This is a genomic window from Maribacter polysiphoniae (genome assembly GCF_003148665.1).
Classification (GTDB): domain Bacteria; phylum Bacteroidota; class Bacteroidia; order Flavobacteriales; family Flavobacteriaceae; genus Maribacter_A; species Maribacter_A polysiphoniae.
This window is the reverse complement of sequence record NZ_QGGQ01000016.1, coordinates 1-56,416: the sequence shown is the minus strand read 5'-3', so window position 1 is coordinate 56,416 and position 56,416 is coordinate 1. Positions and strand designations below refer to the sequence as shown.

The 56,416-nt window shown below is 40.5% G+C and carries 49 protein-coding genes, 3 tRNA genes, 2 rRNA genes and 2 pseudogenes; 24 read left to right on the top strand and 32 right to left on the bottom strand.

Annotation, left to right across the window (positions count from 1 at the left end; genetic code table 11):
• Positions 1-148: 148 nt before the first annotated feature.
• Positions 149-1,314, bottom strand: a pseudogene (locus LX92_RS21335) (IS3 family transposase); the annotation flags it as partial.
• A 297-nt stretch (positions 1,315-1,611) separates the two neighbouring features.
• Positions 1,612-1,684, bottom strand: a tRNA-Met gene (locus LX92_RS21330).
• Positions 1,685-1,873: 189 nt separating this feature from the next.
• On the opposite strand from LX92_RS21330, the gene LX92_RS21325 reads away from it, so the two are divergent.
• Positions 1,874-3,238 (top strand): alanine/glycine:cation symporter family protein, encoded by a 1,365-nt coding sequence (locus LX92_RS21325; protein ID WP_109654930.1) that lies wholly within the window; start codon positions 1,874-1,876, stop codon positions 3,236-3,238.
• Positions 3,225-4,115: a GTPase Era gene (gene era / locus LX92_RS21320; RefSeq protein ID WP_109654928.1), complete on the top strand. Its 891-nt coding sequence runs from the start codon at positions 3,225-3,227 to the stop codon at positions 4,113-4,115. The genes LX92_RS21325 and era overlap by 14 nt, the downstream gene beginning before the upstream one ends.
• Position 4,116: 1 nt before the next feature.
• Here the strand turns inward: era and LX92_RS21315 are convergent, their stop codons facing one another.
• Entirely contained in the window at positions 4,117-4,608 is a 492-nt protein-coding gene (locus LX92_RS21315; RefSeq protein WP_170117920.1) for a GTP-binding protein, read from the bottom strand.
• A gap of 132 nt (positions 4,609-4,740) precedes the next feature.
• Between LX92_RS21315 and LX92_RS21310 the strand changes: the two genes are divergently transcribed.
• Both LX92_RS21310 and der read left to right on the top strand, forming a co-directional pair.
• Positions 4,741-5,466: an acetyltransferase gene (locus LX92_RS21310; RefSeq protein WP_109654926.1), complete on the top strand. Its 726-nt coding sequence runs from the start codon at positions 4,741-4,743 to the stop codon at positions 5,464-5,466.
• A gap of 96 nt (positions 5,467-5,562) precedes the next feature.
• Positions 5,563-6,867: a ribosome biogenesis GTPase Der gene (der, locus tag LX92_RS21305; protein ID WP_109654924.1), complete on the top strand. Its 1,305-nt coding sequence runs from the start codon at positions 5,563-5,565 to the stop codon at positions 6,865-6,867.
• An 11-nt stretch (positions 6,868-6,878) separates the two neighbouring features.
• Here the strand turns inward: der and LX92_RS21300 are convergent, their stop codons facing one another.
• The 6 genes from LX92_RS21300 to LX92_RS21275 form a co-directional block, all read right to left on the bottom strand.
• Positions 6,879-7,343, bottom strand: coding sequence for a hypothetical protein (locus LX92_RS21300; protein ID WP_109654921.1), 465 nt, complete (start codon positions 7,341-7,343; stop codon positions 6,879-6,881).
• A gap of 76 nt (positions 7,344-7,419) precedes the next feature.
• The gene (locus tag LX92_RS21295) at positions 7,420-8,211 is read right to left on the bottom strand and encodes a TPM domain-containing protein (protein ID WP_109654919.1); all 792 of its coding nucleotides are present in this window, start codon (positions 8,209-8,211) and stop codon (positions 7,420-7,422) included.
• Positions 8,192-8,629: a TPM domain-containing protein gene (locus tag LX92_RS21290; protein WP_109654916.1), complete on the bottom strand. Its 438-nt coding sequence runs from the start codon at positions 8,627-8,629 to the stop codon at positions 8,192-8,194. The genes LX92_RS21295 and LX92_RS21290 overlap by 20 nt, the downstream gene beginning before the upstream one ends.
• A gap of 9 nt (positions 8,630-8,638) precedes the next feature.
• Complete coding sequence (locus LX92_RS21285) at positions 8,639-9,238, bottom strand: LemA family protein (RefSeq protein ID WP_109654914.1); 600 nt, start codon at positions 9,236-9,238, stop codon at positions 8,639-8,641.
• A gap of 22 nt (positions 9,239-9,260) precedes the next feature.
• Positions 9,261-9,590, bottom strand: coding sequence for a MerR family transcriptional regulator (locus LX92_RS21280; protein ID WP_109654912.1), 330 nt, complete (start codon positions 9,588-9,590; stop codon positions 9,261-9,263).
• A complete protein-coding gene (locus LX92_RS21275; RefSeq protein ID WP_109654910.1) occupies positions 9,590-10,567 on the bottom strand; it encodes a M23 family metallopeptidase in 978 nt (325 codons plus the stop codon). Before LX92_RS21275 ends, LX92_RS21280 begins: the two co-directional genes overlap by 1 nt.
• A 104-nt stretch (positions 10,568-10,671) precedes the next feature.
• Between LX92_RS21275 and alaS the strand changes: the two genes are divergently transcribed.
• From alaS to LX92_RS21260, 3 genes are all read left to right on the top strand, one after another.
• A complete protein-coding gene (gene alaS / locus LX92_RS21270) occupies positions 10,672-13,287 on the top strand; it encodes an alanine--tRNA ligase (protein WP_109654908.1) in 2,616 nt (871 codons plus the stop codon).
• Between the two features lie 4 nt (positions 13,288-13,291).
• Positions 13,292-14,254, top strand: a complete 963-nt coding sequence (locus LX92_RS21265) for a GSCFA domain-containing protein (RefSeq protein ID WP_109654906.1) — start codon at positions 13,292-13,294, stop codon at positions 14,252-14,254.
• An 84-nt stretch (positions 14,255-14,338) separates the two neighbouring features.
• A complete protein-coding gene (locus LX92_RS21260) occupies positions 14,339-14,965 on the top strand; it encodes a DUF4230 domain-containing protein (RefSeq protein ID WP_109654904.1) in 627 nt (208 codons plus the stop codon).
• 6 nt (positions 14,966-14,971) lie between these two features.
• On the opposite strand, the gene LX92_RS21255 is transcribed toward LX92_RS21260, so the two are convergent.
• The 4 genes from LX92_RS21255 to LX92_RS22560 all read right to left on the bottom strand — a co-directional run bounded on the left by LX92_RS21255 (position 14,972) and on the right by LX92_RS22560 (position 18,937).
• Positions 14,972-16,231 (bottom strand): glucuronyl esterase domain-containing protein, encoded by a 1,260-nt coding sequence (locus LX92_RS21255; RefSeq protein WP_223308446.1) that lies wholly within the window; start codon positions 16,229-16,231, stop codon positions 14,972-14,974.
• 32 nt (positions 16,232-16,263) lie between these two features.
• Positions 16,264-18,027: an aromatic amino acid hydroxylase gene (locus LX92_RS21250; protein ID WP_109654902.1), complete on the bottom strand. Its 1,764-nt coding sequence runs from the start codon at positions 18,025-18,027 to the stop codon at positions 16,264-16,266.
• A 104-nt stretch (positions 18,028-18,131) separates the two neighbouring features.
• On the bottom strand, positions 18,132-18,701 hold the full coding sequence (locus LX92_RS21245; protein WP_109654900.1) for a DUF4136 domain-containing protein: 570 nt from the start codon (positions 18,699-18,701) through the stop codon (positions 18,132-18,134).
• Between the two features lie 77 nt (positions 18,702-18,778).
• Entirely contained in the window at positions 18,779-18,937 is a 159-nt protein-coding gene (locus tag LX92_RS22560; RefSeq protein WP_170117919.1) for a DUF5522 domain-containing protein, read from the bottom strand.
• 204 nt (positions 18,938-19,141) lie between these two features.
• Between LX92_RS22560 and LX92_RS21240 the strand changes: the two genes are divergently transcribed.
• The 4 genes from LX92_RS21240 to hemL are packed head-to-tail and all read left to right on the top strand — an operon-like array spanning position 19,142 to position 22,519.
• A complete protein-coding gene (locus LX92_RS21240) occupies positions 19,142-19,471 on the top strand; it encodes a hypothetical protein (RefSeq protein ID WP_109654897.1) in 330 nt (109 codons plus the stop codon).
• An 11-nt stretch (positions 19,472-19,482) separates the two neighbouring features.
• Positions 19,483-20,388: a 1-aminocyclopropane-1-carboxylate deaminase/D-cysteine desulfhydrase gene (locus tag LX92_RS21235; protein WP_109654895.1), complete on the top strand. Its 906-nt coding sequence runs from the start codon at positions 19,483-19,485 to the stop codon at positions 20,386-20,388.
• Complete coding sequence (locus tag LX92_RS21230; protein WP_109654893.1) at positions 20,385-21,227, top strand: glucosaminidase domain-containing protein; 843 nt, start codon at positions 20,385-20,387, stop codon at positions 21,225-21,227. The genes LX92_RS21235 and LX92_RS21230 overlap by 4 nt, the downstream gene beginning before the upstream one ends.
• A gap of 2 nt (positions 21,228-21,229) precedes the next feature.
• Entirely contained in the window at positions 21,230-22,519 is a 1,290-nt protein-coding gene (hemL, locus tag LX92_RS21225) for a glutamate-1-semialdehyde 2,1-aminomutase (protein ID WP_109654891.1), read from the top strand.
• 35 nt (positions 22,520-22,554) lie between these two features.
• On the opposite strand, the gene LX92_RS21220 is transcribed toward hemL, so the two are convergent.
• Positions 22,555-22,989, bottom strand: a complete 435-nt coding sequence (locus LX92_RS21220) for a Spy/CpxP family protein refolding chaperone (RefSeq protein WP_109654889.1) — start codon at positions 22,987-22,989, stop codon at positions 22,555-22,557.
• A 304-nt stretch (positions 22,990-23,293) separates the two neighbouring features.
• Between LX92_RS21220 and LX92_RS22555 the strand changes: the two genes are divergently transcribed.
• Both LX92_RS22555 and LX92_RS21210 read left to right on the top strand, forming a co-directional pair.
• Complete coding sequence (locus LX92_RS22555) at positions 23,294-23,530, top strand: hypothetical protein (protein ID WP_170117918.1); 237 nt, start codon at positions 23,294-23,296, stop codon at positions 23,528-23,530.
• Between the two features lie 414 nt (positions 23,531-23,944).
• Complete coding sequence (locus LX92_RS21210) at positions 23,945-24,352, top strand: hypothetical protein (RefSeq protein WP_109654885.1); 408 nt, start codon at positions 23,945-23,947, stop codon at positions 24,350-24,352.
• Between the two features lie 57 nt (positions 24,353-24,409).
• Here LX92_RS21210 and LX92_RS21205 read toward each other — a convergent pair whose 3' ends face one another.
• Together LX92_RS21205 and lysS are read right to left on the bottom strand one after the other, a co-directional pair.
• Positions 24,410-25,840 carry an SLC13 family permease gene (locus tag LX92_RS21205; RefSeq protein WP_109654943.1) on the bottom strand — a complete coding sequence of 477 codons (1,431 nt, stop codon included), beginning with the start codon at positions 25,838-25,840 and terminating at the stop codon, positions 24,410-24,412.
• A gap of 184 nt (positions 25,841-26,024) precedes the next feature.
• Positions 26,025-27,716 (bottom strand): lysine--tRNA ligase, encoded by a 1,692-nt coding sequence (gene lysS / locus LX92_RS21200; RefSeq protein ID WP_109654883.1) that lies wholly within the window; start codon positions 27,714-27,716, stop codon positions 26,025-26,027.
• 155 nt (positions 27,717-27,871) lie between these two features.
• On the opposite strand from lysS, the gene LX92_RS21195 reads away from it, so the two are divergent.
• The 3 genes from LX92_RS21195 to lipB are packed head-to-tail and all read left to right on the top strand — an operon-like array spanning position 27,872 to position 29,522.
• A complete protein-coding gene (locus LX92_RS21195) occupies positions 27,872-28,027 on the top strand; it encodes a YqaE/Pmp3 family membrane protein (protein WP_109654881.1) in 156 nt (51 codons plus the stop codon).
• Positions 28,028-28,033: 6 nt separating this feature from the next.
• Positions 28,034-28,771 carry a hypothetical protein gene (locus tag LX92_RS21190; RefSeq protein ID WP_109654879.1) on the top strand — a complete coding sequence of 246 codons (738 nt, stop codon included), beginning with the start codon at positions 28,034-28,036 and terminating at the stop codon, positions 28,769-28,771.
• Positions 28,772-28,802: 31 nt separating this feature from the next.
• Positions 28,803-29,522, top strand: coding sequence for a lipoyl(octanoyl) transferase LipB (lipB, locus tag LX92_RS21185; protein ID WP_109654877.1), 720 nt, complete (start codon positions 28,803-28,805; stop codon positions 29,520-29,522).
• 22 nt (positions 29,523-29,544) lie between these two features.
• On the opposite strand, the gene LX92_RS22950 is transcribed toward lipB, so the two are convergent.
• The gene (locus tag LX92_RS22950; protein WP_109654875.1) at positions 29,545-30,225 is read right to left on the bottom strand and encodes a collagen-like protein; all 681 of its coding nucleotides are present in this window, start codon (positions 30,223-30,225) and stop codon (positions 29,545-29,547) included.
• A 167-nt stretch (positions 30,226-30,392) separates the two neighbouring features.
• On the opposite strand from LX92_RS22950, the pseudogene LX92_RS22840 reads away from it, so the two are divergent.
• Positions 30,393-30,536: pseudogene (locus tag LX92_RS22840) on the top strand (lipoyl(octanoyl) transferase LipB); the annotation flags it as partial.
• Between the two features lie 32 nt (positions 30,537-30,568).
• Here the strand turns inward: LX92_RS22840 and LX92_RS22550 are convergent.
• From LX92_RS22550 to LX92_RS21140, 7 genes are all read right to left on the bottom strand, one after another.
• A complete protein-coding gene (locus LX92_RS22550) occupies positions 30,569-31,207 on the bottom strand; it encodes a collagen-like protein (RefSeq protein ID WP_109654873.1) in 639 nt (212 codons plus the stop codon).
• A gap of 113 nt (positions 31,208-31,320) precedes the next feature.
• A complete protein-coding gene (locus tag LX92_RS21165) occupies positions 31,321-31,608 on the bottom strand; it encodes a hypothetical protein (RefSeq protein WP_109654871.1) in 288 nt (95 codons plus the stop codon).
• Positions 31,574-31,936, bottom strand: a complete 363-nt coding sequence (locus tag LX92_RS21160) for a collagen-like protein (RefSeq protein WP_109654869.1) — start codon at positions 31,934-31,936, stop codon at positions 31,574-31,576. Before LX92_RS21160 ends, LX92_RS21165 begins: the two co-directional genes overlap by 35 nt.
• Before the next feature lie 85 nt (positions 31,937-32,021).
• Complete coding sequence (locus tag LX92_RS21155; protein WP_146197890.1) at positions 32,022-32,627, bottom strand: collagen-like protein; 606 nt, start codon at positions 32,625-32,627, stop codon at positions 32,022-32,024.
• 110 nt (positions 32,628-32,737) lie between these two features.
• Complete coding sequence (locus LX92_RS21150; RefSeq protein ID WP_109654865.1) at positions 32,738-33,925, bottom strand: outer membrane protein assembly factor BamB family protein; 1,188 nt, start codon at positions 33,923-33,925, stop codon at positions 32,738-32,740.
• 31 nt (positions 33,926-33,956) lie between these two features.
• Positions 33,957-34,322 (bottom strand): hypothetical protein, encoded by a 366-nt coding sequence (locus tag LX92_RS21145; protein WP_109654863.1) that lies wholly within the window; start codon positions 34,320-34,322, stop codon positions 33,957-33,959.
• Between the two features lie 136 nt (positions 34,323-34,458).
• Positions 34,459-35,520, bottom strand: coding sequence for a YncE family protein (locus LX92_RS21140; protein ID WP_109654861.1), 1,062 nt, complete (start codon positions 35,518-35,520; stop codon positions 34,459-34,461).
• A 203-nt stretch (positions 35,521-35,723) separates the two neighbouring features.
• Between LX92_RS21140 and LX92_RS21135 the strand changes: the two genes are divergently transcribed.
• On the top strand, positions 35,724-36,296 hold the full coding sequence (locus LX92_RS21135) for an RNA polymerase sigma factor (RefSeq protein WP_109654859.1): 573 nt from the start codon (positions 35,724-35,726) through the stop codon (positions 36,294-36,296).
• A 2-nt stretch (positions 36,297-36,298) separates the two neighbouring features.
• Complete coding sequence (locus tag LX92_RS21130) at positions 36,299-37,033, top strand: tetratricopeptide repeat protein (protein ID WP_109654857.1); 735 nt, start codon at positions 36,299-36,301, stop codon at positions 37,031-37,033.
• On the opposite strand, the gene LX92_RS21125 is transcribed toward LX92_RS21130, so the two are convergent.
• The 8 genes from LX92_RS21125 to LX92_RS21090 all read right to left on the bottom strand — a co-directional run bounded on the left by LX92_RS21125 (position 37,030) and on the right by LX92_RS21090 (position 48,328).
• Positions 37,030-39,795, bottom strand: coding sequence for a CHAT domain-containing protein (locus tag LX92_RS21125; RefSeq protein ID WP_109654856.1), 2,766 nt, complete (start codon positions 39,793-39,795; stop codon positions 37,030-37,032). The two genes, LX92_RS21130 and LX92_RS21125, sit on opposite strands and share 4 nt — an antisense overlap.
• A 51-nt stretch (positions 39,796-39,846) precedes the next feature.
• Positions 39,847-40,437, bottom strand: a complete 591-nt coding sequence (locus LX92_RS21120) for a hypothetical protein (RefSeq protein ID WP_109654854.1) — start codon at positions 40,435-40,437, stop codon at positions 39,847-39,849.
• Positions 40,438-40,659: 222 nt separating this feature from the next.
• Positions 40,660-41,493 (bottom strand): helix-turn-helix domain-containing protein, encoded by an 834-nt coding sequence (locus tag LX92_RS21115; protein WP_109654852.1) that lies wholly within the window; start codon positions 41,491-41,493, stop codon positions 40,660-40,662.
• A 99-nt stretch (positions 41,494-41,592) separates the two neighbouring features.
• A complete protein-coding gene (locus LX92_RS21110) occupies positions 41,593-43,092 on the bottom strand; it encodes an OmpA family protein (RefSeq protein WP_223308449.1) in 1,500 nt (499 codons plus the stop codon).
• A 27-nt stretch (positions 43,093-43,119) separates the two neighbouring features.
• On the bottom strand, positions 43,120-43,836 hold the full coding sequence (locus LX92_RS21105; protein WP_109654850.1) for a DUF4412 domain-containing protein: 717 nt from the start codon (positions 43,834-43,836) through the stop codon (positions 43,120-43,122).
• 517 nt (positions 43,837-44,353) lie between these two features.
• Entirely contained in the window at positions 44,354-45,043 is a 690-nt protein-coding gene (locus LX92_RS21100; protein WP_109654848.1) for a TapB family protein, read from the bottom strand.
• A gap of 196 nt (positions 45,044-45,239) precedes the next feature.
• A complete protein-coding gene (locus LX92_RS21095; RefSeq protein WP_109654846.1) occupies positions 45,240-47,702 on the bottom strand; it encodes a ribonuclease HII in 2,463 nt (820 codons plus the stop codon).
• Positions 47,703-47,731: 29 nt separating this feature from the next.
• Positions 47,732-48,328 (bottom strand): ribonuclease HII, encoded by a 597-nt coding sequence (locus tag LX92_RS21090; RefSeq protein WP_109654844.1) that lies wholly within the window; start codon positions 48,326-48,328, stop codon positions 47,732-47,734.
• A 192-nt stretch (positions 48,329-48,520) separates the two neighbouring features.
• Between LX92_RS21090 and LX92_RS21085 the strand changes: the two genes are divergently transcribed.
• The 5 genes from LX92_RS21085 to LX92_RS21065 all read left to right on the top strand — a co-directional run bounded on the left by LX92_RS21085 (position 48,521) and on the right by LX92_RS21065 (position 56,200).
• Positions 48,521-50,467 (top strand): putative porin, encoded by a 1,947-nt coding sequence (locus tag LX92_RS21085; protein ID WP_223308450.1) that lies wholly within the window; start codon positions 48,521-48,523, stop codon positions 50,465-50,467.
• Between the two features lie 776 nt (positions 50,468-51,243).
• Positions 51,244-52,772, top strand: a 16S ribosomal RNA gene (locus LX92_RS21080).
• A gap of 128 nt (positions 52,773-52,900) precedes the next feature.
• Positions 52,901-52,974: transfer RNA gene (locus LX92_RS21075), tRNA-Ile, on the top strand.
• A gap of 132 nt (positions 52,975-53,106) precedes the next feature.
• Positions 53,107-53,183 (top strand) — tRNA-Ala (locus tag LX92_RS21070).
• A gap of 178 nt (positions 53,184-53,361) precedes the next feature.
• Positions 53,362-56,200: ribosomal RNA gene (locus LX92_RS21065) — 23S ribosomal RNA — on the top strand.
• Together the 16S and 23S rRNA genes with 2 tRNA genes alongside form the textbook arrangement of a ribosomal RNA operon.
• Positions 56,201-56,416: the final 216 nt, after the last annotated feature.

Here is a 56,416-nt window from a genome sequence, read left to right as displayed (position 1 = left end):
GCCTGTGAACTATCCTTAAAATTAAAGAACTGAAAGCAATTCACAACCGTGTTGGCGAATTGCGATATCGCAATGTTCCTGTGAATCATTTCTAAAATTAAAGAATTGAAATGGACTTGCAACAAAAAAGTGGACAATTAGATAAGGTTCATGCCGCTATTTTTTGATTATACATTTCCGTTTCAAATTCTTTTATAGTTTTATACCCCAAAGTGGAGTGTATCCTTCTTCTATTGTACCAAGTTTCTATCCATTGAAAGATCGATAACTCAGCTTCTGATCTAGGCCCATAATTGTGCTTATACACCCATTCTACCTTTAAGCTTTTAAAGAATGATTCAGCTACTGCGCTATCCCAACAATTACCTTTTCTACTCATACTTTGTGTTACTGCCCTGTCATAACTTTTTAGAACATTGGTAAAGTTATAGCTGGCATACTGAGATCCCCTATCAGAATGAAATATGAGTTCTTTAGTAATAGCATTTGATTTAACGGCCATCTTCCAAGCTGGGATAATAGTGTCATTAGTGCTTAAAGTTTCGCTCATTGACCATCCTACGACCTTTCGATGAAACAGATCTACAATCACCGTTAAATATATCCAACCTTGTTTGGTTTGTATATAGGTGATATCAGAGACCCATACCTAATTTCCCCTAGAGACTGTAAAGTCCTGATTTAATATATTAGGGACTATTGGATAGTTGTGTTTGCTATCCGTTGTAATCTTGAATTTACGTTTCCTTCTGGCAAACAGATTATTGGCCCTCATTATCCTGGCTACCCTGGGCCTTGAGACTCGATATCCCTTTTTCGAGAGTTCCGCTTTGATCCTCGGTGCCCCGTAACTCCCAAAGCTACCTTCGAAAATATCATGGACAGCTTCAGTTATGGCCTCGTTTTCCAACCACCTTTTGGATGGGCCGCGACGCAACCAATTATAATAACCACTTTTACTTATCTTGAACATTCTGCACATCTTCCCAACTGGAAATTTAAATTTATGGTGTTTTATGAACCTATATTTTTCCTGTCGCCCTAGGAGAAGATGGCTATCGCCTTTTTTAGGATATCGCGCTCCAGTTCGGCATACCTCAATCTTTTCTTCAATTCCGCTATCTCCCTTTGCTCGTCTGTCAGCTTTGGATTCCCCTTTCCCGGAAAACTATTGTTTCCAAAATCCCTGGATTCCCTTCGCCAGCGCCTCAATACCGATCAAGGTATGTCCAGTTTCCTGCATATTTCCACGACACTGCCACGGGCATAACTCAGTTCCACTGCTTTTTGTTTAAACTCTACCGTGTAATTCCTTTTCTCTTAATTTTTTTCAAAATTAATATAAACAGCCTACACGCTCTTAACTTTATGTCCAGTTAAATATAGTAAGTCCACTTTTTTTAATGACATAGTTATGCTTTAAAATGCAAAAGGTTTTTGGTGGATAATTTAAATCAATTATTCATAACCCATTTTTTTCAATCAATCAAATAAAATCAATTAGGAATAAATAAAATTGTTTTACACAAAAAGTAGCAATTCTGTACTTATTCTGTACTAGGTGAAATAAAAAAAAGGCTCCCGATTTCTCGGAAGCCCTTTGTTCTCTAGTAGCGGGGACTGGACTCGAACCAGCGACCTTCGGGTTATGAGCCCGACGAGCTACCTACTGCTCTACCCCGCGATATGGGTTTCTTCTGTCTTGTTTTGCAACTTCAGCTCATGACACTGACAAGAAGAGCGCTACTATTTGTAACGGGCGACAAATATACAACGGTTTCTTGGTATAATCAAAACTTGTTGCGATAATCTTTTTAATACGGCCCTTCGGTGAAAACTCTTAAAAATCCATATCTTCGGATTTTTATAGCCCATGGACCTTATCAATGATTTTATAGCAAAGATGTTGCCCTATACAGAATGGCCTATGTTCATTCTTCTTATACTTGGCGGACTCTTTCTTGTGTTTTATTCTAAATTATTACCTTATCGGTATTTTGGTCATGCAATAGCCATTACCATGGGTAAATATGATGGCAAGCATGCTAAAGGTGATGTCAGTTCCTTTCAGGCGCTTTCGGCAGCGGTTGCTGCCACAGTAGGGTTAGGTAATATTTCGGGAGTGGCCATTGCCATTCACGATGGTGGTCCCGGAGTTGTTTTTTGGATTTGGATGACCGCATTGATTGGTATGTGTATCAAGTTTTATTCCTGTAGTCTTTCAATAATGTTTAGAAAGACCGATGCCCAAGGTAATCTGCAAGGTGGTCCCATGTACTATATAACCCAAGGTTTAGGGGAGAAAGCAAGACCCTTGGCCGTTTTCTTTGCGATTTGCGGATTATTTGGTTTTTTAGGCGTGTTTACGGCGAATCAATTTACAGAGACTTTTATGAGTGTGGTGGAACCGTCACGAACCATATATGGGATGAGTGATGTCAATTGGAAATGGACCATAGGTTTGGTTTTGGCCTTGGTTACCTCTTTGGTTATTTTTGGAGGTTTGACAAAAATCGCGAAGGTGGCCTCAGCCATTGTACCTTTTATGGTGGCCGTCTATTTGATTGCTGTAATCGTGGTTATGGTGATGAATGCTTCCCAAATAATCCCATCACTCCAAATGATCATTACAGAAGCTTGGAATTTTGATACCATGGTTACCGGTGGATTTTGGGGCTTGGTGATTATTGGTGTCCGTAGGGCCATGTTCTCCAATGAGGCTGGTCTGGGGAGTGCACCAATGTATCATGGCCAATCCAAAACGGATAATCCTATAAAGGAAGGTTTGGTCGCGATGTTGGGGCCTTTTATAGATACCATAATGGTTTGTACCTTTACGGCGGTGGTTATCATCCTTAGTGGTGCATATCTGGAAGATCAAAGTGGTATCGTAATGACCCTTTCGGCTTTCGAAAAGACACTTTTTGGTTATGGTGATGGCCTATTGATGTTGATTGTGACCGCCTTTGCATTATCAACGTTATTTACCTATTCGTATTATGGTGTTAAGTGTTTATCGTTTCTTACGAATGCAAAAATTGGTAGATATTATAATTGGTACTTTGTGATCATGATTGTTTTTGCGGCCGTTGCGTCGTTGGAATTGGTCAAGAACCTGATCGATCTATCCTATGCGCTAATGGTAATACCGAATATGATCGCAGTACTATTATTGGCACCCAAAGTGAATAAGGCAGCAAATGAGTATTTTAAAAATTTGAAGAATGGCAGAGCATAAAGCAGGATTCGTAAATATTATCGGAAACCCGAATGTGGGCAAGTCCACCTTGATGAATGCCTTCGTGGGCGAGAAACTCTCTATCATAACCTCAAAGGCGCAGACGACCCGGCACCGGATTTTGGGGATTGTGAATGGGGATGATTTTCAAATGATTCTTTCAGATACCCCTGGCATAATCAAACCAGCCTATGAGTTGCAGTCTTCGATGATGGATTTTGTAAAATCAGCCTTTGAAGATGCCGATGTGCTATTGTATATGGTTGAGATTGGTGAGCAGGCATTAAAGGATGAGCAGTTTTTTGAAAAAATCAAGAACAGCAAAATTCCGGTACTCCTATTATTGAATAAGATAGATGCTTCCACGCAGGAAGAATTGGAAAAACAAGTACAATATTGGCAAGAACAATTGCCAATGGTTGAGATCCATCCAATTTCAGCATTGAATAACTTCAACGTTAAAGGCGTGTTTGAACGAATTCTGGAATTACTTCCGGAATCACCGGCATTTTATCCTAAAGATCAACTTACCGATAAACCCGAACGGTTTTTTGTAAATGAGACCATTCGTGAAAAAATATTGCTTTTTTACAAGAAAGAAATTCCATATTCCGTTGAGATTGAAACCGAGGAATTTTTTGAAGAGCCTGAAATCATTCGAATGAGAGCGGTGATCATGGTTGAGCGCGATTCCCAAAAAGGTATTATCATTGGCCATAAGGGGAGTGCCCTAAAGCGGGTAGGTGTTGAGGCACGTAAGGACCTGGAAAAGTTTTTCGGGAAACAAGTCCATCTTGAGTTGTATGTCAAGGTCAATAAAAACTGGAGAAGCGACGCCCGACAATTAAAGCGTTTTGGTTATAATCAAAAAAAATAAGCTACAGCCCAAGTCTCCCATTCATGAAATTGTGAAGCTCTTGCATTTGGGGCTTTCCCTTGCTTCTTCCTGTCCTACCAAAAGCATAGAGTACAAACCATAAGAGTACCATAAAAACCATAAGGCCAATTTGTAGACCAATTGGCCTGTCCAAAGAGGCACTGGAATAGGCCCAAATGCCCAATCCGGTAAAGATAGTGGCTACCCCAAAATGCAAGAACATGAAAAAGGTCCATAGGGTAGGGTTTGGGCCGAACAAACCATAAAGCCTGCTGCCACCTTCTTCAGTAGTATTGATTTCCAAATGTAACTGTGGCGACCAAAAATGGACTTTTTCCTTATTGAATTTTATAAAAACATGGTCATCCATTCGTTTTACCACAAAAGGAGGGTGGTTTATGTTTTCAAAGGCATCTAAAACCGATTCTTTGGATTGCGGTAACTGAAGTTGAAACCTTGGACGTAATACTATTTCATTGGGTAGGATGCTCATAACTATTCGTATCGATGTTGAAATGTAACTAAAAATAGAAAAACATTGCGGTGGTGTACAATGTTTTTCTATATTTGAATTTCGGTAAAGTGTTTTATTTTATCGACGAAATACCAAAATCCCCTATTTGGCATGAAAAATATTGTAATAATTGGAGCATCTGGACATGGCAGTGCAATTTTTGATTGTATTGTTAAGGAGGATGAATATAATGTTGTTGGCTTTATTGATTCCTTTAAGAAAAAGGATACTGTTTTTTGTGGTCTTAGAATCTTGGGTACTGAGTATGACCTCCCTTATTTAAAGGATAAATATAATCTATATGGCGGGATCGTGGCCATAGGCGATAATTGGAATAGACATCAAATGGTAAGGAATATTACCAAAGTTTCACCTGAATTCCATTTTGTTTCAACTATTCATCCCAGTGTGATTATCGGGAGGAATGTGAAAATAGGAAAAGGTGTTGCTATTATGGCAGGGGTCATTGTAAATACAAATTCGACAATTGAGGATCAGTGTATATTGAATACGTATTCTTCTTTGGATCACGATGGCTTAATGCAGGAATATTCGAGTCTGGGTCCAAGAGCCTGTACAGGGGGTAATGTAAATTTAGGTGTATTCTCCGCTATAGGTTTAGGGTCTTCTGTAATCGAAAATATAAGTATTGGTCCTTATTCAGTAATTGGTGCAGGATCTTTGGTTTTAAAAGATGTTGGTTCATATATGGTTTGTTATGGTAGTCCAGCAAAAAAAATAAGAAAACGAAAGGCAAATGAGCCCTACTTATCTTTGCAAAGACCATTGATTTCGTCAAAGCCAAAAGCACTGGTAAGTGATTACGAGTATAGGTAATTTCTTTCTCGATCTATCGAAAACATCTCTCCATTTGACCTAAAGTAATACTATTGACGTTTTATTTATACTACCTTTGCACAAAATTAAAGTTGTATGGGTGCTATTGTCGCTATTGTTGGAAGACCTAATGTTGGGAAATCGACCTTTTTTAATCGATTGATCCAGAGGAGGGAAGCAATTGTTGATGCCGTTAGTGGGGTAACCCGTGATAGGCATTATGGTAAGAGTGATTGGAACGGTAAAGAATTTTCCTTGATCGATACCGGAGGATATGTACTAGGAAGTGATGATGTCTTTGAGCAACAAATAGATAAACAGGTAGAATTGGCCATTGAAGAGGCAGATGCCTTGATTTTTATGGTCGACGTCGAAAGTGGGGTTACAGGAATGGATGAGGATGTGGCCATATTATTACGACGGGCAAACAAACCAGTGTTTTTAGCGGTAAATAAGGTAGATAATGCAAAACGTGCCGAGGATGCTGTTGAATTTTACGGACTCGGATTAGGGGAGTATTATCCACTATCAAGTATAAATGGTAGTGGTACAGGGGAATTGCTTGACGCTTTGGTTGAGGTATTACCCGATAATGAAGAAGAGGAAAATGAGTTGCCAAGGTTTGCTGTTGTGGGTAGGCCAAATGCGGGAAAATCATCCTTCATCAATGCTTTGATAGGGGAAGAAAGATATATCGTCACCAATATTGCCGGTACTACACGGGATAGTATTGATACCAAATACAATCGTTTTGGATTCGAGTTTAATTTGGTAGATACGGCGGGAATACGCCGAAAATCAAAGGTTAAGGAAGATCTGGAATTTTATTCGGTCATGCGTTCGGTACGTGCCATTGAACATAGTGATGTTTGTCTTTTGATATTGGATGCCTCCCGAGGTTTCGATGGTCAGGTGGCCAATATATTTTGGCTGGCCCATAGAAATAATAAGGGGATTGTAATTTTGGTGAATAAATGGGATTTGGTGGAAGACAAGGAAACCAACACCATGAAACAATATACCGAAAAGATAAAAAAGGCCATTGAGCCATTTACCGATGTTCCTATTCTTTTTATTTCCGCTCTGACCAAACAGCGTATTTACAAGGCGATAGAAACGGCGGTACAGGTGTATAATAACAGAAGTGCAAAAATACCGACACGTAAATTCAATGATATTATGTTGCCCATCATTGAAAATTACCCACCTCCTGCTTATAAGGGTAAGTTTGTGAAAATCAAATTCTGTACCCAATTACCAACGCCTTATCCGCAATTTGCATTTTTCTGTAACCTGCCGCAGTACGTGCGTGAACCTTACAAAAGATATTTGGAGAATAAACTAAGGGAAAATTTTGATTTCACTGGGGTTCCGATTATGGTCTTTATGCGTAAGAAGTAGTTGAATCAATTTTAGTCAAGTGAAATAATATAGATACTGTTGGCCATTTGGGCAGGGGTGCCGTCAATTTCCAGACTTTGTAAAAAGGCGACATTTCCACAACAGGAACTGTTCACAGCCTCCAATTCAATAAAAGTTGCCTTCAATTCAAGTCGCGAATCATTACCAATCAGCAAAGTGTATGAATAGTTGCCTTCTGTCCAATCAGGATTTTGAATGAAAAGAATGGGGTTTTGGTTGGAATCCAAATCAGATACAAGGTAAAGATTCGTTTCCAAGGCTGTTTCACCCTCAATGGTAATATCTTCCAGGGAATAGTTTCCATCGGAGAACACATTGGATCCATCAGCGATAATATCAAAACCTATCGAAGGGGAACCCAAACATAAAACCGCGGAACAATCGTTTTTATCATCCTCACAACAAAAAATAAAAGATAAAAAGAGGGCACCAATAAAAATCTTCCTTAAAATCATATGTCTTTTTATTGATAAGAGGAAAAAAGAGGAAAAGGTTGCTTGTAATCCTCAAAGGAAAAGGTGCAAATTATGATTACCAGCCACCGGAAGCGCCACCTCCGCCACCCATGCCGCCGCCAAAGCCACCACCGAAGCCGCCTCCGCCTCCGAAGCCACCACCGGAACCGAAACCACCTGAACTGCCTCCACGACCCATATTGCTAAGGATGATCACATCCCATAGGTCGAGTCCTGACTTTCTGCCACCACCTTTGCCACCACCATTTCTTCGGTTGCGACTGGAGAGTATGATCATGATGACAATAAAAATGATGATGGGCAAAAAAGCATCCAACGGAAAACCAGTATTGTTGTTAAAAGAGCGTTCTTCCTGAAATTCACCCTGAAGGACCTGAAAAATGGCATCACTACCACTATTCAGACCTTCATAATAATCGTCTTGTTTAAAATGGGGGATGATAACATTTTCGATAATCCTTCTAGACATCGCATCGGTCAGCGAACCCTCGACACCATAACCCGTATTGATACCGATTTTCCGGTCGTCTTTGGCTAAAATAATTAATACTCCATTGTCTTTCCCCTTTTGTCCAATGCCCCAGTCGGTGAGCCAATTTGCTCCGAGGTAATTAATTTCCTCCCCTTCGGTAGAACGGATAATGGCAACCACAATCTGGGTGGAAGTACTGTCTGAATAACGGATAAGCTTTTGTTCCAGACTATTTTTCTGGCCTTCGCTTAAGAGATTGATATAGTCGTAAACACTGGTTTCCTCTTTTGGTTTATCAGGAATTTGGAACTGGGCGAAAGAACCCAAACCCCAGAAAAGAAACAATACAAGTATACTAGTTTTTAGATATTTCATTGCTCAGCTCATTTACATCGCCATGTTGCCATGGAAAATGTCTTTCCAACTCCTTTCCGGCGTTCAATATACCCTCAATGAGGCCTTGTTTGAACCTTCCGTCTTTAAAATGCGATGCAATAGTGTCCCTGGTGGTGTCCCAGAAATCTTCAGGCACAACCTTGTCAATGCCCCGATCACCGTAAATAGCAAATTTCTTATCGTTTACAGCAACATAGATCAGTACTCCGTTTTCTTCTTTGGTGTTATCCATTTTCAGTGAATGGAATACTTCCTTGGCCCTATCAAGTAGGTCCTTTTTTGTATGGGGCTCTAAATGTACCCGTATTTCCCCGGAAGTATTTTTTTCGGCATCGACAATCGCCTGAACAATTTCTTGTTCTTCCTCTGCCGTTAAAAATTTTTCTACTCGAGACATAATCAGGGGCTATTTAAAATCAAAATTCACGTCAGGAGCCTGTTCAGCACCTGCCTCGGATTTAAAATAGGAAAGCTCTTCAAAATTGAATAACCCTGCCAATATTGAATTTGGGAAGGTCTTTATGTGTTTGTTATAGGGTTCTACCGTGGCATTGAAACGGTCACGCGCTACATTGATCCGGTTTTCAGTACCTTCCAATTGGGATTGCAATTCCAAAAAGTTTTGGTTGGCCTTCAAGTCAGGATACCGTTCTACCGTTACCAAAAGGCTTTTCAGTGCGCCACTTAATCCGCCTTGTACTTCATTGAATTTGGCCAATTGTTCAGGGGTGATATTGGTTGGGTCTATAGATACTGAAGTGGCTTTTGCCCGGGCTTCGATAACATCTGTTAGGGTGCCTCTTTCAAAATCTGCAGCTCCCTGAACGGTTTTTACCAGGTTGTCTATAAGGTCATTTCTACGTTGGTAAGAACTTTCTACATTGGCCCAGGTCTTGGTCGAAGTTTCTTTGAGTTCAATAGCCGTATTGTTGAAGCCTACTCCCCATTGGTAAAGTCCAAAAGCTATTACAGCGAGTATTATTAAAGGTATTAACCATTTTTTCATGATAGTGTGTGTTAGAAGTTATTTATAGTTGATCTTTTATCTTAACAAGTTCACTTTTGACATATTCCAATTTCTGGATAATATCAAAATTTGACAAGGTTTTTTGTTTTTCTTCCTTTAAATGGGTTTTGGCACCTTCGAGGGTAAAACCCCGTTCTTTGACCAAATGATAGATCAATTGAAGGTTTTTTATATCCTGTGGGGTAAATTTGCGATTGCCTTTGGCATTTTTTTTAGGCTTTAGGGCATCAAACTCTTTTTCCCAGAAACGTATTAATGAGGTGTTCACCCCAAATGCCTTGGCTACCTCACCAATGCCGTAATATCGTTTTTCGGGTAAGTCTATATGCATTAATCCAAGGATTGGTTTTCTTGATTGGCAAATTTCAACATGTTCGTGAATTCCTCGGGTGTCAAACTGCCGTAATAGAAGTTTATGGGATTAATCCTTTCATTGTCTTTCCAAACCTCGTAATGTACATGTGGTCCTTCGGATCGCCCAGTATTGCCCACGAACCCGATTAGGTCCCCTCGTTTGACTTTCTGCCCTTTCTTTACGTTGTATTTGCTCATGTGGGCATACAGGCTTATATATCCATATCCATGGTCGATCCGGATATGCTTGCCGTAGCCTGAGGAATTGTTGTCTGCCCTAATGATCGTGCCATCTCCCGAAGCATAAATGGGTGTGCCTTTAGGGGCGGTGAAATCCATTCCCCAATGTTTCTTCCGTGCCTTTGTAAAAGGATCCGTTCGCCAACCATAGCCGGAAGCCATTCGGGTAAGGTCTTCATTGTTTACAGGTTGAATCGCCGGTATGGCTGCCAAAAGTTTTTCTTTCTCCTCGGCCAATTTCGTAATTTCGTCCAAAGATTTGGATTGTATGGCGAGTTGTTTTTTGATAATGTCCAGTCTTTTTGTTGTGGCAATTACCATTTCCGAATTATTGAAGCCCTCGAGGGACTTATATCTATTTATACCGCCAAAGCCGGCACGGCGCTGTTCCTCGGGAATGGGGTTCGCCTCAAAATACAATCTGTAGATGTTGTTGTCACGCTCTTCCACATTGGCCAAAACTTCTTCAATCTGTTCCATCTTTTTATTGAGAAGTTCAAATTGGAGTTCGTAGTTCTTGACCTCACGCTGCAAGGAAAGTTCTTTTGGGGTGTTTATTAGGTTGGTGTTCAATAAAAGAATCAATGAAAGAAACCCAAAGAGGAATGACCCTAGCAAAAACAATGCAATATTCCGGTATCGCCTGGATTTTTTAGGCTCTATCTTTCGGTATGAAAGTGTATCCGGATCGTAATAGTACTTTACTTTAGACATGAATGGATTTTATCCTATTTTTGTGCTTTCGTTTAACGCGAACAAACAAATATAAAAATTGTTTGGCACAATTTGTTGAAATTATTAAAACCTTACCATTTTAGATGAATTCCAAGGAAATTAGGGCCCATTTTTTAAACTTTTTCAAGGAACGGAACCATAAAATCGTGTCCTCTGCACCAATGGTCATAAAGGATGACCCGACTTTGATGTTCACCAATGCTGGAATGAACCAGTTTAAGGAGTTCTTTTTGGGCAATAGTGTGGCGAAAAACAGCCGTGTTGCAGATACCCAAAAATGTCTTAGGGTGAGTGGTAAACACAATGACCTTGAGGAAGTAGGGAAAGATACTTATCACCATACCATGTTTGAGATGTTGGGGAATTGGAGTTTTGGTGATTATTTTAAGAAAGAGGCTATTGAATGGGCATGGGAATTGTTGACCGAGACCTTGAAAATAGATAAGGATAGTCTCTATGTTTCAGTCTTTGAAGGAAGTAATGATGCCGATCATCTCGAAATGGATAATGAGGCCTATGGTTTATGGAGTGCCATCGTACCCAAAGACCGGATCATTATGGGGAATAAGAAGGATAATTTTTGGGAAATGGGCGACCAAGGCCCTTGTGGTCCGTGCTCTGAAATACATGTGGATATTCGCCCAGCTGAGGAAAAGGCCAAAATTTCCGGTGCTTCATTGGTCAATAAAGACCATCCTTTGGTCGTTGAGATATGGAACCTGGTTTTTATGCAATACAATCGTAAGGCCGATGGTAGTCTGGAGCCTTTGCCCGAAAAACATGTCGATACGGGAATGGGGTTTGAAAGGTTGTGCATGGTTTTACAAGGCGTTCAGTCTAACTACGACACCGATGTGTTTACCCCGATCATTCGCGAGATCGAAACCATTACCGGAAAGGATTACGGTAAAAAGGAGGATACCAATATTGCCATTCGGGTTATCGCCGACCATATACGGGCCGTGGCTTTTTCAATAGCCGACGGTCAATTACCGAGTAACACGGGAGCTGGTTACGTGATTCGTAGGATTCTAAGAAGGGCAATTCGGTACGGATTTACCTTTCTTGACACCAAAGAACCCTTTATGTATCGTTTGGTGAAGGTCCTTGCCGAATCAATGGGAGAGGCTTTTCCTGAACTCAAAGAACAACGTCAATTGATCGAGAACGTGGTCAAGGAAGAAGAACATTCCTTTTTGCACACCTTGGAACAAGGTTTGGTTTTGTTGGATAATGTGATGGGCCAGACCAAAGCGAAGGAAGTATCGGGTAGAAAAGCCTTTGAGTTGTACGACACCTATGGTTTTCCGATTGACCTTACGGCATTGATTCTTGAGGAAAAAGGATATACACTCGATGAAAAGGGATTTCATGAGGCCATGCAGGAACAGAAAGCCCGATCAAGGTCGGCCTCTGAAGTGGCTAAGGAAGATTGGGAAATCTTGATGAATGACTCAGAACAGGAATTCGTAGGGTATGATATTTTGGAAACCCAAGTGAAATTGGTCAAATACAGGAAAGTGACCTCGAAGAAAGAAGGGGAGCAGTATCAATTGGTCTTTAACTTAACACCCTTTTATCCTGAAGGAGGAGGGCAAGTAGGTGATAAAGGGTATTTGGAGGCTCCTAATGGGGATGTGTACTATATTTTGGATACCAAAAAGGAAAACAATGAAATCGTACATTTTGCCAAACACTTGCCAAAGAACACTTCTGAAACTTTTAAGGCTGTGGTTGACAAGAAACAGCGTCAACGAACGGCAGCCAACCATACGGCTACACATTTATTGCACCAGGCACTTCGGGAAGTCTTGGGGACCCATGTAGAACAAAAGGGTTCTGCCGTGCACTCGAAATATTTGCGTTTCGATTTTTCACACTTTACCAAAATGACCACCGAGGAGCTACGGACTGTGGAAAATTTTGTAAATGCTAGGATTGATGGACAATTGCCGCTGCAGGAAAAAAGGAATGTACCCATGCAAGAGGCAATTGCGGAAGGTGCTATGGCGCTATTTGGTGAAAAATATGGTGACGCCGTTCGAACCATCCGCTTTGGACAATCGGTGGAATTGTGTGGAGGTACCCATGTTAAGAATACGGGTGACATTTGGCACTTTAAAATCAGGTCGGAAGGTGCGGTTGCAGCAGGAGTCCGTAGAATAGAGGCTATTACCTTGGATGCGGTAAAGGATTATTATCATCAGAATAATCGAAGTCTATATGAAATCAAGGATTTGCTGAACAATGCCCAAGATCCTGTAAAAGCTGTCGAGGCCTTACAGAAAGAGAATATTAAATTAAAGAAGGAAGTTGAAATCCTATTGAAGGATAAGGCCAAAAATCTTAAGGGGGAATTGCTTGCTGAATTGGAAGACATCAATGGGGTGCATTTCTTGGCCAAAAAGCTTGATTTGGATGCCGCAGGCATAAAAGATCTTTCCTTTGAAATGGGCAACAACAAAGACAACCTGTTTATGCTTTTCGGTACGGAGCAAAATGGAAAGGCACTCCTTTCCTGTTATATCTCCAAGGAATTGGTCGCGAAAAAGAATCTGAATGCCGGGACCATTGTTAGGGAGTTGGGCAAGTTTATACAAGGTGGTGGTGGAGGCCAGCCTTTCTTCGCAACAGCAGGAGGAAAGAATCCGGAGGGCATTGATAAAGCCTTGGCACAGGTAAAGGAATATCTTAGCTAAATACATGAAACTACAAACCCAGGTACCCTTACAACAGGTCAGTGATCAAATTGATTACCATAGTCGTTTGTTGTTGATGGGGTCTTGTTTTGTAGAGAATATGGGTGCTAAATTGGATTATTTCAAGTTTAGGGTGCTTCAGAATCCGTTTGGAATCTTATTTCATCCCAAAGCGATTGGGAAATTGATCTTGAAGTCCATTCAAGAGGAAGAATATAAGGAAAGCGATATATTTTATCATAATGAACAATGGCATTGTTTTGATGCCCATTCTGATTTAAGTGATGCATCCAAAGAGAACTTGCTCTTGGGATTGAACAAAGGCTTATCCCAAACAAGGAAAGAACTTTCGGTAGCTTCCCACGTGTTGATTACCTTAGGTACGGCATGGGTTTATCGTCATATTGAGACCAATTCGGTCGTGGCCAATTGCCATAAGGTGCCCCAAAAAGCTTTTTCCAAGGAATTACTTTCAATTGAGGATATTAGTGAAAGCCTTGAACATACAATTGATGCATTGCTAGCTGTTAATCCCAAGGTCAAGATTGTAATTACCATTTCGCCGGTAAGGCATCTCAAGGATGGATTTGTTGAAAACCAACGGAGCAAGGCACATTTGTTATCGGCCCTGCATCAAGTACTTCAATCGCGGAAGTATACGGAAGCCTTGAGTTATTTTGCCTCCTATGAGATTATGATGGACGAACTTAGGGACTACCGTTTTTACAAGTCCGACATGGTACATCCGAATGAATTGGCAGTGGATTATATCTGGGAGAAATTCAATTATGTATGGATTTCAGGGAATGCCAGACAAACCATGGCAGCTGTTGATGATATACAAAAAGGCCTAAAGCATCGAGCGTTTTATCCCGAATCGGAACAGCATCGGAAGTTTTTAGAAAAGTTGCATGAAAAAATCACAAGGCTGCAAAAGTTACATCCATTCATGACGTTCAACAATTGAGTTGATCTGCTGGTCCAAATACAGGGACGGCAATATGGAGGGTTTGTTTTTTTTGGAAATCAACTACTACTTTGAATTTAAATTATGAAAAGAATCTTAATCGGTGCACTAGTCACTTTGTCTTTGGTCTTGGTTGTACGTTCTTGTTGGGATGATAGGGAAAAGAAATCCATTTTGAAGGAAAACTCCATGCTCATCCAACAACAAATCGATAACGTGTCTAAATTGATTGTTACCGAAGGTCATTTTGCCGAGGTATATACCTATAAGGATTCCCAAGAATTATTTGGAGCTTTGATCACGGCCGATAAAAAAGCTTTGGTTGTTGTAAATGCTGAGGTTTTGGTGACCTATGATTTGGGTAAAATTGATTTTGAGGTAGATGAATTGACCAAGACATTGCGCATCAAAAGTATTCCCGAACCGGAAATCAAAATCAACCCTGACTTTGAGTATTACGATGTATCAGCGGATTACCTGAATCCCTTCAATGCCTCGGATTACAATACGATCAAGAGGAATGTGCAGGCATCACTTATGAAAAAGATTGAGGCTTCCTCCTTACGATCGAATGCCGAAAATAGGTTGATCAGCGAGCTTTCCAAATTTTATATTCTAACAAACTCCATGGGTTGGACACTGGTTTATGGCGATAGGAATATCGAAGATATGGATGGCTTAAGGGGGCTGGACAAATTTTCTACGGATTAGTGTTGCTTACTTTTTTACAAAGGTATTTGCCCATTTTATATAGTTTTCCCAATCGTAATCCGTGACATCGTGCTTGCCCGTGCGAATGTGATACGCTACCGTATTTTGGATGGGGGCATTGGTCTTGGGCATTTCCTTGGTACCTATTCCTTTTTTGCCATATAATCCATAAACGGAGGACGCATAATAGGTAGAAAGGAACTCACCCCTTGGGTCGGCCCATTTGTCATCAAGCGCACTGGCCACGTATAAAGGTCTTGGCGCTACCAAAGCCAATAATTGATGTTGGTCGACAGGAAGCGTTCTTTCATTGTTATTGTATTTTAAAAAGCTATCTGCAAACCAATGCGGAAAAGAGGTGTTGATTTGCTCGATGGTTTCACCAAATTTACGTCTGCTCAAGGCAGCACCGCCACAACCTGAATTATTGCTTATGACTCCAGCAAACCTTTTGTCGGTAGCTCCGGCCCATAGAGCTGCTTTGCCCAAGCGTGAATGTCCAAAAACAAATACTTTGGAGATATTGACGTCGCTTTCGAGGTAGTTCATTGCCTTGCTCAAACCAAAGGCCCAAGCCGAAATACTGCCCCACTCATTCGTTTTTGGCTTAGATTGTCCGTCTCTGTAAAATAGCGGATGTATGCCATCTGAGAAATCGTCTTTATCCGGGTCAATCTCACCATAGTATATCGTAGCAATGCCAAATCCATTGTCCAACATTTTTTCTATGGCCCATCGGTGTGTTCTTACCCCTCTGCTACTCTCTGACGCTTTGTTGTCCGTTATGCCCAAAGCATCATTGTTCTTTACCCAAGCTTTTGTGATTTGCACCTTCGGGTCATTGGTCACCGTATGATTGCCATAAAAATTATAACCAAGGAAAACAGGTGCTGTCGGATTTCCCTTTGGAAGATAAATAAGCATATAATAGGTAATGCTTTTTTTGTTCTTCTTTAAGGTAATGGCAATCTGTTTGCGCCTTGCTTTTCCGCCGTAGGCGTCATTGCTTTCTTCCAAAAGTTTAAAGCCAAACTCATCCAACCGATCGGGAACCTTTCCATAAACTTGCTTTTCAAAGAATTGCAAAATCTCACGACGCCTGTTTTCTTCCCATTCCGTTTGATTGGTGATAGGGTTACCACTAAAGGAAGTTAATACATCCGGCAATGTAAATTTGGGAACCTTTGTTTCATCATAATTGGCTTGTGATTGGGCATGGCACATGGTGCCAAAAAATAATATAATGATTATAGCATAGGTTTTCATGGTGTCGGGTTATTTAGATTGGTCATTAATTTTCATTTGGTCGGGTGGGTTTGTAAATTTTTATGGACCAGGTCGATCCCGTCATCTATCAAATACCCTAATTTTGGCTGATCTTGTTTTACTTTTTCTAAGTGTTCACGAATGGTAGCTGCAAAAACAGTATCGCCGTTTGACTGCGCTAGTTCATAGAGTTCTATAGGTAACAACCAGTCTTCGGGGTAATTCCCCTTAACTTCGTTAAAGACTTTATTTCGTGAAATTGTAGTGTTCTTTCTTTCCCTGAAATCCCGCACTTGTTGGTAGAGTTGTTCCAACAGTATTCGTTTGTGGTCTTTCTTCGGTTTTTTTGTGAACGTTTTTATATCGTGGTGTATCAAGTTAAAGCTGTTTAGGTCGGCAGGACCGTTAAAGGCCGATACAATGCGTTCCCCTATGGCCATATGATAAAGCTCGTCTTGGGATTGGAAAAGCAATTTGCCATTGTGCGCAACAGCACAGTTTCTTAGGGTTATTAGGATAATTTCCCCCCTCAAATTCCGGGTCCCGGTAACTATTTGACCGGTAACGTTTATCTCTCCCTCAAATTCAAGGGTAACTTGTTCACCTTCATATATATTATAGGCTTTAAGGTCTCTGGGACTCATATCTTCAATGGCCAGGTTAATGCCTTTCAGTTTTCCAATTGGACTTCCAAAACCCGTTGGGTGTTTTTCGATTCCATGGCCCACCAGTTCTTTTTCCCGGTATGACAGTGCAGTTGGTCCTTTGGTAAGAAAGAACACCGGTTTGCCCTCATGGGTGATAACCTTTTCAAAATTGCCCGAAATTTGAAGTCCGGTACTTAATTCGACAGTGCCGAGTTCCTTGGAGTGGATTAACTTATTGATGCCCTTCAATCCACCTTGTCGCAATGCCATGGTGTTGGCAAACTCTTCCAAAACCTGGCTTAAAAAAGCAAAATCAGGAGTAATGAACAATTGAGGCTGTGGTTTTGTAATATCAAAGGCTGTATGTGCGGCTTCAATGGAGTATGGTATTTTTTTAACGTTGTCCGTCATGCACCATGCGCTTTCACCTATAGATGACAATAGGCCCGCACCATAGATTTTGGGGTTGTCCAAAGTGCCGATAAGACCGTATTCCACAGTCCACCAATGGAGATTGCGAATGAGGGCCATTTCACTGGGTTGGCCCATGTTCTGTTGTAGTTCCTCAATGTGTTTTTCCGCTGCCGTGATCTCACTGTTGGGAGTACCCGAAGCTTCTTTGATAATGGAGAGGTGGCGTACGGCCTCATACAATTCAAAATCCTTGGCACTCGAAATGGCTTTGCAACCGATTTCCCCAAAGCGCCTTAAATATTCGGCATATTCCGGATTGGCGATTATCGGGGCATGCCCGGCACCTTCATGTATAATGTCCGGGGCAGGGGTATATTCAATGTGTTCCAGTTGGCGTATGTCCGAGGCAATGACCAATACATTATAGGCCTGGAATTCCATAAAGGCTGAAGGGGGGATGAATCCATCAACCGCAACGGCCGCCCAACCAATATCCTTAAGAATCCGGTTCATACCATACATGTTCGGAATTTGGTCAATTGAAATGCCGGTTTTTTTTAATCCGTCCAAATAGGACGAATGGGCAACGCTACTGAGGTAATCCACATTTTTCCGCATTACATATCGCCATACGGCCTGGTCTATTGCCGTATAGTCGGTATAATCCTGAGGCTTTATATATTGCCTCAAATGTTTTGGGAGCTTGTCTAGAATTGGATTACTCTCGTATGACACCTTGATTCAGTTTATGTTTGCATTAAAGTTACGAAATTGAAATTTTGTCTTGAAAAGGGGACAAGGCACAAAAAAAACCGCCAATAAAAGGCGGTTTGATCATTTTATTTTGAGGTATTTCCTGGAGGGTATTGTTGCAGTATTTCCGTAACGAACTCCCTAATACGTTCTTCTTTCTTTTCAATATTATTGGAAGAGCTCAAGGATCCAACACCTTTGCCTTGCCATACGAGCTCCTTGTTTTCGGCATCGATCAAATCAATGTAAAGCGAACCTTGTGTTCGCGTACTTACTGCCGGGTTATCCCATCCCCATCCTGGACCATAACCGCCCCAGTAATAAGGACTCCATCCCCAGCCAAAGCGTCCGCCCCAGTAGTTATTGTAAACATCCACTTGTTCCCTTTCTTTGGTGAATATACTGATCAGGACATCAGGATCTTCAGATTTAACCATGCCCCTTGAACTCAATTCTGAATCAATGGCCTTTAAAATCCTTTTTTTATCCAGGTCCGAAATATGTGCCTTGTCAATACCTGTCTTGTAAAAAGCATAGGTTTTGTAACTGTTGAAATTAGCGTCCTTGTCATAATCGGATAAAACACGGACCGAAACACAGGAACTCAAAAAAAGCAGTGCCACGATCGGTAGTGCGAGAATTTTCATTGTTTTCATAACTTTTATTTCTTTTTGAATTAATGCTACCTAACATGTTTTTTTATGCTCAAAAATCGTGCCGAAAGCCCTGATTATCACTGCGAATTCGTCTTGGGATCATATCCATATGGACAGTGTCTACAGCCACTCTCACAACAATAGCCGCGTTTTAGGTGGTACTGTTCCGTAAAAACCCTAAAACCGGATTCTGAGAGGTAAAAATCACCTTCTTCGGGTGGAATGTTTATTTTCATTTGGGCTGGAATGGTTTTTGTCCTGTTTTGTAAAATTAATGGTTTCTGTTGAAAAGTATACTTTAAATTGGCGAAAGCCTCGGTTTTATGGGAACTTTGGCCAAAAAGTATCGTTGAACGAATTTGTTGGTAACAAGTCCGGATACACAGGGGAAGTCAAATTTTAACAATTATCTTTGAATAGAGACGTTATTATTACAGGATATGATTCTAGTCTTTAAACATTTTTTCTACAAAAATTATGTGGGCCTTTCCCTTTGGCCTTTCATATTTTTGAAAAATGATGCCCTAAAAGAGGATGTTTATCTCATTAATCATGAGAAAATCCATCTTAGGCAGCAAAAAGAATTGTTGATTGTCCCTTTTTATATTCTGTATATCTCTGAATGGATTATAAGATCACTGTATTACTATGACAGTTATAAGGCTTACCAGAATTTAAGTTTTGAACGGGAAGCCTATCACAATGAAAAAAACTTGGATTATATTGCCAATCGCCCATCTTTCAGCTTTATTAAATATCTTTGGCGCTGAATTTCATTCATGTGCGAACAGAGAACCAAAAAATAAATCTCCCAATACTGGAATCCAAAAGGATATCGCTCTTTATAAAAAGGGAAGATCGTATCCATCCTTTTATTTCCGGCAATAAATATCGGAAGTTAAAGTACAATACCCAGAAGGCCATATCTGAAAAGGTTGATACCCTTCTGACTTTCGGGGGGGCATATTCCAATCATATAGCCGCTACTGCTTGTGCGGCCCAGGAAAATGGGCTTCAGAGTGTAGGTATTATCCGTGGTGAGGAATTGGCTTTTAAATGGCGTGACAATCCAACTTTGGCTACAGCGGCCGGAATGGGAATGAAATTGAAGTTTGTGCCACGAAGTATTTATAAAAATAAGCACACGGCGGAATTTTCAGCTTATTTGAAATCAGAATACAATAACTTTTATCTATTGCCCGAGGGCGGCACCAATGATTTGGCCGTTAAAGGTTGTGAAGAGATATTGACAGGGGGAGATAAGGACTTTGATATCATCTGCAGTAGTGTGGGTACAGGAGGTACCATTGCGGGAATAATCAATGCAACCGAACCGGAACAAAAGGTCTTTGGGTTCCCTGCGTTAAAAGGGGGTTTTTTAAAGGAAGATATTCGTAAATTTGTCAATAAGGATAATTGGGAATTACAAACGGATTATCATTTTGGCGGGTATGCGAAGGTATCCGTCGAGCTTATCGATTTTATAAATGATTTTAAACGTTCGACCCAGGTACCATTGGATCCGGTTTATACCGCTAAAATGTTGTTTGGGATACTGGATATGGTCAACAAGGATAGTTTTGAACCTGGGACTAAAATATTAGCCATACATACCGGAGGTTTACAGGGAATTACAGGAATGAACTCCAAATTGAAAAAGAAAAACTTACCATTGATTAACCTATGATGAAAAGACTGGTATTATTCACGATCTTAGGAATTATGCTGATTGGTTGCAAAGCCAAGAAGCGGACTACCCATTCCGACAGGTCAAATCACAAAACTGTAACGGTTGTAAAGGAAGAAGCCAATGATGGTTATGATTCCAAGGGATTATATCCATTACCTAAGGATACAGGGAGGTTTCAAAGATTCTCTATAGGCTCTGTTGAGGAATACATTGAAACGTTTTCGGAAATCGCGCAATATGAAATGAAGGCTTATGGTATTCCAGCGAGTATAACCTTGGCACAAGGTTTATTGGAAAGCGGTTTGGGCAAAGGGGAGTTGGCCGTTAAGACCAATAATCATTTTGGTATCAAATGCCATAAAGGTTGGCAGGGCGATTACGATTTTCATGACGATGATGAAAAAGGGGAGTGTTTTCGGAAATATAACCATCCGATGTATTCCTATCGCGACCATAGCGAGTTTTTATCTAGCCGTGCCCGATATGCCTTTTTGTTCGATTATGCTAGTACTGATTATAAGCGTTGGGCCAAAGGGCTTCGTCAGGCAGGTTATGCCACGGATCATAGATATCCCCAGAAACTCATTTACCTTATAGAGAAACACAAGCTATATAGATTTGATAAAGGGGTACGGTTGAACAATGCAATTGCAATAAGGGAGCCAAAATCTTTTGAAAACAAGGTGCATGTGGTTCAAAAAGGGGATACATTGTATTCAATATCAAGAAGATATTTTATCTCTGTGGATGAGATAAAACGAATGAACAATATGAATTCGAACAATTTAGCGATAGGACAGAAGATTAGGGTCCAAACTGAATTAAGCAAAAAATAAGAATGGTTTATCAAAGAAGTAGTGCCTTGTTCGCTGAGGCAAGGAAATATATTCCGGGGGGAGTCAATTCACCGGTTAGGGCATTTAAAGCCGTAGGGGGAGACCCGATTTTTGTAAAGAGTGCCAAAGGGGCATATTTGTATGATGAGGATGGCAATAAACTGATAGATTATATCGCATCATGGGGCCCGCTTATATTGGGACATGCCTATGAACCCGTAATCGAAGCGGTTATTGAGAAGGCCAAAAAAGGAACCTCATTTGGTATGCCGACCGAGGTTGAGACGGAATTGGCGAAACTTGCCGTAAATATGGTTCCCAATATCGATAAAATAAGATTCGTCAATAGTGGTACCGAAGCCTGTATGAGTGCCGTACGTTTGGCACGGGGTTATACCGGTAAGGATAAGATCATTAAATTCGCGGGCTGTTACCATGGCCATTCCGATTCCTTTTTGATCCAAGCGGGTAGTGGGGCGGTTACTTTCGGTAGCCCCAATAGTCCAGGGGTGACCCAAGGTACAGCGAAAGATACCTTACTGGCCAATTATAATGATTTGGAAAGTGTAAAAGAATTGACAAAGGCCAATAAAGGGGCTATTGCCGCCGTGATTATTGAGCCTATAGCAGGGAATATGGGATGTATAATTCCTTCAGATGGATTTATCAAAGGACTTAGGGAACTTTGTACTCAAGAAGGGATCTTATTGATTTTCGATGAGGTAATGACCGGTTTCCGTTTAGGAAAGGGCGGTGCCCAGGAAGCATTGGGGATAGACGCCGATATTGTGACCTTTGGTAAGGTCATTGGTGGTGGCCTGCCTGTTGGCGCTTTTGCGGCAAAGGATGTGATTATGGATCATTTGGCCCCGGACGGACCTGTTTATCAGGCAGGGACCTTAAGTGGTAACCCTTTGGCTATGAGTGCCGGATTGGCCATGCTTACCGAATTGGAAGCGAATCCGAAGGTATTTAAAAGTTTGGCTGATAAAACAGCCTACCTTCACAAAGGGATGGAGGAAGTTTTGGTAAAAAATGGGGTTCCACATCAAATCAATCGATATGGAAGTATGATGTCGGTACATTTTACGGATGAACCTGTTGTAGACTTTGCCTCGTCGGCCAAGGGGAACAATGATACCTTTAAAAAATATTTCCACGGTATGTTGCGGGGAGGTGTTTACTTGCCTCCCAGTGCCTTTGAAAGTTATTTCTTGAATGATGCCCTGACGTATGGTGATTTGGATTTTACGATAAAGGCCCTGGACAATATTGTAGATGAACTAAAATAAAAAAAGGCGCTATAAGCGCCTTTTTTTCTATCCTATTATTTTCTCTTAGAGCGTTTCCCTTTGTCTTTACGGTCACCCCCTTTTTTTCGGGTCATTTCCCATTTCGCATATTGATCATCGTTCAATATTTTTTTAAGTGCTGCTTTATGGGCAATAGCGGCGTCAAGTCGTTCAGCTTGCATCGCATATTTTTCCTCAGAAGTTAATTTAGGACGGTCTCCAGAATTCCTCATGGCTTGACGCTCCTCCATCTTGGCTTTTCTTTTTTTGGCATTTTCCAAGTTCAAAGCAAGGATTTTGGTTTGCTGGGCATCGGTAAGATCCAAATCCAATGTCATTTTTTTGGTCTGAAGGGTAGCCATCTGTTCGGCGGTCATATCCTTCATCGAATTTCTTTTACCGTCTTTTCTTTGTTGTGCCATAGCGGTAGTACCTACTATCAAGGCAATCAATACTATTACTTTTTTCATGTGTTTTGTTTTTAATGAATTTTGATAGTATGACTTGATAAGGTTGTATAGGTTTAATTGGACTATGGATTTTGTGACTTTATTAACGAGTTTAAAACTGGTGTAAAAAAAAAGGGTCTGGTTAGACCAGACCCTTTTTTTTAGGTTAAGATATTTTTATTTAAGTGTATTGTTTAGGTCTAGGGAAACAGCTTCCGTCTGTTGCAACTCAGCGAAGTCCTCATTAACGTTAACATCAGGGTTTTGATTTTCAGTATCGATGGCGTAGTAAGTTAGAGTAGCAGCCAAAAAACAAGAAAAGTATATGAGACTCTTAATTTTATATGACATGATGTTGGGGGTTTTTGATTACACTATCAAAGATAAGAATCAATTAATCATGAAATTTCAGATTGTTGCCAATAACGGTTTTTATATGGTGAAATATCCTATTTATGTGGTTTGGTTCTTAGGTTTATCGAAGAAACATGCATTTGTTCAGGCAACTTTATATTTTTTGGTAATACATCAATTATTCTTTGAAAAAAGTAAAGATTCATGAAATACTTGTAACATTTTAAAAACTATGTAGTCTTATTAGTAGAGAATTTTCATTTTTTTCTTCACCGATGGTAATCGGAATTTGAATTAGTCAATAAATAAAGCTGTTGCATTGCAATGGCTTTATTTTATTTAGGGCAGAACAGTGTTTTTCATCGATAAACAGTTGAAATTTTGTCGATTAACAAAAAAATAACACTCTTAGGACGATTTATTCCCTTCATAATATTCCAATTGAAATCATGCGAGCCAGGTAAACCTGATCTATAGGAATTATCATTTTGGTAATTTGGAATGATGGTAGTTGCGAAATTGATTTTATACTACTGCCGTTTTTCCATGGTCCACAACATCGGAAACAATAATAATTGCTCTAGTCTGTTATACCTTTGCATTGAATTTAACCTTAAGTGTTATGAATAAGAAAACAATTTTACTGGGCCTTACAACAGGATTACTGTTTGTAAATGGGATATTTGCGAATGACTCGAAAAAAGATGATGATAATTTAGATATCAATTCTATCGATTATATCGAAGATGATATGGAGGTTGAACTTGGTTTTAATACCTCTGACTATTTGCCAGAGGACTTTAATGCCCATGAGTTTTACTTTGATCTATCTGATGTTTCCTATATCAAGGAAGGGTCGATCATTGATTTGGATACCAAACAATATCTCCCTAAAGGATTTGACGCATATGCGTATCCTTCAGATGTACAAAGTATAAATTATATTGACGTTGTTGGGGATGCACCTGTTGTGCTAGGTTTTGACACCGAACAATACCTGCCGGAAAATTTTGATGCATTTTCAAAATAAGAACATCCGTCTTTAATAGATTGAATAAAAACCCTCGTAATAACGGGGGTTTTTTAGTTAGAATAACAAGGGTACCACAAATTGGAACAGAAGTGTCAATAGGGCTACCGCTACCAAATTTAGTATAATTCCAATCCGTGCCATCTCATGTACTTTGATATAACCACTAGCAAAGACTATGGCATTCGGTGGGGTTGCCATCGGAAGCATAAAGGCACAGCTACTTGCCATGGTAACGGGAATCAATAAATAAAGTACAGGAATGTCCAAGCCTATGGCAATACCCGCAACGACCGGGGCCAAAACGGCGATCAACGCAACGTTGCTCATTAATTCGGTCATGAACAGCATTAGGAATATAAGTAGGATGGCCGTGAATAAAATACTGATTTCACTAGCGGCTATCGCATTGGCAACCAAATCCACGATGCCACTGACCGACATGCCCTTGGCCAAAGCCAACCCCCCTCCAAACAGGACCAATATTCCCCAAGCCAATCTTTGGGTGTCACTCCATTCAATAATAAAATCACCCCTTTTAATATTGTAAGGAGTAGCAAATAACAATACAGCGGCAACCATACTTATAATAGTATCGGAAAGACCTAGTTCCGGGAATATCGAGTTGATCAGTGTTCTGAAAACCCATAGAAACACGGTAATTCCAAAGATGGTCAAGACCATCTTTTCCTTTCCGCCCATTGGGCCCAGTTTTTCCAGTTCGGTGTGTATCACTTCTTTTGATGCGGTAAATTTCAATTCCTTATTGGGGAACATCCATTTTACAAGAACAAAATAGATAATGGTGATCATTATCGCCGAGAACGGAACACCTATCACCATCCATTTTAAAAAGGAAATTTCGATATTATATTCATTTTCCAGCAGGCCGATCATTACAGAATTGGGAGGGGTACCGATGACCGTCGCTATTCCTCCGGCATTGGCTGAGAAGGCAATTCCCAACATTACACTCAAGGCAAAATTCTTGTCATTCTTTGTAAATCCGTCTTTATCATTGATCAATAAACCAATGACCGACATCGCAATAGGTAACATAACCACGGTACTCGCCGTATTACTGATCCACATACTCAAGGTCGCTGTGGCAATCATGAACCCAAGAACCACCTTGTTCGGTGTGGTTCCCGTCAATTTGATGATGTTCAGGGCGATTCTTCGATGAAGGTTCACCTTTTCCAAAGCTAAGGCCATTACAAAGCCGCCAAAAAAGAGAAATACAATGGGGCTGCCATAATTTGCCCCTACTTCACCTATGGGCATAATATCCAAAATAGGGAAAAGAATGAGCGGCAATAAGGCCGTTACCGATATTGATACGGTTTCGGTAATCCACCAAATAACCATCCATAGGGCAACGGCAATTACCGAATCCCCCTTTTCAGAGATAAGGGATACAGGGGAATTTAGAATAATAAAAAATAAGATTGGCCCAAGAAAGAGCCCTAGTTTTCTGCCTAGCGTCATAGGAATTATTATATCCCCTAAACTAGGATTTTTTTTAAACATAAAACAAGGCCCCACTGAAATACACGAATAAACAGAAAACCCTAACAGGGTTATTTTACCAAGTTAGGGTTTTGCTTTACTTTATAATTTTAATCAGTAATGCTATTTCCTTCTTAAAATCGGCTCTGTTATGTGAGCGGATTTAGGATTTAAGTTGAACGGTTTTTGAGTCCCCCTCAACAACTACCTTTATCAAATCATGTTTGGAAAGGGCTTTCATGGACTTATCCCATTTCTTTCCACTTAAACCGGCTGCGCCTTTTAGGGCTGCCAAATCCATTTGACCTTCGGGTTTTAGTAAATCCAATATGGCTTTCTCCTCTTCGGATAATTCAACCTGTTTTTTCTCAGGTCTCATTTGAGGGAAGAACAATACTTCTTGAATAGAGGAATTGTTGGTCAAAAGCATCACCAAGCGATCGATACCGATACCGATTCCAGAGGTTGGGGGCATTCCGTATTCCAACGCACGCAAGAAATCCTGATCGATGAACATGGCTTCGTCATCCCCTTTTTCAGACAATTTCAACTGATCTTCAAAGCGTTCCCGTTGATCGATTGGATCGTTCAATTCCGAATAGGCATTCGCCAATTCCTTACCGTTGACCATCAACTCAAAACGCTCTGTCAAGGCAGGGTTGGTCCGGTGTTCCTTTGTCAACGGACTCATTTCTTTTGGGTAATCGATGATGAATGTAGGCTGAATGTAATGGTGTTCACATTTCTCGCCAAAAATCTCATCTATCAATTTACCAACACCCATGGTATCGTCTACTTCAATGCCTAATCCTTTTGCGGCTTCCCGCAATTCAACCTCATCCATATTGGCAACATCGATGCCCGTATGGATTTTGATTGCCTCTAAAATCGGAACCCTTGCATAGGGGGCTTTGAATTCTATTTCGTGTTCACCAACGGTTACCTTGGATGTGCCATTCGCATCGATGGCCACTTTTTCCAATAGTTGTTCGGTGGTATCCATCATCCAATTGTAATCCTTATAGGCTACATAGAGTTCCATTACCGTAAACTCAGGATTGTGGGTACGGTCCATACCTTCGTTCCTGAAATCCTTAGAGAACTCATAAACGCCATCAAAACCACCAACGATCAATCTTTTTAGATACAGTTCATTGGCAATTCTCAAATACAAGGGAATGTTCAATGCATTGTGGTGGGTTAGGAATGGTCTTGCCGCTGCACCACCGGGAATGGGTTGTAAGATTGGGGTTTCAACTTCAAGATATCCACTTTTATTATAAAATTCACGGATACTATTAGTGATTTTGGTACGCTTTACGAATGTTTCCTTCACTGACGGATTTACGATAAGGTCAACATAACGTTGTCGGTACCGTAGTTCCGGGTCATTGAATTCATCAAAGACATGTCCTTCTGCATCTTTCTTGGGTAAGGGGAGCGGACGCAATGCCTTACTCAGCATGGTAAAGGCTTTTACCATCACCGTTATTTCTCCTACCTGGGTCGTGAACAATTCACCTTCGACACCGATGATATCACCTATGTCGAGTAGTTTTTTATACACATCATTATACATGGTTTTATCTTCACCCGTACATATTTCGTCCCGGTTAAAATATACCTGTATTCTACCTTCACTGTCTTGTAACTCCGCAAAGGATGCCTTGCCCTGTATTCGTCGGGACATTAATCTTCCCGAAATAATGACTTTCTTACCCTCCTCATAATTCGATTTTATGCCCTTTGATTTGGCATTTACGGGATATAAGGCTGCAGGATATGGGTTTATGCCCAACTCCCGCAATTTGGTCAATTTTTCTCTTCGGATTACTTCTTGTTCTGAAAGCTGCATAAAATCGTTATTAAGGCTGCAAATATAGGTAGTCTGCACAAATCTATCAATCCATTGGTTAGGAATATTGATTTTGTGATAATTGGGTGGTTTTGATGTAACAAAATGAATAATTTTACGTCATATAAGTACATCAATCATAAAATCCTACATCAATGAGTTTAATTCGTGTGCTTTTGGCCATATTATTTCCACCCCTGTCCGTGATCGGAAAAGGTTGTGGTTCGTTTCTAATTGTTTTACTTTTGACTTTTTGTGGATGGGTTCCGGGAGTTATAGCAGCTTTGGTCATTCTCAATAATCCAAATTGAAAAACTATGTTCAGATTACGTTCTTGGTCATTGCTTCTGGTTTTGGCCCTGCTTTCCGCATGCAATTTTACAGAGGAGATTTATCTTAAGGATAATGGCTCGGGTAAGATATCGATTAATTTTGATGGTTCGGAAATGATGGGGATGTTAGGGGAGGAAATGATGAAAAGTGAGGAGAAAGCAATTGATTCCACGATTTCATTTAGGACTTTCTTAGAAGAAAAGAAAGATAGTATCGCCACCTTATCGGAAGAAAACCAAGCGAATTTGAAGAAGCTCGAACCCTTTGAGTTGCATATGCTCATGAATCCTGATACCCAGGAAATGAAATTTGATCTGTACCGTGACTTTCAGAGTATCAATGAGATCACGGATATATTCAAAGCCTTTCAAGATGCCAGTAGTATTGGCCCGGGGGCAAAAAAGAAAAATCCCCCATCAAAAATCAATAACCAGGCCACGGAGATAGATTATTCGTTCAAAGCGAATACTTTTAAACGTACGGCACGGATTGTCGATAGTGTTTTACAACAGCAAAGCATCGATAGTTTGGCCGGGGCGGAAATGTTTCTTTCGGGTTCAACCTATAAATTGAAATACCATTTCCCTAGGCGGGTCAAATCTTCTTCTGCCGAGGCGGCTACCTTTAGTGCCGATGGTAAAACCTTGTATTACGAGGTTGACTTTCTTTCGTATATGAAAAATCCGGATACCTTGAATATAGAAGTTGAATTAGAGGATTGATCTAGCGGGAAGACTTTGTATCTTTGCGGTGATGAACAAGAACGTAATACTTCAGGATTTAGGTCTAAAGGATTATAAGGAAACTTGGGATTTCCAAGAGCTCCTATTTCAGAAGACCCTAGACATTAAAATTAAGAATAGGAAGGAAGATTCCCGATTGCCGACACCAAACCATTTTATTTTTGTGGAGCATCCCCATGTATATACCTTGGGGAAAAGTGGGGACATAGCCAATCTCTTGGTCGATGAATCGGTCTTGGCCGAAAAAGGGGCAAAATTCTATAAGATCAATAGGGGAGGGGACATTACCTATCACGGACCTGGACAAATCGTTGGCTATCCTATTTTAGATCTCGATAACTTTTTTACCGACATTCATAAGTATCTTCGCTTCCTGGAGGAAATGGTGATACGTACTTTGGCGGAATATGGGGTAAAGGCCGAACGTTCCAAAGGGGAAACCGGCGTTTGGCTGGATGTTGGAACACCATTTGCCAGAAAAATATGTGCCATGGGCGTACGCGCCAGTAGATGGGTAACCATGCATGGTTTTGCCTTGAACGTCAATGCCGATCTGGGTTATTTTGATTTGATGATCCCATGTGGGATTAAAGGCAAAGCGGTTACTTCTTTAAATGTGGAATTGGGAAAACAAGAAGTTGACCTGAACGAAGTAAAAGGAAAGTTGCTGAAACATTTTGAAGCCCTTTTCGAAGCGGAAATAATAGAACAAGAAAAAACCTCGGCGTGAGCCTCGGTTTTGCTTTTTTCACTTAGTCAGGCAAGTTGTAATGCGCTTTAACTGTTTCGTAATCAGAATAATCAATAGAAGACTTACCTGTTGCTAGTATGCTAGGAGGTATGATTACATATCTAAATCTATTTCCTAGAGCAGGACTAATTGCATATTCAGACAGAGCAGCAGTATTGGTAGACCGCGCGGTTATCCCTATATCACTAGCGGAAGCTGAATTAGAACCAAAACCATATGTAAATTGTGCACCTGAAAAATTAAGTACGGGTAATAGATAAACATTGACATCAAAATATCCAGAAAAATATACTAAAACTAAATGAGTATTCTTTATACTAAAAGCACTTGGTAGGCTTGATGGAAAATCAATTCCCATATATTTTATAGTGTCTGAGGACCCTGTAAAATTTGCAGGTATCCAAGCACTGTAAATTACTTCTGCATTGCCATCAGTACCATCTGTTCCGTCTATACCATTTGTGCCATTTTGACCAGCGATTCCCTGCTCTCCTTGAATACCTTGAGGTCCTATTGCACCATCTTGTCCATCAGCACCATCAATTCCATCTGCACCGTCCACGCCTGCTGGCCCTTGTGGTCCAATAGCACCATCGGTTCCGTCCTCCGGCGAGCAGGACAATATGAATAATGCACTTAGTGCCATTAAAAACAGTTTTGTGTTTGCAATTACGTTTTTCATGATTTAAATTTTAATAGATTGTTTAGTGTTAAGTCCTTTTAGAGCGTAAAATGTTAACATAAATAGTTTTATGTTTTATTCAAATCGGATTTTTTTATCGAGCTGAAAAGGATATATACTATTTTGGATAAGTTGTATATGGGGCCTGTTTTAATTCATGATTACTTGGAATAAAAGGTAAAGCAGTAACTTCCTTGAATGTGGAATTGGGTCAAAAGGAAGTCTCAATGGATGAGGTGAAAGAGAAATTGCTCAAACATTTTTCAGGTTTATTTGAAGCGAAAATCATAAAAGAGAAAACCGAGGTGTAGGCCTCGGTTTTTTTATGTTCAAAATTCAGGTTCTAATAGTCCATTCCAAGGTAATCCATGACCTCATAATAATTGGAAAGATCCACACCGTTTTCCTGCATGCCATTTATACTATAGCTATTTCCTCCTTTACCTGAAAGTGGGGCAGGGGCTATCAATATATAACGCACGAAACCATCAATGGGGTCAATGGTATCTACCGTATCCAGATTACCCAATTCGGTAATGGTATATGCTCCGACAGCCATTTTCTGTTGCATGGTAAAAGACCTTAAAAAAGATTCAGTAAACGGTATAGCAAAAATTTCCGTATAAGAATCACTAAGGGAAAAATAACCTAGAAGGGTATAGGTGTTCAATACTTCTTCTGTAATATTGGGGTCGCTTATGGTCACTGATGCTTGGGAGAAAGACCAAGTATCCGGGAAATCCGCTACTGCCCATTCAGAAGCTATGACGTTGGCATTGCCATCAGCGCCATCGGCACCATTTGCTCCGTCAGCTCCGTCAGCGCCGTCTTCACCATCTGTGCCATCAACACCATCGATGCCGTTAGTACCCGCGGGGCCCATGGCTCCATCCATGCCATCTTCACCATCTTTTGCGCAAGATGTAAACATTAGGGCCAATAGTACTAACCCCATACCTAATAATTTCATTGTAAATTTCATAATTTCTTGTTTTAAGATTATAGTATCTTAATGGTGGGGATTATTAAAGGTTAACAATTGCGCAAAAAAAAATCCGAGGTGTTGACCTCGGATTTTTGTCGATATATAATTGATCAATAGTCAAGACCGAGGTAATCCATTACTTCGTGGTAGCCCATCTTATCGAAGTTAGGGCCCTGTGATTTCCCAGTGTCCGAATTGGAAGGTATTACAACGTAACGAAATGATTTATATGGACTAACGCCGTCGTGTATATCGTAATTCTCGGTAATGTTGATTTGAATGTTTCCTTCGGAAATATAGGCTTTGAAAATGGCGATTTGAGTATGCCCAACACGTAGTGCATTACCGTAATCGGAAATTGCGCTACTTTGTCGGTGGCCATACGTTTTTTTCGACATATCCGTTTAATTTACCATAAACTATCACCGTTCCTTCTTCAACTATTTCAGAAGTAATTTCGGGAGCTGATTTGGTTCCATTAAAGTGGGGAAGTCCGTTTGCCAAGGTTTTTTCAAAAGACAACCTCAACCATTCAGAGGCTATTATGTTGGCGTTGCCGTCTTCACCATCCTCACCATTGGTTCCGTCGACACCGTTGATGCCATCGACGCCGTCAATCCCTGCAGGGCCCATGGCTCCATCTTCACCATCCTCGCCATCACAAGAGGTGAATATAAGACTTAAAGCTATTAGTACTAATCCAAATAATTTTATTGAATATTTCATAATTTTTTGTTTTAAGGGTATAGTGTCTTAATGGAAGCGAATATTAGAGGTTGACCACGGTTTTTTGTTAATGGCATAAGGAGGGTTAATACTCCATGCCAAAATAATCCATAACGGCATAATAGTCGTTAATATCCACTCCTGCCGATTTCAGTTTAGTATGAATATTTTCTTTATTGGATTTTCCTGCGATCGTGCTTGAAGACTCCGCGATAACCACTTTAAGTGTACCCAGTTCCACATTTGATATGGGGTTGAAAGTCTGTTCACCTACTTGATAAAAATGTAACCAGTATTTACCTAATGCCACATCGACTGCGATATCGTAAAATCCGCCTGTACCATTGGGCCATACCCCTGCTGGTATTGGATAATACGTTCCGCTTTGTGAATTTTGTAAATAACCAATGATTAAATCATTGTCAATAGCATCTTGGGTAAGCGCTGGAATATCAGTGGAAATCGAAGAACCTGATTCTGCTGATAGATTGAACGTATAGGCAACCACATTGGCATTGCCGTCTTGACCATTAGTGCCGTCTGCACCATCTTCCCCATTGGTTCCTGCGGGTCCTTGCGTTCCATTAATTCCATCAAGACCATCCTCACCATCTTCCCCGTTACAGGAAACAATAAAGACCATAAGTAAAGACATTAAAAGGTACTTCGAGAGTTTCATTGCATTTTTCATGTTTATTTATTTTTGAGATTATACTTTCTTAATGCACGTTTATAAAGAAGGTTAACATTTAAGTTGAAATTCAATATTAAAACCTTGATATCAATTTAATGACCAATTGACTATTGGTAAAAACCCGTTGGAGTGATTATCAAATGGGGATAAGCTATTTGTTCCAATTCCCGTTCCCATAGCAGGGTTTTATCTGAAATATTTATCAAGGCGATATTTGCTTTGTTGTCATCAGGTACGATGTTGAAGAGTAATAGGTGATTGTCAAAGAAGTAATATTTTGTTGCAGAGGAATTCCATTCTTCAGCAGTCATGTATGAATAGGAATCCAGTTCCTCACCGGTAAAAACATCAAGGGTTTTAGTTACAATGTTTGATTCCCCTTCCTCTTTATGGCTAATGAAAACCGTATCATTGGATATATCTATGGCCAATGGGAATTTTCCTGTATAGGTGTGATTCCAAATAAGGTCACCTTCACTTTTATCAATGCTATAAACGGTCTGGTCCCGAGAGTAAAAAATAAATTGGTTTCCAATTTCATAACCTCCTAGAATATTGGGACTCCCGGTGTTAAAGGTCCAATTCACATTCAATTCGGCATCCATAGAAACAATACTATTACTCCAAGTCATTATCAATACTGAGGAGGCACCGCCAATTAATTTTGAGATTCTATCGGTGAAAGGTATTCTTGTGTCAATATGGCCATTATCCGGATTTATGCTTAAAAGTTCCATGGTACTTGAGCCTACGCTCAATTCGGTGATTATTTTGTTTTTGTAAGGTGTGAACTTCTTTACCTCATTACCGAGTTCAATGCTCCAAATGACGTCCCCGGTGTCAAGCTCCAAGGCTTCTAAATGATAAGTGGAGGTGAAGGTTGTTGCATTGACTATCCTATAACTAAGTAGAATCGAATTTTGATGTATTGCCGTCGCATTGATTTGGAAATACCTTTCACTATCCTTTACGTAGTCCTTGGACCACATGAGATCTCCGTTGAAGGAACCTTTTCGCTGTACTGTTTTTGTTCCCGTGTATTCCCCTTGGGTACATATGAATGTGCCTTCAAATTCATTACAATGAAATGAAGACAAGGTAGTGAAGGTGTTGATTTGCTGATTGTCCTTTAAATCCAATTCCGTAAAGACATTACTGTTATTTATCCATAGACTTCCTACGATGTTGTTGGTAGGCTCCACTATTTCATCAAAACTATTATCATCGTCCTTTTTACAGCTTATTGAAACAATAAGCACTATAAGTATTCCCAAAAGTGATTTATTGGTCTTCATTGTCTAAAGTATTTTAGGTTAATAATGCTTTCTATTGTTGGGGGTCGTTTTTGGTTTTTTCCATAGCATTATTCAGCATTTTGTCAACCATCAATTTTAAAGAGTCTTTCTTTTTAGGGTCGAGACTACTGTCATATATGTTGTACTTTTCCCTTAGTTGTTGCTTGAGTTCTTCTGGAGCATCCATTTTTTCAATTAGTTCTAAGTAATTTTGGGCTCCGGCCAAAGGGTTTTCCTCTCCGGCCCCTGCTAGTTTGAATATGCCACTGAACATTTTTGTTTGTTCGTCCAATAGGTTCATTTGTGCGCTTGAATCTTGCTTTGTTTTCGATTGTGCATGACATGTTGAGAAAAGGCCGAATGCACATATGATTAATAAAGTTGCTTTTGTTTTCATAAGTATGGTTTTATAAGATTCTTTTCCTTTTATGTTCCACTGTTTAAAAGGTTAACACGTAGTTGGGAAATATGTAAAAGAAAAACCTGTTCGACTTTTAAAAGTGGAACAGGTTAAAAAGGGATAATGGTTAATACTATGCCCCTAAATCCACTTTAATGAGTTTGTGGCCCTCTTCTTCATAGGATTCGGCGTTTAACCAAAAATTTGTGCCGTCAAAAGTAATTCCGTCTATTTCATGATAGTCCAAAGCATAAGTTTCAACCGCCCTAAGGCCTGAAGATGTGGTGCACTTAAAAATTTTATCATCCTTTACCATATATAAATATCCATTCCTATAGTCCATTCCGTTTGGTTGAAAGCCCAAATCTATAGTCTCTAATATTTCACCAGGGGATAAAGCGCCATTGGATTTGTATTTGTACAGTTTTTCTTCGTTATGACTATTTAACCATAATTGTCCGGGCTCTATGGAAGCGATACCTCTTATATAGGCTCCGACAGGGATAGAGGTATAGTATAAGGAGTTACTCGAATAGAGGAAAGAATCAAACGTGCCACTGCCACTCCCTCCTAAAAATAGTTGTCTATAGGTTGAGTCTGATTTTTCAATTTCTACCGCATTTAACCTTGTTGTACTGGGGATGGTTCCTGCTATTGAGAAGTCATTGGGATTAATTTGGAGTATATTACCATCTTCTCCGTGGTAGCCTAAAAGAAATTCACCATCAAAGGTAATATCCATATCCCTACCCCATGGAACATTCCCTTGATCTACAATAGATAATCGTTCAATCCAATTATCAGCCTCATTATCATTAGCTATTCTTCGTAGTAAAAGAGGAGGGGAGTCATATGGGGGAATTAGGGTTAGTTCATTCCCTTCAAGGGTGTAATTATAAATACTGGTTCCATAAGCACTGATAGTAATCTGAATGTCCGTTACCGTCATGTTGGTTTTATGGTCATCCCTAAAACCGCGATTGTCTTCACTTTGTACCATAAAGGTGTTATCGGTATTTATATAAATATATTTAGCGTCATTTATTAAAATTTCGCCACTGACAACCTCCCATTTACCATAAATACCATCCGTTTGCGCTGGTTCCGCAGAAGCTTCATCTTTGTTACAACTTGATATTACCACAACCCATGCAAATAATAATAGGTTTTTTAAAAATTCGGTCGATGTTTTCATATTGTAATTTTTAATTTTCTTTTTTTATGAAGAAAAAACCATAAGGTTAACAGAGCGATTTTTTTTAGTTTGAATGATTGTAGCTCAAATACTACAATCACTGTCTTTTAATTAGTTTTTTGGGATTGGTGGTTTCTAAAAAAATGAAAAAGACTAAATTTAGCCTTCAAGAGTGTTAACCTTAATTTTTCCATTACATTAAAGTGAAAGAAGCAAAAACCGAAATTACGCTCGAGGATCTTAGAAAGGGCTCGGACTTGGCGTTGAAACGGGTTTACGAAGAGAACCGTGACAAATTCCTGAATTTTGCACGGAGGTACCACTTGTCGGATGAGGAAAATATAGATATTTATCAAGATGCCTATATCATTTTCTATGATAATGTGATGAACGGAAAAGTAGAAAGTTTTACCAGTAGTATTGCGACCTATCTTTTCGGTATTGGCAAATACTTGATTTTTGAACGTATGAAAAAAAACAAAAAAAAGGTAAGCTCAAAATATGACCTATCAGTAGTAGGTAAGGAAGATGAAGTGGTGAATGGTTTTGAAATGGAAGAACAGGAGTTGACACCTGAGCAAGTATTATTGAAAAAACATTTTGGGGGACTAGGGCAAAAATGCCAAGAGTTATTGACCCTTTTTTATTATCGCGGCTATACGATTCAGGATATTATGGAGGCTCGGGATTACAATAGTGAAAACGTTGTAAAAGCGGCTAAATCCCGTTGTATGAAAACCTTGCGGGAACGTATACAGGCTAATAACCCCGATTGATTATGGATAAGGAACTTTTATTATATCAATATTTCGCGAACCAACTCACAGAGGATGGGCAAAAGATTTTTAATGAATTGTTACAAAATGATCCGGATTTTAAATCGCAATTTGAATTTGAAAAGAATCTGAAGCGCGTAATCAATAAAAAACAGAAAGAAAACCTAAAGCAAAAACTGATCGGTTTCGAGAAGGAAATCAACAGTAATGACCACAATTTCGATTCTAAAAGTAGTTTCAAATTGTGGTCGATGGCCGCATCCTTAGCCTTATTGATTGCCTTGGGATGGATAGCCTATAACACCCTTTCCGGGCCTGATTATGATGCATTATACGCCTCGAATTTTGAGACGTATCCCAATACCGTGTATACGATTACTAGAAGTGATGGCAACCAATCATTGACAAGGGATGCCTTTGCTGCTTATGAAGCCAATCATCATGAAAAGGCGATTGCTGCATTTTTGGATTTAAGGACCAAGGGTGAATTAGCCCATGTAGACTTTTATTTGGCACAATCTTATCTGAATACAGGAAAGAACAAGGAGGCCATTGCGGCTTTGAAAAGTGTTATTTTAAATGACAAGGAATTTAAGGCGGAAGCCCATTGGTATCTTGCCCTGGCCTATCTTAAAAGCAAGGATGAGGTAAATGCCAAGGCTACTTTAAAGAATCTTGTTGAAAATTTTGACTACAAAAAGGAAAAGGCCCAAACGTTGCTTAAAGCGTTGGATTAAGTCCTTCTTCTTCTGAAGTAGAATAATCCACCTACAAGTATTACGATGGCACCTATTGATGTCCATACCCAATTGAAGGACAGTGATAGTGGTAAAGTATTTCCTGAAATCACAAAACCTGACCAATAATAGGGATGCGATAAACCGTTATCCCGATTAGTATTCAAAAAATGAAGTTGGGATTTTTGAAGGGCCACATCCTTAGCATCCCCTTTGGAAAGATTTTTGTAAAAACTACCCATTAAAGTTGCGGAACTGGCATCGTTGACCTTCCATAAGGTGCTCGCAATGCTCGCCGCCCCGCTATAAAAGAATCCTCTTGCCAAACTCATAAAACCTTCCCCTCGCTTTAAGTCGCCCAAACCACTCTCACAGGCACTTAAGGTAACCAGATCTGCATCAATTTTTAAGTTATATAGGTCGGCCACGTAGAGTAGATCTTCTGTTGGGTTGCCATTTTGGGAAAAGGCCAAATAGGAATATTCAGGGGCGGTATCGTCAAAAATAGCATGTGTGGCCAAATGTACCATCCCAAAAGAGGATAATTGCGATTTAAAATTTAAGAGAGAGGCATCTTCATCAATATAGGAACGACCGTCAAAAGAAGACAAAATCTGTTCCACCTCTTTTTTATTGCTGGGTAAAGGCAGTAATTTTCCGCGGTCAGCATTGCTCACATTTACGGTACCATCAAAACTGGGGGCAAAGGCCAAAACGGTATGTTCTTTTGGTTGCCGTTGCCGCAATTCAGAAAGTAGGGTGGCTGAATTCACATAACTAATGGCATGGCTCTCGGCTAGATAGTTTATACCTTCGGGGTTTGTGTTCAAGGCTGCGAAGGGGATGTAGTTCAAAAGGCCATCGGCCATGATGATCACTTTTTTCTGGTTGGTAGATTTTAAGAAGGGCGCCAGCAGCTGTTCGTATATGGCATAGGTGGTCCTACCCAAAGCCATTGCATCCGATTTTGGATTGGAAAGCATTCGATAAATCTTAGTGATACTTGTCTCGAATTCCGAATCAATCGGTAGCCGTATTATTTTCTTTGTATTGTTCTCTATACTGATGGCGTAAATGGCATTATTTCCATAGAAAAAGGAAATCAATAGTTCATCCTTTTCCAATAGGTCTTGGGTCTTTGTCAGTGATATGACTTTGGTTCCGTATTTTAAATTGTAATAGGCGGGGTAATTGGACTCGATTTTTTGGATGAGGTTGAGATGGTCGTTCTTCAATACGAACAACTCCCCTTCCAGTTCAAAATTCCCCGTTTTTGAAGTATTAAGTTTTTTTTCAATAAATGTGATTTTGGATTTCAATTGGCTTTCACGTTCTAAAACTTCATGTGGAATGTTTGCAAATTCAGTCGCTTTTGCATTAAGTAAAGCTTCTAATAATAGAACCGATTTACTTTTTTCCAAGTAATAAAAAGCTTTGTCTATTAAAGAATCATCTGCTTTGGATGCATGTAGCGTATAAATAGCCTCCAATCCTGATTCGATAATTGGAAATGCGTCTTCGATTAATAGAAGTTTGTCTTGCTGACTTTTAAAGGTGGGCTTTAAATCGTTAAGCAAGTGAATGGCCTCATCGACAGTTTCCAAAGATGCCAAAAAGTACTTTGGTTCATGAATCCCATTTAGGGTATGCGCCTTATTTTTTAAAAGTTTTAGCTCGTTTATAGAGCGGTTTCCGACTTTTTTGAATTGTTTTTCCGCATACCTATAATTGGACAAAGCTTTTTCCGGGTCGCCATTCAAATCATTGATCTTGCCCATTTCAATGTATGTCGATGCGAGAAAAAGGGATCTAGTGTTTCCTGTGGTATTTTGAATCTTGTCCACAGCCTTTTCAAGCTCGGTAAGGGAAGCATCGTACTCTTCGTTTTTAGCAAAAATATCGGATTTCAATATATGGTATTTTGGATAAAAAACAGGGTTGTCATTTAAAACCGATTTTGCGTATTCAAGGTAATATAATGCACTATCCCTTTGGTTCAACTGATTAAAATTTTGAGCTACGTAAAAGGAATTGGCAATCACTGCATTCGAATTGTTTTTCTGTTGATTGTATTTTAAGGTCTTTATCCAATATGTACTGGCTTCATCATACTTTTTTTCGTACATCAATACTTCTGCAAGTAAGTTGAAATTGCCGTGCAATGCTTCCTGATCTAAATTCTCACTTGCCAGGATTTCCCTAATATTTTTGTTGTAAAGTTGTTTGGCCAAGTCAAATTTTCGTTCGCTTAGATATATTTTCCCTAAAAAACTATGTGCTACTGAAGTTAGGCTTTGCAAAGTTTTGCTTTGCAAAGAGTCGGCCTTATTGTTTACATTAAGAATAATTTCTTCAAAGGCTTTTCTGGCATCGGAATCTTCGGATAATTGAAAATGGTAGGCACCACGAAAATATAGAAAAATATTATAGTCATCGGTTGAACTAAAATTGGTATGTCCTTTTTTTTCCGTAACAAGAAGGGAGTCCAATTTTTCCAAATTGGCACCCATCGTTTTCATATCACGATGGTAGTTGGCCACTCCTGTTAAACTGAACAGCGTTTGAATCAGGTTTTTCGAGTCATTATTTTTTTTTGCTATGTCGTATACTTTATTGAAATATACATAGGCAGAGTCTTTTTGGGTGTAAAAAAACGTAGTTGCTTTTTTATTTAAGGCAACGATTTCCGTGCTTTGTTTTTCATCTTGAGCTGATAAAAACAGGCCGCAAAGTAGTACTGTGAAAATGAGGGCTTTCTTCATGACAAAAAGCCCTCAAAAGAAGGCTTGTTTTATTTATTGTTATAAGGTCAATTATCTATTTAAAGTGACCGTTGATGTTATTTCGTTGCCTTGATCGTCTTTTTTGATAATCTCGATAATAATACCCTTTGCATGGGAATCCACCGGAACTCTTATATATTGCAGTTCATTCTTAAATTCAGGCAGCGGAGTTAGTTTATCGGAGATCCCGATATTTTCCCCGTTTATGTTTTTTACATAAACCACTGCTTGTTCAATATTTTTGTAAAAAACAAAGTATTCCAACAGTCGTGGTACACATTTTCCATTTGGGGTATCGCATGGAATTACAAGATCCAATCCTACAGCACTTAAATCTATAATTTGGGCCAAACGGTCTTTAAAGTTGACCCGTTGTTTAATTAGTTCTTCTATTTTAGGGTCATTTTCATCGAGTTGGGCAATTTCATTGAGTTGGGCAATTTCATCTGTTAATCGATCAATTTGTTCTTCTAAAAAAATCCTTTCCAAATCGCCATCATAAAGATAGTTTTCAGAATTTAGTTCTATTTTATCCCCGCCTGTATCACCTAAGTAATCCTTTATACATGAGGTCAAAAGAAGTGATAAAAATGCAATGGTAATGAATAGTTTTGTTTTCATAATTTGTGGATTAATGGTTTCTTATATTAATTTAATGGGCATAAACGGTCTAGGTTAACACAGTGATTAAACTATATTGCCTGTTTAATTATGGGGGAACAAGACTTTGGGGGAAGTTTGAAAGTAAAAAAGATACAAAATGATTGGCTGCAAAATTGTAAAAACCCGTCCTATTTGTTAAAGTGGATAAAAAAACGGGATATTTAAGTCAATGGAGTTTAATTACTTTAGGAATATTGGGTTCTTTATAAAGGCTTCTTTTACAAATTTGAATTTATCCAAATGAAACTTTTTTGGGGTCTCACCACAATATTTTTTAAAATCCTTACTGAAATGGGCTAGGTCATAGTAGTTGAACAGTGCTACCAAGGTTTTATAGTTGTTTTGGTCCTCAGTATCGAATTGAGAGAATAAGTTGTTGAAGCGGACGATACGGTTGTATTCAGAAGGTGTAATACCTACCATTTCTTTAAACTTCTTTTGAAAATAGCGTTCACTGACATTCAGTTTTTTGGTAACCTTGGTAATCGGCTCGCACCCCAATGAACGATTCATCATGTCGATGGCAATGTCTATAAAACTGGGGACGTATTTTTTATCTTCCAATTGGTTTAAAAGTAATTGTTCCACCATATTCACTTTCTTTTCGGTCCTTGATTCCTTTTCATAGGAGGTTTCAAAATGGGTTAGGTCAGAACCAAGAACAGTTTTTGAATCCATAGTGGAATTGGCTAGTAATGCCATGTTCTGCCCGAACATATGGTAAAGTCCGGTGGGTTTAAAAGCGACTCCCGTCAATGAATTGGTTTCATGATCAGAGAAAAGGGTATAGGTTTTTGTCTGTTGGCCAATGGTATAGTATTTTGGGACAAATTGCTCTTCGTTATCCATCATGCCCCTAAACCTTCCCTTGTATTGAAAGACCATAAAGCCTTTGCCACTTGGCAAAACGGTCTCACGAATATCATTTTCATAGTCTTTACGCTCCCAATTTAAGTCATAATAGAACGAGATATAAGGTTGTAGTTTCTTTGTGACGGGATAAGTAGTGAACATGTGTGAATAATTGAGTATTCTTAAATTCTTGAATGGTAGCCATGGATTATAAATTTAGATTAAAAATGTAAATAATTGAAAATTAAAATATTGGACTTGCTATATTTTTACAAATTCCACGCGCCTATTGTTGGTCTTGCCTTCGGTGGTGGTGTTTTTATCTACAGGTTCCGATTCCCCTTTACCTTCGGTCTGCAATCTATTGCTTTCAATATGGAACTGGGCAATTAGGGCATTTTTGACAGAAGAGGCACGTTTTTCCGACAGGGTCAAATTAAGGCCATCGTTGCCATCTGCATCAGTATGGCCAATGATCTTCAGGTTTAAGGTTGGTTCTTGTTGCATGGTTTCCGCTACTTGTTTTAAGACACCGAAAGATTCAGGCTTTATTTGGTCTGATCCGGAGTTGAACAGAATGCCTGTAGTGGAGAACCTACCATTTTCCAATAATTGGCTTCGCAAGTCCAGACCGCCTTGGGCAATTTTCACATTGTTGATGAAAACGTTATCAATACCATCGCGAATGTCTCTTGGATGCAGTTTGAATGACACGATATTTTCAGGTACCAATCTAGGTACGTCAACAACCTTATTTTCATTGATCCACATTCTAAACCTTTTACCATTAACGGCAATGGAAATATGGTTGTTTTGTAAAAGTATGTCCCTTATGTCTTTTTCAACTGCATTTCTGATGACACGGTTGCCATCAATCCTATTCTCAATAATAAAACCTACACTAATGAATAAACATAAAGGTATTTCTACCATGGCCATATTTTTTGAAGGATTGAACAAATTGTTGTCTTCAAGCCATATTTCCAATTTTGCCTGGGAACTTGTTTTCTTATCCACCACGGTAAGCATATCGAACTCTATGGTATAGTCTTCGGGTAAGTTGGAAGGCAAATCGGGGATATAAATTGATTTTCCTGCCAGTTTGAACCATTTCTCTCCATTGATCGATGCCAGTTCACCAGTGCCGTTGGTATTCCATTTGGATGGGAAATCGCCCATATTGTCCAATGAAAAATCATCTGCCATTAGTATTTTGTCTCCAGGGACAAAATCGAACTTGCTATAGATTTCTAATTCTTTGGCCGTATCGGTTTCTTGGTCTGGGGAGCCATTGTCATTGTCCGGACCGTTATTGGCAATGTCATCGTCAGATGTTGTTTTACCATTTTTTTTCTTTTTTTCCGACAATAACTTTTTAGCTGTTTTTATGCTGTATTTTAAGGCTTTTTTCGCACGGTTCATTTGCAAGGTTGCCTTACCTTGTTTAAGTATGCCGGCACCATTAATGTCCGTTATTGCATCTGGGGCACTCGATAGAACGCTTTGTGCGTCTTCAACCGTATCGATCAAGGCTTCATAATCATCTTCTTCCAAGGGTTTGCCTTCTTGTGCGTAACTATCGTAAATGTATACTTTGTCATATAGGTCAAATGACTCCCGAACAAATGTATCTACACTGTGGATACCTACGCGGCCAGAAGGCCGTTTTAATCTTTTTTCTTGCGCTTGGGCGGAATGGCCGAGAAAGAGGAATCCAAAAAGGATTATGGCTATCTTTAATTTGAGTGAATGTTTCATCATTTTATATTTTTGGATTGAACAGGCGGTTCATAGACGGCGGTATTCCGAGGTATTGATCCGAAAATTTTCCCTCTCAAATTTTGTACATGTCATGGTTGTGATCTTTTCTCTTCTACCCCTTTTTTTATTGGTTACGATTTTTAAGGGCAATCCCGAATAGATGGCTTTAAGGGAATCGTCATCAAGGGTTAGGCTTCTTGCCAAGATGTATCCGAAAAGTTCTGGGGTCGTTGAATTTTCGCCAAAAGATCCATCGATTACCCCTTCGGCCACCCAAACTTCGCTTGTTAGGTTGTCACTGGTCATTCTGAACAATGTGCAGTCGTGACCCAGTAAATTTCCATAGCCCGCAGCTTCATAGACCTCGGGATTTTCTGCATCATTGTATTCTTTTAACAAGCCTTTAAAGTTAAAAGGCATGGTCATTAGTATTTTTTTGTCATCCTTACCCATATAGCTATACATCTTGTTTCTTGTATTATCAAAGACAACGACCATATCACCTTCGGTTTTGGAGCAGAAATAACCTCCGCTAGATGGCAAATAATAGTCGATAACCGTTTTATTGCCCCTAGTGTTTTCAATCTCTAATTGATAGATATAGTCAAAAGTGTATACATCACTTTGGGCATTTAAATTTGTACCTAATAGTAGGGCTAGCAGGATAAGTGGTAGTGCTAAAATTGTGTGATAATTGAGGTTGGTTCTCTCTGTAATCGTTAAAGTGCTATTTGAAAAGTCCATATGTTTGTTTTTTAGTTGTTTCCCTTTTTATGTTACAGGGTTGAAAAGGTTAACATCATGCAGGTTTATTAAATGTTTTTTTTGGTCATAGGAATCCTGAACCAAGATTGCTGTTGCAATTGACTTTTGGGGATTAGGCCTGCTGTTGGGAGTATTGAACTAAAAAACGGGAATACTAAAGGGAATGTAGATAATAGAAAGGCCCTTCCTTTTTTTTAAAGAAGGGTGTTTTTTTAAAACTTATGGGTTGTTTCCGGAGTAATATAGCCTTCCAGCTCGTAAATGACGGAACATGATAAGGTGTTCGTTTTTGTTAATTGAGGCGGATTATTTCACTGGTTTATCAATTGAATTGGTGAGAAGGGAATTGTGATATAATCCAAATCCTCATTCACATATTGACATCATTTGAATCGTGCATGGTTTGGTTTGTTACAATTCAGTTATTGTACTATCGAATAGGGGTAAAAAAAACCGAAGTGTAGACTTCGGTTTTTTGTTTTTTCATGAAGGATTCTTACTTGCTGTATTTGGTGAGTACCGTTGTCCCCATTGATTTTCCGTTCTGATTAAAACTCTCTTGCTTGATCATGCCAATACCTTCGGCAAACCAAACCCTTGAAGGGAATGTCTGGTTTACCATCATGGCTTTCATTTTATTTTCGCTGTAGATTACATAGCAATCAAACGTACCAGCTGGGGTAGAGACACTTTCCTTTTTTTCAACCTTTCTATTGATCAAGTCGATCGTGGTGTTCATGTTCATGCCGCCTATACTGACCTTCACACTAACATTCGCATCAGCCAACTGCTGACCAACACTGAGGTCATTGGGTAACTCAAGATCGGTACCCGAAACATCCATCTCCAGACCTTCGTATTGCTCAAACATGCTACTTGGGATTAAAGATTTATAATCAACAGTCACCATATTTCCCGTGCATGTAAAGTTGTAGTCGGTTTTATAGATCTCCTTCCCTTTTTCGTCAATGAGTTCTATAGCCATTGTGGCCTTGGTTACATCCCCGGAAGTTTCTACTTGGGTCACTTGGTATTTGGAAATACCTTGGGACTTTCCTTTTTTATTGTAATTGGTATACTCGAAACTGGCGCCCTCGATCATTGGATAATACTTACTGCATTCCTGTGCAGTGACGAAAGAGGACATTATTAGGGTGATGCCGAATAGGATTAGGTGTTTTTTCATGGACAAATAGTGTTGGTTTTTTTTATAAGTTACGTATAATGTGTTGAAAACCAAAGAATGCTGGTTTTATTTGAAAAGCAAGCAACATAACTTTGGTTGCTACAATTTAAAAATATAAAACCTATGTCTATTTAGGTTGATATACTTGCAGGAAATCAATGTATAATTTAGGATATCCGTATGGATGTTAAATGATTTAATTAAGTTGATATACGATAATTGAATTTTTTGCATCTTGGGTGACAACTTCCAGCTTTCTGTCATTTTCCATATCGGTCAAATCAATAGGGGAGGAACCAAAGACGGGAAATCCGGTTATGGGTTTGGCCTGACTGTCGTACAGATAAACCTTTTGATTTTGAATATCGGTGACTCCAACATATATCTTGTCATAGATATAGAATATCCTAGGTTTTGAATATACACCGAAATCGAGTTCCACTTTTTTCCCCTTAATGCTCAACACATTGTCATTCATATAAACAAAAGTATTGCTGGTAGCATCAATACCATGGTCATCGTTTAACCGTAAATTGGTTGTACTTAGCTTCCCGTTTGGTGCAATTTGGTGTAATACCCCCTTGGTATCGGTCAATATGAATTTGTTCTTGTATAAATAAACCTCATTTTGTGAGAACTTTATTTTTCCGTTTACCTTGGTCCTTATAGTGCCTACACGGTTAAGGATTTTCAATTCCCCATTTTCCAACATAAAGACCAAATAATCCCTATTGGATACCCTTATGTGTTTTGGGGCTTTTATAATTGGGCTTTCCGCTTTGGTGTACTTAAAACCTTTAACGATATTTCCTTGGTTGTTGTACATATGGATTTTATCCCCTTGGGTTACCACAAAACGATAGTCTTTCCTCTTTTCATAATCAAAAACAGCCAGTTCATTAAGATTCCCTCCTTCGAATTTTTTTGTAAAAGGCTTTACTTCTTTCCCGTTTCGATCTAAGATCAAGAATTGGTTGTTCGTGGTGAAAGCTAGTTGTAATCGACGGTTTTTATAAATATCGACTTGATGGATCTTTCCTTGTATTTGCCCTTCCAATTGCTTTTTCCATAGCAATTTGCCACTGGTGGAAATCAAGTATAGATTGTTTTCCTGGTCCTGTACTACAATTTCTTTTTTATTGGTATTGTGGTTGGTGACAAATTGGGGGACGGTTGCCAAATCAGCATCGAACTGTATGGAGAACAAAGGGGATACCTTATTGATCTTCGATTTTCTTGCGGTCTGCTGAATCGCAATATTGGTATGAAAGAATCCTTGATCGGCTACTATTTGGGCAGCAAAGGTGTTCTTCTCGAATGAGGCCTTCCCAAAATCATTCAATAATTCCTTTGAAAACCCTTCCTTTAAAATTTCTTGTACCCCTTTTGAATTCGAAATAAAAAGTACGGTGGATTCACTGGCCAACGCATCCTTGGCAGAGGCATAACCGTCTGTTTTTTCAAAGGTAGATCCGTTTTTATGGTTTAGGATAATCTCCTGTATCATGGCTTTGCTTTCCGCAAAAACAAATGTGTTCTCAATAATGGTACAGTAATTCGCGGAATAGGTTTCAATTAAAGGGGCTAGGTAATTGCCTAAAAAATCAGGTTTGCCCAATTGCATAATTTGATTGCCCTGATATTCGGTCTCCGATTTTTTGATACCCGCAATATATTCCGACAACCTTTCCGAGCCATAGGTGTTCAAAAGGATGGCCTTGTCATTGTTTTTATAGATGATGCCGATTTCCTCAACGGTATTGAGCAGGGAATCCTTGGGGGATTCTAGATGAAGGTATTGTTTTTGGTTTTCGGCAAAAACGCTATAATCATCAAAGGAAAACGATAGAATGGCATCGGCCGAGCCCGGTGTGATGGATGCCGTTCTGTCAGCCAACGGGTGGGTATTCTTGAATAAATTCAAAAACTTCTTGGTAGAATCGGCAACAACCGTAATACCGTTTAAGTGTAAATGGTTTTGGTCTGCGTTTACATCGATGAGTGCCCAGTCCGAGTAATCGGAAAGTCTTATATCGGAATTTTCGATGGTCAGGTGATTGAACAAAGGGTCGCTATTTTCCAGATTGATGAATATAGAGGCATTCTTGGTCGCACTGGAAACCTCATAGAGTTTGCTTAGTCCTTCAGAACCTGTTGATGTGTCGGAATATTTCAGGAGATTTTCAAGAATCACCCTAGAAGAGCTTATGGTGTTCTGTCCTTTGAAGCTCATTCCATAGAACACATCGCCCTCTATCCCGTATTTGTAGATGTTTCGGCCTTCTAGGACAAAGGATTCTTTTTTGATATTTTGAACACTGTCCAAAACAAAGGTGTCCGTTGAATCGGGGGTAACGAAGGTGAATTCATAATTATCAGCACCTAAGGCAGAAAAAGCCAACAACGATTCGTTATCGGTCTTTACGTAATCGAGATATTTTATTTGGTCCAATAGGATCTGATAGACCCCGAACGATTCGGTTTTGGTTATGAAATCATTGTTTTTCAAATCACTTTTAAAACCGTCTAGATGGTTTATTTTTATGACTACAGCTGCATTTTGAGGAATGAATTCCAATAAGGAAGTGACCTTTGTTTGTTGTTTGGTACAACCTATTGCCAATAGAAATACTAGGCCGAAAAAAAATCTGGATTTCATTTCATGGAGTTTATTGCGAAGTTACTTTATTAAAGTTTTAGTGTCAACTCCTCGGGCAATTGCCTAAAGCTTTTTCTGTGATACGGTGTAATGCCATATTTTCGAATGGCTTCCCGATGTTCCTTGGTTGGGTATCCTTTGTTTTTTTTCCAATTGTACATGGGGAATTCTTCATGTAATCGGGCCATGTAGGCATCGCGGTAGGTTTTCGCCAATACGGATGCCGCTGCGATACTCATATACTTACTGTCTCCCTTAATGATGCATTCGTAGGGAACTTCTTTATAAGGTTTGAACCTATTGCCGTCAACAATGATGAATTTCAGGTCATTGGTAAGTTGGTCAATGGCTTTGTGCATCGCCAATATGGAGGCGTTGAGAATATTGATCTTGTCAATTTCTGTGGGTTGTATATGTGCAACCCCAAAACAAACGGCATTTTCCTCTAAAAAAGGTCTTAGGATGTCCCGTTTTGTTTCCGAAAGCTGTTTGGAGTCATTGAGTACGGTGTTCTTAAAGCCTTTTGGTAAAATAATTGCGGCAGCGGTGACTGGTCCGGCAAGACAACCTCGACCGGCTTCATCGGTGCCCACTTCATCAAAGGCATGGTGAAATCTTTTTAACATATTTAGACAATCTGATGGTAAGCGAAGATAATTTTTTTGATCCAATCATAGGTACTTGCGCCTTAATCTGTGACAGATTAACCATTTGTTGTAAAAACTTTCACATTTTATTCGAAACAAAAAAATTAACTTTGTCGCGTAAGCGATTTTATGAAATACTTCTTCCTACTGCTATTTGTATTTAGTTTCCCTATGCTTCAAGCACAGGTAGGCCCTGTTCCTCCGGGCAAGAAAAACGATTCCGTAAGGTTTAAGAAGATGGGTGGGAAAAAACCGCCTCCTTCCGAAAGTCAAGAAATCACCATTAAGGATTATAAGATTATTTCTTACCAAAGGGACACCACTTATTTGGATACGACCCTTACGATACAAAAAGAATACAAATACAATTACCTGAGAAAGGATGATTTTGAACTGATGCCTTTTGCAAATGTTGGGCAGCCCTATAATAAGCTCGGTGTTGATTTTGAAAGAAAACAACTATATCCCCGATTGGGTGCTAAGGCAAAACATTATAATTATTTTGAAGTTGAGGATATTGATTATTATAATGTAGCGACCCCAATGACCGATTTGCTCTTTAAGACCACTTTTGAACAAGGTCAGCTTTTGGATGCCATGCTAACCTTCAACACTTCAAGACGTTTTAATGTGTCGCTGGGATTCAAAGGGTTTCGATCTTTAGGTAAATATCAACTGAATCAAGCGCAATCGGGTAATTTTAGGTCTACAGCCAATTATATCACCAAAAACGGGAGGTATAGTTTCCGAGCCCATATCGCGGCCCAGGATGTTGAAACGGAAGAGAACGGTGGACTCGTTAGTGCAGCGGAGCAGTTTGAATCGGGAGACCCGGAATATACCGACAGATCACGGGTTGATACCCGTTTCACGTCTTCGGATATAGGGGAGAATAAGATTTTGGGGAAACGATATTATTTAGAACATCAATATAAGTTGTTGCGGAAAAGTAAAGATTCCAGTTTGGTTGATAAAACCTCATTGGCAATTGGGCATACCTTCAATTATGAAACCAAGTACTATCAATTTCAACAGAGTAGTTCCAATGAATATTTTGGTGATGATTTTGATTCGTCCATAAAGGACAAGGCAAATCTTAAAACCATGAGTAATGAATTCAACGCGGAATTTTACAATGCCACTTTAGGTAGATTACAAGGTAATATAAGCCTATATCATTACAATTATTATTTCAATAGTCTTTTGGTTACTGAGGATGGAGGAAAAATCCAAAGCCAATTAAGAGGGGATGAGGTAAGTCTCGGTGCCAAATATGAAAAGCGAATAGGAGGTTTCCTGATTAAAGGGGATGCCAAATACGGTCTTTCGGGCGACCTTACCACGAGCATTTTGGATGCATCGGCGAGTTATCGATTCAATGAAAACAATAAGATTCGGGTTTCATTACATTCGTCGTCAAGAATGCCAGACTATAATTTCTTGTTGTACCAAAGCGATTATCAGAATTATAACTGGCAGAACAACTCAAGCTTTGAGGATCAAAACGTGAATAGTCTCCAGGTTCATTTTAACGCTAAGAAATGGGGCGACTTTTCTGCAAAGTATACCAATATCGATAACTACACATATTTCGGAACAGACCCAACACTGGAACTGGTAGAAAATCAGGAACAGGCAAGCATAAAGCCATTTCAGGAAACGAATAGTGTAGGTCATTTAAAAGTTAAGTATAGTAAGGAGTTACGATTGGGTAGTTTTGCTTTGAACAACACCGTAATGTACCAGAACGTTTCCCAGAGCAATGATGTGCTCAACGTGCCCCAATTGGTGACTAGGAATACCCTTTACTTTTCTTCCGAAGTGTTTCAAAAGGCAATGTACCTTCAAACAGGAATTACGTTCAAGTATTACACTTCCTATATGATGGATGCCTATAATCCTCTTTTAGGGGAGTTCTATACCCAGAACAATGAAGAGTTGGGAGGTTATCCCATGTTGGACTTCTTTATTAATGCCAGGGTACAGCAAACACGTATTTATTTGAAAGCGGAGCATTTCAATTCGTCTTTTACTGGATATAAGTTTTATTCCGCACCCAACTATCCTTATCGTGACTTCGTAATCCGGTTTGGTTTGGTCTGGAATTTCTTTTCTTAATCAGCTGTTCGGTTTTTTATGATATAATCTATGCTGGCTAAAGACTCCCTACATATCAATAAGGGACAGGTTTGTTTGTTTACTGGATTCCATTTCAGGGTAAAGGTGCCTTTTACAGGATAATACCGGTTTTTTTTCTGTTTATATATTGTGGTAGGACATTTCCTGTTTATGTATATTTCTGTAATTCAGAAACTTAATTATTCTTTGATTTTTTCGGAAGGATTAAAGGGGGGCTATTATTTCAAGATCCTTGTTTTTTTCCTTTATAGGGAAGGTCTTCTTAAGGTACGATTTTATTGAAATTTTTTTCTTGTAAGGATTGTTGATTTTCAGTATCTTAGATGGCTGCATTGGAAAAAGGCAAAAAAACCTTTAAAAAAAGTATTGTTGAAAGGGAAAATGGTTGTAGATTTGCAGCCCGAAACGATTAAGGTCGTTGGGAAAAAAAGGTCTTCGGGCCACGTTCATTGAGATACTTTTAAGGGCTGGAATAAGGAAGGAAAAAGTTTTTTTCATTTTTATTTGGCAGTGTCGAAAAGGGTTGTATATTTGCACCCGCTTTGAGACACAGGGACAGGATTTAGAGACTGTCCGGGAGTATAGTTCGGGAGCGTCGTCCTTGTAAAAGGGGGCGGGACAGGAGTTCATTGAAATATTGTAAAGACAGCGTATTTGGGACGGTTTTAGGACCGTACCATATATAATAAAGAATTTGAATCGAGAGACGGGGCCGGGAAGGTTCTTGGTCGTTGGCGGAATATATTAATAAGACAACGATGAAGAGTTTGATCCTGGCTCAGGATGAACGCTAGCGGCAGGCCTAACACATGCAAGTCGAGGGGTAACAGGGAGTGCTTGCACTCCGCTGACGACCGGCGCACGGGTGCGCACCGCGTATGGAACCTACCTTTTGCAGGGGAATAGCCCAGGGAAACTTGGATTAATGCCCCGTAGTACCATTTTGCAGCATTGCATAATGGTTAAAGCCTTCGGGCGGCGGAAGATGGCCATGCGTCCCATTAGTTAGATGGTAAGGTAACGGCTTACCATGACTACGATGGGTAGGGGCCCTGAGAGGGGGATCCCCCACACTGGTACTGAGACACGGACCAGACTCCTACGGGAGGCAGCAGTGAGGAATATTGGACAATGGAGGAGACTCTGATCCAGCCATGCCGCGTGCAGGAAGACGGCCCTATGGGTTGTAAACTGCTTTTATACGGGAAGAAAAACAGCTACGTGTAGTTGACTGACGGTACCGTAAGAATAAGGACCGGCTAACTCCGTGCCAGCAGCCGCGGTAATACGGAGGGTCCGAGCGTTATCCGGAATTATTGGGTTTAAAGGGTCCGTAGGCGGGCCATTAAGTCAGGGGTGAAAGTCTGCAGCTCAACTGTAGAATTGCCTTTGATACTGGTGGTCTTGAGTTATGGTGAAGTGGCTGGAATATGTAGTGTAGCGGTGAAATGCATAGATATTACATAGAACACCGATTGCGAAGGCAGGTCACTAACCATATACTGACGCTGATGGACGAAAGCGTGGGGAGCGAACAGGATTAGATACCCTGGTAGTCCACGCCGTAAACGATGGATACTAGCTGTCCGGGACCTTGAGTCCTGGGCGGCCAAGCGAAAGTGATAAGTATCCCACCTGGGGAGTACGTTCGCAAGAATGAAACTCAAAGGAATTGACGGGGGCCCGCACAAGCGGTGGAGCATGTGGTTTAATTCGATGATACGCGAGGAACCTTACCAGGGCTTAAATGCATTTTGACAGGTCTAGAGATAGATTTTCCTTCGGGCAATTTGCAAGGTGCTGCATGGTTGTCGTCAGCTCGTGCCGTGAGGTGTCAGGTTAAGTCCTATAACGAGCGCAACCCCTACCGTTAGTTGCCAGCGAGTCATGTCGGGGACTCTAACGGGACTGCCGGTGCAAACCGTGAGGAAGGTGGGGATGACGTCAAATCATCACGGCCCTTACGTCCTGGGCCACACACGTGCTACAATGGCCGGTACAGAGAGCAGCCATGTCGCAAGGCAGAGCGAATCTACAAAACCGGTCACAGTTCGGATCGGGGTCTGCAACTCGACCCCGTGAAGCTGGAATCGCTAGTAATCGGATATCAGCCATGATCCGGTGAATACGTTCCCGGGCCTTGTACACACCGCCCGTCAAGCCATGGAAGCCGGGAGTGCCTGAAGTCCGTCACCGTAAGGAGCGGCCTAGGGCAAGATCGGTAACTAGGGCTAAGTCGTAACAAGGTAGCCGTACCGGAAGGTGCGGCTGGAACACCTCCTTTCTAGAGAGTCGACGACCGAGAACTATAGACCGGTCCCGTCCTTTCGATTTAATAACAAGAAACTGTCTTTATGATAACAATATATAGTAAATGCTATTTTGGGCCCTATGGTCCACAGTGGTAGGGACAGTCCCATAGCTCAGCTGGTTAGAGCGCTACACTGATAATGTAGAGGTCGGCAGTTCGAGTCTGCCTGGGACTACATTTTGCCCCCAAGAAGGGCGATACGTTCATATAATTGAAAGATTGGAAATTTTAGGAGTTGGGTATCCCAAGTTGGCGTTAGGTCATCGATTAACTGATAACTGTTAACTGATAACCGACGACTGAAAACGGGGGATTAGCTCAGCTGGCTAGAGCGCCTGCCTTGCACGCAGGAGGTCATCGGTTCGACTCCGATATTCTCCACCAAAATGGTTATCGGCTATTTGCCTTTATCCATCAGCCGGAGGCCAAGGGCCAAAAGCGGACAAAGTTCATTGACATATTGGGACAGGGTATATATATTTAGGTATATGTACTTTGAAGAGAAAACACGAATTTTTTAAGTAAAGTAGTACGAATAGAATTTAAGAATATAAAAGGTTTAGCGACAAGCTAAATAAGGGCGTATGGGGAATGCCTAGGCTCTCAGAGGCGAAGAAGGACGTGATAAGCTGCGAAAAGCCGCGGGGATCGGCACACACGAATTGATCCGCGGGTATCCGAATGGGGCAACCCGGCATATTGAAGATATGTCATCCCGCAAGGGAAGCAAACCCGGTGAACTGAAACATCTAAGTAGCCGGAGGAGGAGAAAACAAAAGTGATTCCGATAGTAGCGGCGAGCGAAATCGGATTAGCCCAAACCAATGTTGTTTCGGCAATATTGGGGTTGTAGGACCACGTTATTGGACGTGCGATGAATTAGAATACCTTGGAAAGGGTAACCATAGAGGGTGACAGTCCCGTATAGGTAAAGAACATCGTCCATAGTGGTATCCTGAGTAGTGCGGGGCACGTGAAACCCTGTATGAATCCGGCGGGACCATCCGCCAAGGCTAAATACTCCTGAGAGACCGATAGTGAACCAGTACCGTGAGGGAAAGGTGAAAAGAACCGTGAATAACGGAGTGAAAAAGATCCTGAAACCATACGCTTACAAGCGGTCGGAGCCGCGCCTCGGCGCGGTGACGGCGTGCCTTTTGCATAATGAGCCTACGAGTTACTTTTACTGGCAAGGTTAAGTCCTTTAGGGACGGAGCCGTAGCGAAAGCGAGTCTTAATAGGGCGCCATAGTCAGTAGTAGTAGACGCGAAACCGTGCGATCTACCCATGGGCAGGTTGAAGCTGTGGTAACACATAGTGGAGGACCGAACCCGTTGACGTTGAAAAGTCTTGGGATGACCTGTGGGTAGGGGTGAAAGGCCAATCAAGCTCGGAAATAGCTCGTACTCCCCGAAATGCATTTAGGTGCAGCGTGTAGATAGTTTTATAGAGGTAGAGCTACTGATTGGATGCGGGGGCTTCACCGCCTACCAATTCCTGACAAACTCCGAATGCTATAAAATGTTTCTGCGCAGTGAGGGCATGGGTGCTAAGGTCCATGTCCGAGAGGGAAAGAACCCGGACCATCAGCTAAGGTCCCAAAGTGTGTGCTAAGTTGACAAAACGCGGTGGAACTGCATTGACAGCCAGGATGTTGGCTTGGAAGCAGCCATTCATTTAAAGAGTGCGTAACAGCTCACTGGTCGAGCGGTTCCGCATGGATAATGATCGGGCATAAGCACACCACCGAAGCTATGGCTTCTATTTATAGAGGGGTAGGGGAGCATTGTAGTGCCGCTGAAGGTGTACCTGCGAGGGATGCTGGAGGAGCTACAAACGAAAATGTAGGCATAAGTAACGATAATGTGGGCGAGAAACCCACACGCCGAAAGACTAAGGTTTCCCCAGCTATGCTAATCAGCTGGGGGTCAGTCGGGACCTAACGCAGACCCGAAGGGGGAAGTGGATGGACAACAGATTAATATTTCTGTACCTGCTCGCATTAAAAGCGACGGAGGCGAGGAGTTGGTGCGTGCAGACGGAATTGCACGTTGAAGGGACAGGTAACTGCCCGATAGTACACCGAGGCTACGGCCAAGGTGATAATCCAGCATATCGACTTCCAAGAAAAGCAAGCGAAGCAGCCCGTACCCTAAACCGACACAGGTAGTTGGGATGAGAATTCTAAGGCGCTCGAGAGATTCATGGCTAAGGAACTAGGCAAAATAGACCCGTAACTTCGGGAGAAGGGTCGCCCTGACTATAAACGTCAGGGCCGCAGTGAAGAGGTCCAGGCGACTGTTTATCAAAAACACAGGGCTCTGCTAAATCGAGAGATGAAGTATAGGGCCTGACACCTGCCCGGTGCTGGAAGGTTAAGAGGAGATGTCATCTTCGGAGAAGCATTGAATTGAAGCCCCAGTAAACGGCGGCCGTAACTATAACGGTCCTAAGGTAGCGAAATTCCTTGTCGGGTAAGTTCCGACCTGCACGAATGGTGCAACGATCTGGACACTGTCTCGGCCATGAGCTCGGTGAAATTGTAGTATCGGTGAAGATGCCGGTTACCCGCAGTGGGACGAAAAGACCCCGTGCACCTTTACTATAGCTTCGTATTGACCTTGGTCAAGCAATGTGTAGGATAGCTGGGAGACTTTGAAGCTGCATCGCCAGGTGTGGTGGAGTCATTGTTGAAATACCAGCCTTTGCTTGTCCGGGGCCTAACCCTCCAAGAGGGAACAGTGCGTGGTGGGTAGTTTGACTGGGGTGGTCGCCTCCAAAAGAGTAACGGAGGCTTCTAAAGGTGCCCTCAATACGGTTGGCAATCGTGTGTAGAGTGCAATGGCACAAGGGCGCTTGACTGTGAGACATACAGGTCGAACAGGTTGGAAACAAGAGCATAGTGATCCGGTGGTTCCGTATGGAAGGGCCATCGCTCAAAGGATAAAAGGTACGCCGGGGATAACAGGCTGATCTCCCCCAAGAGCTCATATCGACGGGGGGGTTTGGCACCTCGATGTCGGCTCGTCACATCCTGGGGCTGGAGAAGGTCCCAAGGGTTGGGCTGTTCGCCCATTAAAGTGGCACGCGAGCTGGGTTCAGAACGTCGTGAGACAGTTCGGTCTCTATCTACTGCGGGCGTTAGAAATCTGCGTGGATCTGACCCTAGTACGAGAGGACCGGGTCGGACTGACCGCTGGTGCACCAGTTGTTCCGCCAGGAGCATCGCTGGGTAGCTATGTCGGGATTGGATAAGCGCTGAAAGCATATAAGCGCGAAACCAGCCACAAGATGAGATTTCTTTAAAGGGCCGTGGGAGATGACCACGTTGATAGGCCATAGGTGCAGGGGCAGTAATGTCCGTAGCCGAGTGGTACTAATTGCCCGTTGAGCTTGCGCACATAGGTCCCTTCCCCAACCCGTTACAGGGGAAAGGAAGGGACGAATACCTTTACTTAGTTCGAAACGAACCCTTTACTTAAAAAAACCGTACTTTTTTCTTCAACTGTCCCTTTATTATGTCATTATCATACAATTGGCAATGAACAATGGGCAATTATCAATATATATTGGTAACTGTTGATCGTTAATCAAAACATTGACCGAATAATTTAGGT

Bases quoted from the DNA above. Each gene is read 5' to 3' on its own strand.
- LX92_RS21325 (WP_109654930.1), top strand. From the start codon at position 1,874: ATGGACCTTATCAATGATTTTATAGCAAAGATGTTGCCCTATACAGAA.
- era (WP_109654928.1), top strand. From the start codon at position 3,225: ATGGCAGAGCATAAAGCAGGATTCGTAAATATTATCGGAAACCCGAAT.
- LX92_RS21315 (WP_170117920.1), bottom strand. From the start codon at position 4,608: ATGAGCATCCTACCCAATGAAATAGTATTACGTCCAAGGTTTCAACTT.
- LX92_RS21310 (WP_109654926.1), top strand. From the start codon at position 4,741: ATGAAAAATATTGTAATAATTGGAGCATCTGGACATGGCAGTGCAATT.
- der (WP_109654924.1), top strand. From the start codon at position 5,563: ATGGGTGCTATTGTCGCTATTGTTGGAAGACCTAATGTTGGGAAATCG.
- LX92_RS21300 (WP_109654921.1), bottom strand. From the start codon at position 7,343: ATGATTTTAAGGAAGATTTTTATTGGTGCCCTCTTTTTATCTTTTATT.
- LX92_RS21295 (WP_109654919.1), bottom strand. From the start codon at position 8,211: ATGAAATATCTAAAAACTAGTATACTTGTATTGTTTCTTTTCTGGGGT.
- LX92_RS21290 (WP_109654916.1), bottom strand. From the start codon at position 8,629: ATGTCTCGAGTAGAAAAATTTTTAACGGCAGAGGAAGAACAAGAAATT.
- LX92_RS21285 (WP_109654914.1), bottom strand. From the start codon at position 9,238: ATGAAAAAATGGTTAATACCTTTAATAATACTCGCTGTAATAGCTTTT.
- LX92_RS21280 (WP_109654912.1), bottom strand. From the start codon at position 9,590: ATGCATATAGACTTACCCGAAAAACGATATTACGGCATTGGTGAGGTA.
- LX92_RS21275 (WP_109654910.1), bottom strand. From the start codon at position 10,567: ATGTCTAAAGTAAAGTACTATTACGATCCGGATACACTTTCATACCGA.
- alaS (WP_109654908.1), top strand. From the start codon at position 10,672: ATGAATTCCAAGGAAATTAGGGCCCATTTTTTAAACTTTTTCAAGGAA.
- LX92_RS21265 (WP_109654906.1), top strand. From the start codon at position 13,292: ATGAAACTACAAACCCAGGTACCCTTACAACAGGTCAGTGATCAAATT.
- LX92_RS21260 (WP_109654904.1), top strand. From the start codon at position 14,339: ATGAAAAGAATCTTAATCGGTGCACTAGTCACTTTGTCTTTGGTCTTG.
- LX92_RS21255 (WP_223308446.1), bottom strand. From the start codon at position 16,231: ATGAAAACCTATGCTATAATCATTATATTATTTTTTGGCACCATGTGC.
- LX92_RS21245 (WP_109654900.1), bottom strand. From the start codon at position 18,701: ATGAAAACAATGAAAATTCTCGCACTACCGATCGTGGCACTGCTTTTT.
- LX92_RS22560 (WP_170117919.1), bottom strand. From the start codon at position 18,937: ATGAAAATAAACATTCCACCCGAAGAAGGTGATTTTTACCTCTCAGAA.
- LX92_RS21240 (WP_109654897.1), top strand. From the start codon at position 19,142: ATGATTCTAGTCTTTAAACATTTTTTCTACAAAAATTATGTGGGCCTT.
- LX92_RS21230 (WP_109654893.1), top strand. From the start codon at position 20,385: ATGATGAAAAGACTGGTATTATTCACGATCTTAGGAATTATGCTGATT.
- hemL (WP_109654891.1), top strand. From the start codon at position 21,230: ATGGTTTATCAAAGAAGTAGTGCCTTGTTCGCTGAGGCAAGGAAATAT.
- LX92_RS21220 (WP_109654889.1), bottom strand. From the start codon at position 22,989: ATGAAAAAAGTAATAGTATTGATTGCCTTGATAGTAGGTACTACCGCT.
- LX92_RS22555 (WP_170117918.1), top strand. From the start codon at position 23,294: ATGAGACTCTTAATTTTATATGACATGATGTTGGGGGTTTTTGATTAC.
- LX92_RS21210 (WP_109654885.1), top strand. From the start codon at position 23,945: ATGAATAAGAAAACAATTTTACTGGGCCTTACAACAGGATTACTGTTT.
- LX92_RS21205 (WP_109654943.1), bottom strand. From the start codon at position 25,840: ATGACGCTAGGCAGAAAACTAGGGCTCTTTCTTGGGCCAATCTTATTT.
- lysS (WP_109654883.1), bottom strand. From the start codon at position 27,716: ATGCAGCTTTCAGAACAAGAAGTAATCCGAAGAGAAAAATTGACCAAA.
- LX92_RS21195 (WP_109654881.1), top strand. From the start codon at position 27,872: ATGAGTTTAATTCGTGTGCTTTTGGCCATATTATTTCCACCCCTGTCC.
- LX92_RS21190 (WP_109654879.1), top strand. From the start codon at position 28,034: ATGTTCAGATTACGTTCTTGGTCATTGCTTCTGGTTTTGGCCCTGCTT.
- lipB (WP_109654877.1), top strand. From the start codon at position 28,803: ATGAACAAGAACGTAATACTTCAGGATTTAGGTCTAAAGGATTATAAG.
- LX92_RS22950 (WP_109654875.1), bottom strand. From the start codon at position 30,225: ATGAAAAACGTAATTGCAAACACAAAACTGTTTTTAATGGCACTAAGT.
- LX92_RS22550 (WP_109654873.1), bottom strand. From the start codon at position 31,207: ATGAAATTTACAATGAAATTATTAGGTATGGGGTTAGTACTATTGGCC.
- LX92_RS21165 (WP_109654871.1), bottom strand. From the start codon at position 31,608: ATGTCGAAAAAAACGTATGGCCACCGACAAAGTAGCGCAATTTCCGAT.
- LX92_RS21160 (WP_109654869.1), bottom strand. From the start codon at position 31,936: ATGAAATATTCAATAAAATTATTTGGATTAGTACTAATAGCTTTAAGT.
- LX92_RS21155 (WP_146197890.1), bottom strand. From the start codon at position 32,627: ATGAAAAATGCAATGAAACTCTCGAAGTACCTTTTAATGTCTTTACTT.
- LX92_RS21150 (WP_109654865.1), bottom strand. From the start codon at position 33,925: ATGAAGACCAATAAATCACTTTTGGGAATACTTATAGTGCTTATTGTT.
- LX92_RS21145 (WP_109654863.1), bottom strand. From the start codon at position 34,322: ATGAAAACAAAAGCAACTTTATTAATCATATGTGCATTCGGCCTTTTC.
- LX92_RS21140 (WP_109654861.1), bottom strand. From the start codon at position 35,520: ATGAAAACATCGACCGAATTTTTAAAAAACCTATTATTATTTGCATGG.
- LX92_RS21130 (WP_109654857.1), top strand. From the start codon at position 36,299: ATGGATAAGGAACTTTTATTATATCAATATTTCGCGAACCAACTCACA.
- LX92_RS21125 (WP_109654856.1), bottom strand. From the start codon at position 39,795: ATGAAGAAAGCCCTCATTTTCACAGTACTACTTTGCGGCCTGTTTTTA.
- LX92_RS21120 (WP_109654854.1), bottom strand. From the start codon at position 40,437: ATGAAAACAAAACTATTCATTACCATTGCATTTTTATCACTTCTTTTG.
- LX92_RS21115 (WP_109654852.1), bottom strand. From the start codon at position 41,493: ATGTTCACTACTTATCCCGTCACAAAGAAACTACAACCTTATATCTCG.
- LX92_RS21110 (WP_223308449.1), bottom strand. From the start codon at position 43,092: ATGATGAAACATTCACTCAAATTAAAGATAGCCATAATCCTTTTTGGA.
- LX92_RS21105 (WP_109654850.1), bottom strand. From the start codon at position 43,836: ATGGACTTTTCAAATAGCACTTTAACGATTACAGAGAGAACCAACCTC.
- LX92_RS21100 (WP_109654848.1), bottom strand. From the start codon at position 45,043: ATGAAAAAACACCTAATCCTATTCGGCATCACCCTAATAATGTCCTCT.
- LX92_RS21095 (WP_109654846.1), bottom strand. From the start codon at position 47,702: ATGAAATCCAGATTTTTTTTCGGCCTAGTATTTCTATTGGCAATAGGT.
- LX92_RS21090 (WP_109654844.1), bottom strand. From the start codon at position 48,328: ATGTTAAAAAGATTTCACCATGCCTTTGATGAAGTGGGCACCGATGAA.
- LX92_RS21085 (WP_223308450.1), top strand. From the start codon at position 48,521: ATGCTTCAAGCACAGGTAGGCCCTGTTCCTCCGGGCAAGAAAAACGAT.